The organism is Kitasatospora sp. NPDC036934 (assembly GCF_055608425.1).
On record NZ_JBVJQR010000027.1, the window covers coordinates 1 to 57,671 of the forward strand.

The 57,671-nt window shown below is 71.5% G+C and carries 44 protein-coding genes, 1 tRNA gene and 1 pseudogene (1 of these 46 running past the window's edge); 19 read left to right on the forward strand and 27 right to left on the reverse strand.

The features are described from left to right. Nucleotides 1-391 (forward strand): tyrosine-type recombinase/integrase (locus tag ACZ7BZ_RS30845; RefSeq protein ID WP_470361187.1); only part of this gene is annotated, 391 nt, incomplete at its 5' end. An 11-nt stretch (nucleotides 392-402) separates the two neighbouring features. Here the strand turns inward: ACZ7BZ_RS30845 and ACZ7BZ_RS30850 are convergent. From ACZ7BZ_RS30850 to ACZ7BZ_RS30860, 3 genes and pseudogenes are all read right to left on the reverse strand, one after another. Then, nucleotides 403-1,710, reverse strand: coding sequence for a hypothetical protein (locus ACZ7BZ_RS30850; RefSeq protein ID WP_470361188.1), 1,308 nt, complete (start codon nucleotides 1,708-1,710; stop codon nucleotides 403-405). 1,669 nt (nucleotides 1,711-3,379) lie between these two features. After that, nucleotides 3,380-3,679, reverse strand: a pseudogene (locus tag ACZ7BZ_RS30855) (ISAzo13 family transposase); the annotation flags it as partial. A 770-nt stretch (nucleotides 3,680-4,449) separates the two neighbouring features. Further along, complete coding sequence (locus ACZ7BZ_RS30860) at nucleotides 4,450-9,690, reverse strand: DUF6531 domain-containing protein (RefSeq protein ID WP_470361189.1); 5,241 nt, start codon at nucleotides 9,688-9,690, stop codon at nucleotides 4,450-4,452. A 151-nt stretch (nucleotides 9,691-9,841) separates the two neighbouring features. Between ACZ7BZ_RS30860 and ACZ7BZ_RS30865 the strand changes: the two genes are divergently transcribed. Then, entirely contained in the window at nucleotides 9,842-10,267 is a 426-nt protein-coding gene (locus tag ACZ7BZ_RS30865; RefSeq protein ID WP_470361190.1) for a hypothetical protein, read from the forward strand. Between the two features lie 570 nt (nucleotides 10,268-10,837). Here ACZ7BZ_RS30865 and ACZ7BZ_RS30870 read toward each other — a convergent pair. The 4 genes from ACZ7BZ_RS30870 to ACZ7BZ_RS30885 form a co-directional block, all read right to left on the reverse strand. Next, nucleotides 10,838-11,260 carry a hypothetical protein gene (locus ACZ7BZ_RS30870; RefSeq protein WP_470361191.1) on the reverse strand — a complete coding sequence of 141 codons (423 nt, stop codon included), beginning with the start codon at nucleotides 11,258-11,260 and terminating at the stop codon, nucleotides 10,838-10,840. Between the two features lie 99 nt (nucleotides 11,261-11,359). Then, nucleotides 11,360-12,127 (reverse strand): transposase, encoded by a 768-nt coding sequence (locus ACZ7BZ_RS30875; protein WP_470361192.1) that lies wholly within the window; start codon nucleotides 12,125-12,127, stop codon nucleotides 11,360-11,362. A gap of 43 nt (nucleotides 12,128-12,170) precedes the next feature. Then, a complete protein-coding gene (locus ACZ7BZ_RS30880; RefSeq protein WP_470361193.1) occupies nucleotides 12,171-12,713 on the reverse strand; it encodes a hypothetical protein in 543 nt (180 codons plus the stop codon). A gap of 298 nt (nucleotides 12,714-13,011) precedes the next feature. Continuing rightward, the gene (locus ACZ7BZ_RS30885) at nucleotides 13,012-13,536 is read right to left on the reverse strand and encodes a hypothetical protein (RefSeq protein WP_470361194.1); all 525 of its coding nucleotides are present in this window, start codon (nucleotides 13,534-13,536) and stop codon (nucleotides 13,012-13,014) included. Between the two features lie 162 nt (nucleotides 13,537-13,698). On the opposite strand from ACZ7BZ_RS30885, the gene ACZ7BZ_RS30890 reads away from it, so the two are divergent. Next, on the forward strand, nucleotides 13,699-15,510 hold the full coding sequence (locus tag ACZ7BZ_RS30890; protein ID WP_470361195.1) for a zinc-ribbon domain-containing protein: 1,812 nt from the start codon (nucleotides 13,699-13,701) through the stop codon (nucleotides 15,508-15,510). A gap of 884 nt (nucleotides 15,511-16,394) precedes the next feature. On the opposite strand, the gene ACZ7BZ_RS30895 is transcribed toward ACZ7BZ_RS30890, so the two are convergent. The 4 genes from ACZ7BZ_RS30895 to ACZ7BZ_RS30910 all read right to left on the reverse strand — a co-directional run bounded on the left by ACZ7BZ_RS30895 (nucleotide 16,395) and on the right by ACZ7BZ_RS30910 (nucleotide 21,091). Further along, the gene (locus ACZ7BZ_RS30895; protein WP_470361196.1) at nucleotides 16,395-17,834 is read right to left on the reverse strand and encodes an MFS transporter; all 1,440 of its coding nucleotides are present in this window, start codon (nucleotides 17,832-17,834) and stop codon (nucleotides 16,395-16,397) included. Between the two features lie 155 nt (nucleotides 17,835-17,989). After that, on the reverse strand, nucleotides 17,990-18,784 hold the full coding sequence (locus ACZ7BZ_RS30900) for a phosphatase PAP2 family protein (RefSeq protein WP_470361197.1): 795 nt from the start codon (nucleotides 18,782-18,784) through the stop codon (nucleotides 17,990-17,992). Next, entirely contained in the window at nucleotides 18,784-19,638 is an 855-nt protein-coding gene (lgt, locus tag ACZ7BZ_RS30905; protein ID WP_402478945.1) for a prolipoprotein diacylglyceryl transferase, read from the reverse strand. The genes ACZ7BZ_RS30900 and lgt overlap by 1 nt, the downstream gene beginning before the upstream one ends. Before the next feature lie 103 nt (nucleotides 19,639-19,741). Then, a complete protein-coding gene (locus ACZ7BZ_RS30910; RefSeq protein ID WP_470361198.1) occupies nucleotides 19,742-21,091 on the reverse strand; it encodes a SulP family inorganic anion transporter in 1,350 nt (449 codons plus the stop codon). Nucleotides 21,092-21,340: 249 nt separating this feature from the next. Here ACZ7BZ_RS30910 and ACZ7BZ_RS30915 point away from each other — a divergent pair, with 249 nt between their 5' ends. The 6 genes from ACZ7BZ_RS30915 (at nucleotide 21,341) to ACZ7BZ_RS30940 (ending at nucleotide 27,367) form a co-directional block, all read left to right on the forward strand. Then, on the forward strand, nucleotides 21,341-21,976 hold the full coding sequence (locus ACZ7BZ_RS30915) for a MarR family winged helix-turn-helix transcriptional regulator (protein ID WP_470361199.1): 636 nt from the start codon (nucleotides 21,341-21,343) through the stop codon (nucleotides 21,974-21,976). 136 nt (nucleotides 21,977-22,112) lie between these two features. Further along, nucleotides 22,113-23,237 (forward strand): phosphate ABC transporter substrate-binding protein PstS, encoded by a 1,125-nt coding sequence (gene pstS / locus ACZ7BZ_RS30920; RefSeq protein WP_470361200.1) that lies wholly within the window; start codon nucleotides 22,113-22,115, stop codon nucleotides 23,235-23,237. Between the two features lie 154 nt (nucleotides 23,238-23,391). Further along, the gene (locus tag ACZ7BZ_RS30925; RefSeq protein ID WP_470361201.1) at nucleotides 23,392-24,123 is read left to right on the forward strand and encodes a PP2C family protein-serine/threonine phosphatase; all 732 of its coding nucleotides are present in this window, start codon (nucleotides 23,392-23,394) and stop codon (nucleotides 24,121-24,123) included. Continuing rightward, the gene (locus tag ACZ7BZ_RS30930) at nucleotides 24,111-24,539 is read left to right on the forward strand and encodes a PP2C family protein-serine/threonine phosphatase (protein ID WP_470361237.1); all 429 of its coding nucleotides are present in this window, start codon (nucleotides 24,111-24,113) and stop codon (nucleotides 24,537-24,539) included. Before ACZ7BZ_RS30925 ends, ACZ7BZ_RS30930 begins: the two co-directional genes overlap by 13 nt. A gap of 728 nt (nucleotides 24,540-25,267) precedes the next feature. After that, entirely contained in the window at nucleotides 25,268-26,704 is a 1,437-nt protein-coding gene (locus ACZ7BZ_RS30935) for an alkaline phosphatase family protein (protein ID WP_470361202.1), read from the forward strand. Between the two features lie 33 nt (nucleotides 26,705-26,737). After that, nucleotides 26,738-27,367, forward strand: coding sequence for a hypothetical protein (locus ACZ7BZ_RS30940; RefSeq protein ID WP_470361203.1), 630 nt, complete (start codon nucleotides 26,738-26,740; stop codon nucleotides 27,365-27,367). 663 nt (nucleotides 27,368-28,030) lie between these two features. Here the strand turns inward: ACZ7BZ_RS30940 and ACZ7BZ_RS30945 are convergent. Next, nucleotides 28,031-28,771, reverse strand: a complete 741-nt coding sequence (locus ACZ7BZ_RS30945; protein WP_470361204.1) for a pyridoxamine 5'-phosphate oxidase family protein — start codon at nucleotides 28,769-28,771, stop codon at nucleotides 28,031-28,033. 306 nt (nucleotides 28,772-29,077) lie between these two features. Between ACZ7BZ_RS30945 and ACZ7BZ_RS30950 the strand changes: the two genes are divergently transcribed. Beyond that, nucleotides 29,078-29,593: a MarR family winged helix-turn-helix transcriptional regulator gene (locus ACZ7BZ_RS30950; protein ID WP_470361205.1), complete on the forward strand. Its 516-nt coding sequence runs from the start codon at nucleotides 29,078-29,080 to the stop codon at nucleotides 29,591-29,593. Nucleotides 29,594-29,671: 78 nt separating this feature from the next. Further along, the gene (locus tag ACZ7BZ_RS30955) at nucleotides 29,672-30,400 is read left to right on the forward strand and encodes a DUF429 domain-containing protein (protein WP_470361206.1); all 729 of its coding nucleotides are present in this window, start codon (nucleotides 29,672-29,674) and stop codon (nucleotides 30,398-30,400) included. A gap of 866 nt (nucleotides 30,401-31,266) precedes the next feature. On the opposite strand, the gene ACZ7BZ_RS30960 is transcribed toward ACZ7BZ_RS30955, so the two are convergent. Beyond that, nucleotides 31,267-31,917, reverse strand: coding sequence for a phosphatase PAP2 family protein (locus ACZ7BZ_RS30960; RefSeq protein WP_470361207.1), 651 nt, complete (start codon nucleotides 31,915-31,917; stop codon nucleotides 31,267-31,269). Between the two features lie 360 nt (nucleotides 31,918-32,277). Here ACZ7BZ_RS30960 and ACZ7BZ_RS30965 point away from each other — a divergent pair, with 360 nt between their 5' ends. The 3 genes from ACZ7BZ_RS30965 to ACZ7BZ_RS30975 all read left to right on the forward strand — a co-directional run bounded on the left by ACZ7BZ_RS30965 (nucleotide 32,278) and on the right by ACZ7BZ_RS30975 (nucleotide 34,010). Continuing rightward, nucleotides 32,278-32,505 carry a hypothetical protein gene (locus ACZ7BZ_RS30965; RefSeq protein WP_470361208.1) on the forward strand — a complete coding sequence of 76 codons (228 nt, stop codon included), beginning with the start codon at nucleotides 32,278-32,280 and terminating at the stop codon, nucleotides 32,503-32,505. A 192-nt stretch (nucleotides 32,506-32,697) separates the two neighbouring features. After that, nucleotides 32,698-33,096: a BlaI/MecI/CopY family transcriptional regulator gene (locus tag ACZ7BZ_RS30970; RefSeq protein WP_470361209.1), complete on the forward strand. Its 399-nt coding sequence runs from the start codon at nucleotides 32,698-32,700 to the stop codon at nucleotides 33,094-33,096. Next, complete coding sequence (locus tag ACZ7BZ_RS30975; protein WP_470361210.1) at nucleotides 33,093-34,010, forward strand: M56 family metallopeptidase; 918 nt, start codon at nucleotides 33,093-33,095, stop codon at nucleotides 34,008-34,010. Before ACZ7BZ_RS30970 ends, ACZ7BZ_RS30975 begins: the two co-directional genes overlap by 4 nt. A 705-nt stretch (nucleotides 34,011-34,715) precedes the next feature. Here the strand turns inward: ACZ7BZ_RS30975 and ACZ7BZ_RS30980 are convergent. Both ACZ7BZ_RS30980 and ACZ7BZ_RS30985 read right to left on the reverse strand, forming a co-directional pair. Continuing rightward, entirely contained in the window at nucleotides 34,716-35,798 is a 1,083-nt protein-coding gene (locus ACZ7BZ_RS30980; RefSeq protein WP_470361211.1) for a bile acid:sodium symporter family protein, read from the reverse strand. Between the two features lie 307 nt (nucleotides 35,799-36,105). Continuing rightward, nucleotides 36,106-36,855, reverse strand: coding sequence for a polysaccharide deacetylase family protein (locus ACZ7BZ_RS30985; RefSeq protein WP_470361212.1), 750 nt, complete (start codon nucleotides 36,853-36,855; stop codon nucleotides 36,106-36,108). Between the two features lie 824 nt (nucleotides 36,856-37,679). Here ACZ7BZ_RS30985 and ACZ7BZ_RS30990 point away from each other — a divergent pair. Continuing rightward, complete coding sequence (locus ACZ7BZ_RS30990) at nucleotides 37,680-38,930, forward strand: tyrosine-type recombinase/integrase (protein WP_470361213.1); 1,251 nt, start codon at nucleotides 37,680-37,682, stop codon at nucleotides 38,928-38,930. Nucleotides 38,931-39,321: 391 nt separating this feature from the next. On the opposite strand, the gene ACZ7BZ_RS30995 is transcribed toward ACZ7BZ_RS30990, so the two are convergent. From ACZ7BZ_RS30995 to ACZ7BZ_RS31025, 7 genes are all read right to left on the reverse strand, one after another. Beyond that, nucleotides 39,322-39,395, reverse strand: a tRNA-Pro gene (locus ACZ7BZ_RS30995). A gap of 147 nt (nucleotides 39,396-39,542) precedes the next feature. Continuing rightward, nucleotides 39,543-40,898, reverse strand: a complete 1,356-nt coding sequence (locus tag ACZ7BZ_RS31000) for an MFS transporter (protein WP_470361214.1) — start codon at nucleotides 40,896-40,898, stop codon at nucleotides 39,543-39,545. Nucleotides 40,899-41,055: 157 nt separating this feature from the next. Further along, complete coding sequence (locus tag ACZ7BZ_RS31005; protein ID WP_470361215.1) at nucleotides 41,056-41,844, reverse strand: DUF1684 domain-containing protein; 789 nt, start codon at nucleotides 41,842-41,844, stop codon at nucleotides 41,056-41,058. A gap of 171 nt (nucleotides 41,845-42,015) precedes the next feature. Continuing rightward, entirely contained in the window at nucleotides 42,016-42,876 is an 861-nt protein-coding gene (locus tag ACZ7BZ_RS31010) for an acyl-CoA thioesterase (RefSeq protein ID WP_380454886.1), read from the reverse strand. Nucleotides 42,877-43,081: 205 nt separating this feature from the next. Next, nucleotides 43,082-43,741, reverse strand: coding sequence for an alpha-ketoglutarate-dependent dioxygenase AlkB family protein (locus ACZ7BZ_RS31015; RefSeq protein ID WP_470361238.1), 660 nt, complete (start codon nucleotides 43,739-43,741; stop codon nucleotides 43,082-43,084). Nucleotides 43,742-43,928: 187 nt separating this feature from the next. Further along, entirely contained in the window at nucleotides 43,929-44,264 is a 336-nt protein-coding gene (locus tag ACZ7BZ_RS31020; RefSeq protein ID WP_470361216.1) for a transglycosylase family protein, read from the reverse strand. 287 nt (nucleotides 44,265-44,551) lie between these two features. After that, nucleotides 44,552-45,352 (reverse strand): transglycosylase family protein, encoded by an 801-nt coding sequence (locus tag ACZ7BZ_RS31025; RefSeq protein WP_470361217.1) that lies wholly within the window; start codon nucleotides 45,350-45,352, stop codon nucleotides 44,552-44,554. Between the two features lie 596 nt (nucleotides 45,353-45,948). On the opposite strand from ACZ7BZ_RS31025, the gene ACZ7BZ_RS31030 reads away from it, so the two are divergent. Then, nucleotides 45,949-46,803 (forward strand): hypothetical protein, encoded by an 855-nt coding sequence (locus tag ACZ7BZ_RS31030; RefSeq protein ID WP_470361218.1) that lies wholly within the window; start codon nucleotides 45,949-45,951, stop codon nucleotides 46,801-46,803. Nucleotides 46,804-47,016: 213 nt separating this feature from the next. Continuing rightward, nucleotides 47,017-47,739, forward strand: a complete 723-nt coding sequence (locus tag ACZ7BZ_RS31035) for a hypothetical protein (RefSeq protein ID WP_470361219.1) — start codon at nucleotides 47,017-47,019, stop codon at nucleotides 47,737-47,739. 153 nt (nucleotides 47,740-47,892) lie between these two features. Here ACZ7BZ_RS31035 and der read toward each other — a convergent pair whose 3' ends face one another. From der to ACZ7BZ_RS31060, 5 genes are all read right to left on the reverse strand, one after another. After that, complete coding sequence (der, locus tag ACZ7BZ_RS31040) at nucleotides 47,893-49,347, reverse strand: ribosome biogenesis GTPase Der (RefSeq protein ID WP_380454876.1); 1,455 nt, start codon at nucleotides 49,345-49,347, stop codon at nucleotides 47,893-47,895. A gap of 255 nt (nucleotides 49,348-49,602) precedes the next feature. Further along, nucleotides 49,603-50,340: a (d)CMP kinase gene (cmk, locus tag ACZ7BZ_RS31045; RefSeq protein WP_380454874.1), complete on the reverse strand. Its 738-nt coding sequence runs from the start codon at nucleotides 50,338-50,340 to the stop codon at nucleotides 49,603-49,605. 140 nt (nucleotides 50,341-50,480) lie between these two features. Continuing rightward, nucleotides 50,481-51,866, reverse strand: a complete 1,386-nt coding sequence (locus ACZ7BZ_RS31050; protein WP_470361220.1) for a DUF4419 domain-containing protein — start codon at nucleotides 51,864-51,866, stop codon at nucleotides 50,481-50,483. After that, nucleotides 51,863-52,963 carry a DUF4419 domain-containing protein gene (locus ACZ7BZ_RS31055; RefSeq protein WP_470361221.1) on the reverse strand — a complete coding sequence of 367 codons (1,101 nt, stop codon included), beginning with the start codon at nucleotides 52,961-52,963 and terminating at the stop codon, nucleotides 51,863-51,865. The genes ACZ7BZ_RS31050 and ACZ7BZ_RS31055 overlap by 4 nt, the downstream gene beginning before the upstream one ends. A gap of 125 nt (nucleotides 52,964-53,088) precedes the next feature. Beyond that, the gene (locus tag ACZ7BZ_RS31060) at nucleotides 53,089-54,174 is read right to left on the reverse strand and encodes a prephenate dehydrogenase (protein WP_380454871.1); all 1,086 of its coding nucleotides are present in this window, start codon (nucleotides 54,172-54,174) and stop codon (nucleotides 53,089-53,091) included. A gap of 400 nt (nucleotides 54,175-54,574) precedes the next feature. Between ACZ7BZ_RS31060 and ACZ7BZ_RS31065 the strand changes: the two genes are divergently transcribed. Together ACZ7BZ_RS31065 and ACZ7BZ_RS31070 are read left to right on the forward strand one after the other, a co-directional pair. Beyond that, complete coding sequence (locus ACZ7BZ_RS31065; RefSeq protein WP_470361222.1) at nucleotides 54,575-56,872, forward strand: DUF4139 domain-containing protein; 2,298 nt, start codon at nucleotides 54,575-54,577, stop codon at nucleotides 56,870-56,872. A 3-nt stretch (nucleotides 56,873-56,875) separates the two neighbouring features. Continuing rightward, nucleotides 56,876-57,671, forward strand: the 5' portion of a protein-coding gene (locus tag ACZ7BZ_RS31070; protein WP_470361223.1) for a mucoidy inhibitor MuiA family protein. It continues 752 nt past the right edge of the window; only the first 796 of its 1,548 coding nucleotides appear in the window; the start codon lies at nucleotides 56,876-56,878; the stop codon falls past the right edge of the window.

The window sequence follows — 57,671 nt, forward strand, 5'->3', positions numbered from 1 at the left end:
GATCCGACAACCGCTCACCCGCAGGCGACTTGACCTGCCCCACCCTCGCCACACCACCATCAACGAGGCAGAGACAGCAAAGTCACCGGCATTGGTCCTAGACCAGCTCCGCAAGCGCACCGCCGAACTCGACCTCCCGCGCATCGGCTTGCACGACCTGCGCCACACCGCCGCCAGCATCATGATCGCCGAAAGCATCCCCATCGCCGTCGTCTCCAAGACGATGCGCCACTCCACCCTCGCCATCACCATCAACCTCTACGGCCACCTCCTCAAAGACTCCGCTGACGAAGCCGTCGACGCACTCTCCACCGCACTCGACCGGGCAGACGCCACGGTGACCGACCAGCCCGCTTCATCGGCCGGCCACCACTTCGGCACGGCGGCGTAGGCAGTCGGGCGTCAAGCCTTCGTACCCGGCCGCTGATCGGCCGGGTACGAGCCACTGGTCTCCGTGCGGTCGGGTTCCTCTGCATCGGCGCCCGGCCGGAGGAGAGCGAGCAAGTCCTGTGCTGCCCAGTCCGGAAGCGTGAACGCGACGGGAACCGGCAGCAGGGCATCGCGCCGGAGGGATTCCTCCTTCCAGACGGCCTCGGTGAGCCAAGCGAACGTGTCGTCGTCGAGCAGGTCGGGGTGGCAGGCGGCGGTGCCCGCGAGCCGCTCGGCGTCGGGGAAGGCGGGCGGGAGGCCGCCGCTGTCCGCGGCGCGGGTGACGGCGCGGCGGGCAGCGGTCTCGTACCAGCCGGATCCCCAGCATTCGCCGACGGACTCGGTGCGGGAGCCGTGCAGGGTGAGCAGCCGCAGGACGGCCTCAGGGCCGAGGGTTTCGTCGGCCCGCTGCCAGCGGTCGATCTGGCGGCGGATGGAGGCGAGGATCGGTGCCCAGCCTTCCTCGAAGATGTCGCTGAGCGCGCTGCCGTCGGCGAGCCGGCGGGCGGGTGCGGTGAGGGCGAGGCGTACGGCCGGCCAGTCAACGCCTTCGGGATGGACGTGGGGCAGGACGGCGCGGGTCGCGGCGATGTTGGCGCGGGCCATCGTGATGTCGCGGATCTTGAAGTGCCATTCCTCGACGTCGCTCTCGCGGCGCCAGCACCATTCGGCAATGCCGCGCGCCGCCGCCGATGGAACCGGGTCCGGGACGATCAGCGGGTAGGCGCGCAGTCCGGCACCGGCCCGCCAGGAGAAATCCTCGCCGAGTGCCTTGATGGCCTCCGATCCGTCGTCTCCGGCCCGGTGGCGGCTGATGACGTCGTGGATGGTGTCCGCCCACAGCAGCAGGACCAGATCGTGGCGCAGATCCCGGGCGTTTTCGGGCACGTGGATGCGGGTGGCGTCGAGGAGTCCGGCTTCGGCGAAGGCGCGGCGTGCGGCCTCGGCCTTGGCGGCTTGAGTGGGGTGGGTGCTCAGGTCGATGGCGAGGGGTTCGTCGAGTGGGCACAGTGGGGGCAGGCTGTCGTCCCAATCCCAGTGCTCGGTCGGGTCGTCGACAGTGAGCTGGGCGTCGGCGGGGTTCCAGGTGACGCCGATGTGGAAGTTCGAGCGGGAGAACTCCAGGTAGAAGGGTCGGGTTCCGGGCCCGTCCTCCTCGTCCGTCCCGTCCCAGAGTTCGCCCTCCTTCCAGCCGGCCCGGCGCAGCGGTGCAGTGAGCCGGGCGAGCAGCCTGGGACCGGTGGCGTGCGGCGACAGGGTGGCCCGTGGTGTGCTGGTCATGGGTCTCCTGTTCAGTGCGTTCGCGTGCGGGCGTTGCGCGGTTGGGTCATGGGGTGTCGCGTGCGGCTGCTTCCGCCTTCACCTGCAGCTCGCCGACGATGCGCCGCCAGCGTCGCGCTCCGCTTGTGTACCAGTGGTCTTCGCCGACCGGTCGCCAGTCGGCGAGTTCACGGAGCTGTCGGGTGATCGTTTCGGTGTCGAGGCGGTCGTGACCGCCTCGACCGGGGTCGAGCGTCTGCGCGATGTCGTGGAGCCGGTGCGCGGCCCGGTAGTAGGACAGCTGGGTGTCGGTCAGGCGGCGCACGGCGTAGCCCCGGCACTTGCTGCACCAGTCGTAGCCGTCGTCGTCGAGCAGGTCGGCGACGGTCAGCACGTCGTCACCGGCGACGACGCCGCGTTCCCGGGCGTGGGCGCAGAACGGCGAGTGGCCCTTGCCCTGGATCCGGGGGTCGGCATTGGTCGTGTAGACCTGCACGTCGGCGAGGACGCCGAGCGGGATGCCGCTGCCACCGCTGCGCCACCGGTCGGCATCCGGGGCCTCGAACGGTTCGAGGTCCAGGTCTTCGGCGTGGGCCAGCAGCCCCAGCCACACCGGCTGGGGAAGGGTGCGGGAGCGGCCGTGGTCGTCGTATCCGCCGTCCAGCGTCCGCAGGTCCCGCACGCCGCGGGCCATGGCGAGCAAACGCAGGTTGCGCTCCGCGTCCTCGTGCTCGTACCCGAGCCAGGCCGCTCGCGTGGCGCCCTGTGCCAGGCCGAGGTCCTCGCCGAAGAGCGGGTCGTGCGCGCTGCGCGGGTACTGCGGCCAGAGGCTCTCCTGGTCTTCGGGCCTGGGGCCGACCTGGCGGGCCCATGGTTCGATCACGTCGGCGGGGAGGTCCGCTGTGCCGGCGAGGAGGAAGCACTGCCATCCGCGGGCCAGTCGCTTCTCGATCACTGGCAGGGGCAGGATCTCGGCGCCGCCGTCCGTCGAGAAGACGGTGTACAGCTCGTCCGCAGCTGCGGCCCGCATCGAACGCAGGAGACGCAGATGCTCCGCGGTGAGCGGCTGACGTCCGTGGACCGGGGTGTCGTCGAAGATCCCGGGCCGGATCGGGCTCGCCGAAGGTACGGACACGACGAGGGCGGGCCTGTCCGGGTGGGCTTCGCAGCGGAGATGGTGGGAGCGGGACAGGAGCCGGTCGGCAATGAGCCCGGGCACGCGCAGGGTGAGACTGCGGCCCGCCCAGTCGGCGTCGGCAAGGTGGATGATCAGCACCCCGGTCGTCCAGTCGTCCAGGTCCCGGAGGAAGCCGTGCTCGCGCCAGGGCGGCGCGGGGTCCTTCTTGACCTCGGGCAGGTGTACGGACACCCACTGCAGGGCGTCGTGCGCCGAGGACGTTGCCGCTTCCCGGGCCTGGTTCTCCCAGGTGGCGACAAGTTTGTCGACCGCGGCGCGGGTTTCGGCGTACCCCTTCCGATTGGGGAGGATGCCGTGGGTGGGGCTGTAGGCGAGGTAGGTTCGCGCGCCGGGCCCCTCCCAGCCGCGACCGGCTTTGTCCTGCCATTCGTGCCAGAGCGCCTTCAGCCGCGCGCCGACTTCCTTGCCCGTGCCGATGGCACTGAACGACGCTCCGTCGCTGGGGAGTTCGGGCTCATCCATCGCCGCTGCGGCAGCGGCGGTCACGAGCCCCTCGGGGTCGACGAGCAGGGCCGGACGCAGTCCCGGGTCCAGGTCGGCGGCCTTCTTGCGCCCGCCGTCGGGACGGCGCACTCGGCCGAGCGGCTCTTCTCTGGTGTCCAGCTCGTCCACGCCCTTGCGGACCGTGGTCTCGCTGACCCCGGCCGCCCGCGCGACGGCCCGAACCCCACCGTGGCCCAGGACCTGTGCCTCGACACCCAGAAGCAGTCGCCGTTGTCTCTCATCGAGGTGCGGGAACAACACCTCGAACTTCAGGGTGGGTTGGCCTCGGGAGGACTCGGGGATGCGCATACCACATCAACGAACTCAAAGCCGTGAAGCAACAGGTTGATCCTCTGCAAGCCCTTAGCTAAAGGATAGGCCCCGTGATCCTGCAGATCGGCAGTGGAGAGCAGGAGTCAACCGCTCGAGTTCGCCGCACTAGCTCATCAGGGGGAGTTCCTCCATTTTCGACAGCCGAGACATACGTTCGAGCCTCGGAAATGCTGAAATCCGGAACTGCGCCCCGAATAAGTCGAATGGCAGCTATCCGACCTTCCGATTGAAGAGTGGTGCGGACGGATTCAAGAAGTTTATCGAGAGGCTCTTCCCCTTTGAACTGGCGGCGATACATCGCCTGCCAGTCTGCAGTCCTGAACGTTTCTCCAGGAATTTGAAAAATACTTCCATCATCTCCATCGACTAGATATGGAGCAGTTCCAATGAGTGCATTATCAAGAATTGGACTTTGCTTATATGCAGCAGACTGCCAGGCAACCAACCACCCAACGGGCGTCTCATTAATGCCAATAATTGCCAATTCTGGCAAGGATGTCGAATGCTCTCGAAGGTCAATCAGAAGGGCTCCGATGAGCTCGCTAGCCTTCGTTTTCGAAATCTTCACTCCCGCTCCAATGATCATCTACCGAAATGGTCCCAGGGAATAACATCAGCCGCCAACGAAGTTCTGCCCGCCGGGCTATCGATACGGCCGCACATCGAACGCTACTCTGGCAATTCATGCCACGGCCCCGCCCTTACCTGCCAACCTGAGCGTTGGCAGGTAAGGGCGGGGAGGAGTTCTAGTTTGTATACATTATGTAATACTTATCATACCCTTCGACCTTTGCCATCCCGTTCTGGGCGTCGAGGAAGATCACAACGCCGTTGTCGTTGATCACGTTGAAGGCATGCTTGGGAGTTCCACTGGATTCTTGCTCTTTTGTGGGTATCCCTACGACGATGGCACGCGCTCCTGGGCCGCGGCTATTCATCCTACCCACAAGCGAACTGAGGCCGTTCGTGGTCATAAACGGGGTGGGATTGCCCGACCATGCTTGGATCAGGTCCGTTGAGGTCGCTTCTGCAGTAGAGCTTACGGGGGGCGGGTTCTTTCCTGCCAGCAACTGGTCGACGGCTACAGAGCACCGGCCGCAGTTGGTCTGTCCGCCGTCCGGGTTGATCCGAGACTGCAAGCCTGGCATCTTCGGCGCCAAGTAAGTGTAGCCATTGTACTTCGTGGCGTGAATTTCGGCATCCCACCACCGGCGGAGAGGTGCGCCACTTCCAGCTATATCGGCCTTTCCACCGAAGGTTTTACCTCCCCATTTCCTCAAACCGCCGAGCCCGGCTATGGCCACCTGTCCAGCCAGCTCGTCTGCCTGCTTCTCCACCTTGTCGGCGACGTTGTTGCAGCCGAATTCCCGGAGTTTCGATGCGGCGACGTACATCGCGTAGGCGGGGCGGATCGGGAAGTACTTGTCGAAGACGGCGCCGGCGCCGCCGTTTTCGCCGGTGAGCGCGTTCTTGGCGTCGTGGTAGAGATCAATCGGGAAGCTGAACCCCTTGGCGAGGCCGCTGCGGATGGCCTCCCATGCGCTCATGTTGTCGGGGTTGTCGGGGTCGTCATCTTCGGGTGAGAGGCCGGTGGGGTCGGTGTAGAGGGTGGGGGCGCCGGCCGCGTAGGTGTAGGCGGAGGCGGACGGGGATGCCGCCGGGGTGGCGAGGGGGTCTCGGGCGGTGAAACGGCCGAGGGAGGGGTCGTATTCGCGCGCCCGGAGGTACTGCTTGCCGGTGAGGGCGGGTTCGTTGTACTGGCCGGCGAATCCGAACGGCGCGACGGGGGCTGTGGTGGCTAGGTTGGTTGTGGAGGCCCTGCCGTAGGGGTCGTAGGTGGTCCGGCTTTGCGGGGTGCCGTCGGCGCTGGTCAGGTCGGTGACGGACCCGAGCCAGTCATGGTGGTCGTAGAAGGCTCCGCTGCTGGTGTGCTGGCTCTGGGGAAGTCCGAGCGGATCGTAGCTGTAGTCGCCGATGAGCCCGCCGGAGCCGTCGGTCTGAGTCGCGATCTGGGGCAGGCGGTTGTTGATGTCCCAGGTGACGGTGCGGGCGAGACTGGCGCCGACCTTGGTGCTGGCACGGTTTCCGTCCGCGTCATAGGCGAAGGTGAGGTTGTCCTTGCCGACGGCGTTGGTGAGGCGGCCGGCGGCGTCGTAGGTGTAGGTGTTGGTGCGGACGTCGTAGGAGGCGTTGTAGGTGTTGGAGTTCCAGAGCGGCTTGCCGATGTTGTCGTAGACGACGAGGTTGCCGTCGTCCTGGATCTTGGCGTAGGCGCCGGTGGGGCCGTTGTTGATCCAGGTGTTGCTGGACCACAGGGGTTTGCGGTTGGGGTCGTAGACGACGAAGTTGCCGTCGGTCTGCATGGTGGCCCAGGCGCCGGGATTTCCGGTGGTGCCGGAGGACCACAGTGGCTGGCTGGTGGCCGTCGAGTAGAGGACGAGGTTGCCGTCCGGCTGCATGACTAGGCGCACGTTGTTGGAGGCGGTGCTGGCGCCGGAGTTGAGGACGGCTCCGCCGTTGAGCGCCTGGTTGTTGGCGGTGGCGCCGGTGCTGGTGTTGTGGCCGTCCGCGTCGTAGCCGTAGGTGGTGGCGGCTGTCCCGTTCGTGGACTTGGTGAGCTGGTCGGCGGCGTCGTAGGTGTAGTTGGTGGTGCCGTAGGAGTCGGTCTGGGTGAGTCGGTTGCCGACCTTGTCGTAGGTGTAGGTCAGCGTGCCGCTGGTGCAGCCGACCGTGCTGGCGGACAGCGGGCAGCCGGACAGCAGCCGTCCGGCCGGGTCGTAGGTATAGGTCTGGGTTCCGCTGCCGAGTCCTGCACGGGTGCTGGTGACGCTGGTGGGCTGGCCTGCCGCGTCGCGGGTGAGCTGCCACGATCCGAGCGTGGCGGGGCCGTTAGTGCTGGCGATGGTGCTGAGCCGGCCTGCGGCGTCGTAGGTGCGGGACTCGGTATAGCCGTTGGCGGTGGGCAGGACGGTGTTGGTGAGGTGTCCTGCCGGGTCGTAGGCGTATCCGGTGGTGGCGCCGTCGACGCTCTGCTGGGTGAGGCGCCCGTCGCCGTTGTAGGCGTAGGTGAGCTTGCGGCCGTCCGGGTACTGGCGGCTGGTCAGGTTGCCGGTCGGGTCGTAGGCGTAGGTGAAGCCCGCGCTGCTGGAGGGTTTGGACACGGAGGTCAGCCGCCCGGCGGGGTCGTAGCCCATGGTGCGGGTGCCGGTGGCGTCGGTGACGGTGGCCTGGCGTCCGGCCTTGTCGTAGCTGCGGGAGGTCGCCGCGGTCGTGTCGGAGTAGGTGGTCGCGGTGGGTAGTCCGCGCGGGTCGTAGGCGACGGTGGTGGTGGTTCCGCGGGCGTTGGTGGCGGTGGTGGTGTGGCCGTCCGGGTCGTAGCTGTAGCTGACCTTGCCGCCGAGCGGGTCGGTGACGCTGGTGACGCGGTGGAGCACGTCGTAGGCGTAGGTGGTGGTGTGGCCGTTGGCGTCGGTCCTGCCGGTGCGGTCGCCGGCCGGATTCCACGTGTTGGTGGTCACCGCACCGGTCGGGTCGGTCACCGTGGTGACCCGGCCCAGCGTGTCGTAGGCGGTGGCGGTGGTCCGGCCCAGCGGGTCGGCGACCTGGGTGGGCCGGCCGAGCGCGTCGTAGGAGGTGGTGGTCGTGTTGCCGAGCGGGTCCTTGACGGTGGTCAGGTTCCCGGCGGCGTCGTAGCCGTAGGTGCTGGTGTAGGTGACAGCGGTGGCGCCGGCGGCGTTGCCGCGCGGGTCGGTGACGGTGGCGGGCCGCTGGTCGTTGTCGTAGGTCCAGGTGGTCTTGTTACCTTCGGGACTGGTATGGCTGACCTTGTTGCCGTCCGCGTCGTAGGCGGTGGTGGTGGTCTTGCCCAGCGGGTCCGTCACACTGGTCGGCCGGCCGGCGGCGTCGTAGCCGATCGTGGTCTTCGCGCCGGTCGGGTCGGTGGTGGCGGTGGCCTGGCTGACTCCGTCGTAGACGGTGGAGGTGCTGTTGCCGAGCGGGTCGGTGACGGTGACCGGGCGGTTGATCGCGTCGTAGGCGATCGCCGCGGTGGCCCCTGCGGGGTCGGTCGCGGTGGTGCGGTTGCCGTTGGCGTCGTAGCCGTAGGTGGTGGTGTAGGTGGCAGCGGTAGCACCGGAGGTGTTGCCGCGCGGGCTGACCGTGCTGGTGAGGCGGTTGTTCTTGTCGTAGCTGTAGGCCGTCTTGTTGCCGGCCGCGTCGGTGACGGCGGTCAGGTTTCCGGCCGGGTCGTAGGTGCTGGTCGTGGTGTTGCCCGCGGGGTCCTTGGTTGTGGTGCGGTGGCCGGCCGCGTCGTAGCCGAAGATCGCGGTGTTGCCCGCCGGGTTCTTGATGCTTGTCAGATTGCCCGCGTTGTCGTAGCCGTAGACGGTGGTGTTGCCGAGCGGGTCGGTGGCGGAGGTGAACAGGCCGCCGCCGTCATAGGTGTACGCCGTCGTGTAGGCGGCGGCGTTGGCCCCCGCCGTGTTCCCGCGGGGGTCGGTCTTGGTCGCCAGGCGAGCGGCGGCGTCGTAGGTGAACGTCGTCTTCTCGCCGAGCGGGGTGGTGACCGACGTGCGGTTGCCTGAGGCGTCGTAGCCGTAGGCGGTGGTGGCCCCGCGAGGTGTGGCCACGGTGGCCAGGGCCCCGGACTGGGTGTAGGTGTAGCCGGTCTTCCCGCCGGCCGGGTCGGTGCTGGCGGTCAGCTGGTTCAGCCCGTTGTAGGCGTAGGTGGTGGTGCGGCCGAGGGCGTCCTTGAGCGAGGTGACGTTGTTGTTGCCGTCGTAGGTCCACGTCTGGGTGGCGGAAACCGGTGCCGGGGCCGTGCTGGTCAGCATGTTGCCGTTGGCGTCGAACGTGAACGTGGAGGTGTTGCCGTTCGGATCGGTGACGGCGGTGCGGTTGAACGAGGTGTCATAGGTGTAGCGGGTGGTCTTGCCGTACGGGTCGGACTGCCAGCTGATGACACCCCCGGTGTAGGCGTGGGTCCAGATCCCGCCGTCCGGATGGGTCACGTAGGTCGTGGAGTTGGCGGTGTCGTAGCTGAACGTGGTCTTCCCGCCGAGCGGGTCGGTCTGGCTCGCGACCCGGCCGGAGCCGTCGTAGGTGTTGGCGGTCACGACATTGCCGAGCGGATCGGTGACGGTGCTGAGCCGCCCGTTCGCGTCGTAGCCGTAGGACGTGGTCTGGCCTCGCAGGTCACGGACGCTGGTCAGCAGGTTGCCCGTGTACTGGTAGGTCACGGTTCGCTGGCCGGGCAGCGTCGCCGTGGTCAGGAGCCCCCCGGCGTAGCCGAAGCTCACGGAACGTCCGGACCCGTCAGTCAGGCTGGTGAGCTGGTTGCCGGTGTACCCCATCGTGATGCCGACACCTGCCGGGTCGAGCATCGCTGTCAGCCGCCCGGTGCCGTCGAACATCAGCTGGTGCTGATCCGGTGTGGTCAGCATGAAGCCGGCGGGCCCCAGGTTCTGCAGGCTCGAGTGGACGTAGGGGCGGGTGGCCTTGAGCGACCCGTCGCCCTGGACGGCGTAGTCGACCTGCGAGCCGTCCTCGGCCCGGAACGTGACCACCGCCTGGCCCACGAGCAGGGAAGCCGCGTACGGGAACACCCAGCCCTGGCCAAGGACACCCGAGGCCGTCGACGAGGAGGAGTAGCTGCGGGTCAGCCGGACCGGCTGCCCCGGCCCGGGAAGTTCGCCGTCCGTGACCGCCTCACCGAAGGCACCCGTGGACGTGTTGACCGGGTCACCGCAGTACTGCACCAGGCTCAGCACGATCCCTGTACTGGCAGGGGAGTTCGGGCAGGCCAGGGACACGTTGTCCGGCACACCCATGGTCGGCACGGGCGGGATTGCGACTGACGCCAGCTCGTCGGAGCTGCCGTCCGCGTAGCCGTACCTGACCTTCGCGTAGTAGGTCACGCCGCGCTGGATCTGGGCGCCCAGCGAGCACCAGCTGGTGGACTCGTACACCATCCACTGATTGGCGTCCATCAGCGCATTGTCCGACGCTCGGTAGAACGAGACGACGACGTTCCCGCGGCTCTTCGCCCTCAGCGCGGCAGGAGTGTCGGGATTGAAGTCCCAGGTCACGCACCACGACAGTCCGGTGTTGCCGCTCTGAAGGTTATCGACGAAGGTGCGGATGTTCGCGATGTACGGATGGCCGGTGGGCCAGTCCGCCAGCGCATCCTGCGAACTTCGGACATTCTTTGCAGGTTCCGCTTTATCGGAGGTCAGAGCTCGCAGCTCCGCCTCGGTGAGGCTGTCGAACCCCTCCGTACCGGGGCCGGCGATCCTCTGCGCGACCGGCTTCGGCGGCGGTCCGGCCGGACCGCTCGCCTTCAACTCGCCCGCCTGCTTCTGCTTCTGGCCGATCGACCACGGCACGGCCGGATCAGCCGCCCTGGGAGCTGTAACGGCCCGGGCCGTAGCGTTTGAGTTCGGCGTTCCGGCTGGCTTGGCCCAGGCCGGCGGGGAAATCACGAGTGAAATCAGGGCCAGTAACAGGCTACCCAGTACTGACCTGTGGAAGCGTTTCCGCATCCTCGACACGATCCTTCCGCACTAGAAGTGTGGCGCTACGAACTGGCGCCTGAATGATCGTGCTAGAGCACGGACGGCAACGGATCAGAGCTCAACCCTTCGGCCGGAAACGGTCCATAGATGGCCGACCCCGCCAGGAATCGAATCTCTTCCTCTGAAGCAAGACTCCTGACGTCAATCAAAGTCCGTTAATCCGGCACCTGGACCTATTGCCACACGATTCACGCACGACACTCCTGGCCCCACAGGCAGCCGAGACCTCAGGGACTCGACCTCCTTGTTGCTCAACCACCATGACGGGCAGGTGAGTTGGGACTTCCCGGCGGAAGTGGTGCCGCGAAGTGACGACGGTGGCTCAGAGTTTAGTTTGCGCACGAGTGTTCGTTTTGGATCACCAGCGTCAATGGGCGCTCATCAGGTGTGGCCCCAAAACGGTCCCCAGGCCGTCTGCCCCCGCATCAGGTACTGCCCGTAACCGGGATCTGTCGGGCTTTCAGGAAGCCGCGTCAGCCAGCCTGACCGCCCTCGCGCCGGTGCCGCCAGCCGGTCCACGGGGCCAGCGCCGACGGGCGGATCGCGGTCGCCTACCCACTGGCTACGGATGGTGATCTTCCGGGCGGTGTGTCGTCTTGCGCGTGTCTTCGCCAGATGGTTCTGACGTGCCTCGCGCACCGCCCAACGCGCTCTGTCGCCACTCGTCCCACCAGGTGTCCTCATCCGGCCCGGTGTGGGATCGCAGCTGGTACAACAGGCCGATCCCGCCGAGTTCCTTGAGGAAAACGCCCAGGCCGGTTTCCGGGCGCACCCACGCGCCCCGCTGCGCGCAGCGCGAGCACATCCGGCCGATCGTCTCCGCGTTCAACGGGACGTGGGCCGTCGTGATGTCACGGGCACGCAGCTGGGTGCACGTCGTCGCAGCATGGAGCTTGGCGTTCTTGCCCTTGGCCGAATGGACGGTGACGGGCGTGCCCTCGAACGGGCCGAGCGGAACATCTGCGGTCAGAGCACAGTCGAGCACGTGACTCCCCTATCGGTCTCGGCTTGCGAGCCTAAGGGCTGTCCCGTAATTGATCTTCGGACGTCTCGGATGCAAGTCGATGCTCGGTCGTTGCCCGCCTCACGCGGCCTGGAGGAGGTTGTGCAGGCGGGCGATGCCGAGCATGGCGTGGTGCACGCCATCGCCCTTGAGGCGGCAGTCGCGCAGGATCTTCCAGGTCTTCATCCGGGCGAAGACGTGCTCGACGCGGGCCCGGACCTGCTTGTGCTCGCGGTTGTGCTCGGCCTGCCACTCGGTGAGCTCGCCACCCTTGGGTCGGCGGTGCGGGATGACCAGGCCGGTGCCCGGATAGCCACCGTCAGCGATCGTCGTGGTCCGGCCTACCGCGTCCTTGGCGCCGGATTCCTCCCAGGCCTTGCAGTCGTTCCGGTTACCCGGCAGGGGCTTGCCAACGGCGACGACCAGCCGGGTGTGAGCGTCGATGACGACCTGGTGGTTGGTGGAGTACCGGTAGTTCTTGGACTGCTCGGCGATCGTGTGGTCGCGGGTAGGGACCAGGGTGCCGTCGACGATCAGCACGGTGCCGACGCGGAAACGGTGCCGCTGCTTGAGCGCCAGCAACGGCCCAATGTGGTCGACGATCCGGTCGGCCGCCGACTTGGACACACCGAACAGCGGGGCAAGCTGCCGCAGCGACAGGTTGGTGCGCCAGTAGGTGATGACCAGCAGCACCCGGTCCTCCAGCGGCAGTGACCAGGGACGCCCTCGCCGAGTCAGCTCAGCACCTTCTCGGCGCAACATAGCGATCAGTCTGCGGAAGTCGCGCGGTTGCAGTCCGCTGAACGGGGCTATCCAATGCGGTTCCGACACCGTGATCACACCAGCCACGTGATGAGATCGTTCCACACCTATGGACCTCGGAAGTCGCGATTCAGCTGCAGTGGCTCTCCCGCTCCAGGGAACCCACCTGTTCCATGCGCTGGATCTCCCGCTCTGCCGCCTCCAAGTACCCGAGGTCGAGGGCCATCGCGGCACGCCCGGCGACGTAGAAGACGTCCTGGCGGATCCGACAGTCCAACCCTGGTCGGCGGCACAAGGCCAGGAACCGCACCTCGAGACTGAGTTCGATGCGGACCATCTCGTGCCGGACGTGGACCGGGAGTGCGGCGTGCCGGAGATCCTTGGCGTAGTCACGCGTCTGCCGGTCGGCCTCCTCCGGCCGGGCTTCCACGGGACGGTAAGGGTGATCGGCCCACTCCGTGTCAGCCCACCAGACGAGTTCGTCCAGGCACTCCGAGGCGACCACCAAATCCGGGGGCGAGATGGAGAGGGCCGCGTCCGCGTCGGTAGCCAGCCGGGCGAGACGGCGTCGCGCGTCGTCGTCCCCCGCCACGCACATCGCGATGAAGCCCGACAACACGTCGAGCCTGCGCGACACCTCTGCCCGCTGCCAGATCTCGTACAGTCCCGCCATCCACCGTTCCTTCTCCGCCGACCGCGTCTCCGCGCCCCGAACCCTACGACGCGCCCCCGTCCACGGGTCCAACGGTATTTCCGGGCTCAGCGGACCTCATGTCGGCTCGGACGGCGCACGATCTTCTCTCACAGCTCGTGCGTCCGCGAGCGGGGCTTCTTGGTCATTGCGGGACAGCCCTTAGATGAGGGCACCGACAAGGTCAGCCGAAAACGCGGCTCCCACATGCCGTCCTGCGAACGGCGGCAAGCGGCCCCGCCTGGCCGGTGATCTCCAGTCCGCCCGGACGGCGTCGGTGTCATTCCCCCGCGGTGAGCCAGCGCAGGCGCCCATCCTTGGGAGACCTCCGGCAGGTGAGGGCCAGGCCCTTCGAGGAGGTGGCGGTGGCGCCGGCCTCGCGGCACTTGCGGTGGGGTTCGTTGCAGCTTCCCTTCTTCTTGCCGGGCACCTGGGCGCAGTTCTCGGTGTCGTGCGCTTCCTTGCCCTCAGGGGAGAGGTTGTCGTAGTTGCTCCCGTCGTGCCGCCCAGGGGAGTCTCCGTCCGGGCCGGCCGTCGCTGTCGGCTTCCCGGCCCCGCCGCTCCCGGTGGGTGCTGGAGCGGTGCCGGCCAGGGGTGCGGTCGGCGAGGACGTCCGGGCCGGGGCCGGCGGAGTGGAAGCCGCCATCGGCACGGGCGACAGCGGTGGGACGGACAACGGCAGTGCGGATGACGAGGCGGCCGTGGAGGACGGGTCCGGCGCAGCGTCGGGCGACAGACCGGTGCCGCAGGCCGTGGCCATGCCGAGGAGCGCGCCCGCGACGGACAGCGTTGCGACCCTCGGCACGGAGCACTTTTTGATCATGGAGCGGGGCATCGGTCAGTGTAGGCAGTCAGTGATCTTGGCCGATCGCGGCACCCGTCACGGTGGGGAGAAACCAAGGATCGTAGACGTACTGCACGGACCCCGCCCCGGGGAACAGCAGGTGACCATGAAAGAATCCTGCAGGTGAGCCCTATATCGCCCGGGAAGCCGGTTCAGCTGTGTTCGGATCCTGGTTGTTCGCAGCCGACCGCGTACCGGACGCGTTCGCGCGATGCCTGGTGCGACGATCACATCACCGGCATCCTCCGCGTCGGCGGCCTGGAGCCGCTGGAGCCGTTCGCGAAGCCGACGGCGTGGCGCCTGACTCGGTGCCTGGCGTGCGGCTGCGAAGCTCACTACCGCTTCGAGTACACCGTCTCCAAGAACGCGGAGGGCGAGGCGACCTGCCGGGCGTGCTACTGGCGCCAGTGGGCGCAGGACGAACGACGGCGCCACGGCGCGTACGCGGATCTGACGCCGGTCCCTGCGGCTGAGGCGAGGGAGCACGCGGAGAAGCACGGCTACGACTACCTGGCAGCACTGACCGACCCGTCGTACCGCGACGACCCTCATCACGTCCGGTGCCGGTACTGCAACCGCCTCGCTGCCGAGCGGCTGGGGGACATCGCGTTCGGCTGCCGGTGCCAGACCAACCCGAGCCGCGCCCGGCAAACTCCCAACCCTCCCGGGCAGAAGCAGCGCGCCCTGCTCAAGGACTCCGGGCTCCCCGTCCTCGACTGGTGGGACCACGGAACGAACGACCTCGCGCAGTGGGAGACCGTCACCGTCACGGCCCGCCGCGAGGCGGCCTGGCGGTGCCCCGAGTGCGACCTGCGGTTCACCGCGCGGGTCCACGACATGCTCCACCGGGCGCAGTGCCCCTCGTGCGAACCGAAGCGCCGGGCCGAGTGGGAGGCTGAGTACGAGCGCTACCAGGTGACCCCGGTCGCCGACGTGCCCGAGCTGCTCGTCGCGTGGGCCGACGATGAGGACCCCCGGACCGTCCCGGTCGCCGGGTACGGCCGGTTGCACCGGTTCCGCTGTCCGAGCGGGCACCACCCGCGGGTGTCGCCGTACACCTACCTCCGATCGGGTTGTCCGTCCTGCCGGAGCCAGGAGACGCGCACGGCCGGCCTGGAAGCCGTCGAAGTCGATCCGGCCCCGTTCCGGCTCAGCCCGGAGATCGCCTCCCAGTGGCACCCGACCCTCAACGGGCGCATCAGTCTGGCCAAGCTTTCCCCGCGCTCACGCAGGACCGTGTGGTGGCGCGACCCCGGCTGCGGCCATGAGTGGCAGGACACGCCGGAGCAGCGGGACAAGGGCCAGCGTCTGCGCTGCCCCGAGTGCCGCACGATCCTGGACTCGCTCGCCTTCCACTTCCCGGACCTCGCGGCCGAGTGGTCGCCGGTGAACCCGGTCTCTGCCTGGCACGTACGGCCGTCCGGGCAGACCGTGTTCGTCCCGACCTGGGTGTGCTCCGCCAGCCCTGAGCACGTGTGGCAGGCCTCCCTGCCCTCCCGCGCCGCCGGCAGCGGGTGCCCCGAGTGCAGGGAGCACGGCAAGTCGCAGATCGAACTGGACCACCACGAGGCGGCGGAGCGCGCCTTCGGCAAGGCCGCCTCCGGCCAGGCCGTGCGCCACGGCGCGTTCGTCCGGCGAAGCGTCTGGCACGTCGACATCACGGTCGAACTCGGCGACGGACACATGCTCGCCATCGAGTACGACGGCTCCTACTGGCACGCGGACAAGGCCGATGTCGATGAAGAGAAGTCCCGCGACCTGCTCGCCGCCGGCTACCTCGTCGCCCGGCTTCGCGAACATCCCCTCCCGGCCCTGCCGATCGACGACCCCGGCTACTCCGAGTTCGTCGTCCACTCCGCCGCTCGCGACCCCGATGCCGTGATCAGCCGGGTGAAGCAGTGGGTGTCGGAGCGCCGACTGCCGGGCTCGTGGTGAGGGAAGGCCGAGCTGTGACCTGGGCTCCGCCTGACGGTTGCCGGGCAACTCATGCGGACGGCCGCGTGCGGATGACCAGCACGTCCAGGTGCAATTCATCACGTGGCACCGGCATACCGGCCCAGTCTGCAAGCATGGCAAGGACGTTGATGGGTCGTCTGGGTGCGCACTCGACGACGGGAGGCCGTCCGGCCCATCCGTGAAGTGGCTCAGCGTCGCGCGGGCTGCGGCCTCGGCGTCGGCCGCGCGCTGGCCAGCCGCTACGGATACCGGCTTCCCGCTGCCCGGAGACGAAGGCTTCGATCAGCAGGAGGTCGGCCCCTCCAGCGGTGAAGCGCTGGGGCTGGGTGGTCACGGTCGCACTCGGGACGAGGGTACGCAGGCGGGAGAGCATCCATGCGGTCTGGGCGATCCCGGTGGCCAGCGCTCCGGCGCCGGCGACGGCCGACCAGGGCCGGTTCCCCTCCCCCGTACGGGCCCGGCCCAGCCAATGCCACCCGTCGCCGCTCGGCTCGGGGACCGGGACGGACATGGGCGCCTCCACCGCCGGACCGCACGCTCCCCGTCCGCCAGATCACCGGCCAATGCCCGGACCGCGCCTTCCGGATCGTCCCCGCACGACAGCACCGCTTTCTCCGGCGAGTCGACGGCCGCCCAAGCGAACTTGGACGGCGCCCTCACCGAACCGATGTCCGCACCCACCACACGCATGAATCCACTCCTCTCCTCGCAATCCCGGAATCCGCGCTCACCCAGCCACCGCCGCGCTCGCCCGGGCCGCCGAGCATCTGCCCTGCCCGACTGAGCCCCACCCGAAGGGCACCGAACGGAGACCGCCCGGGGAGCCCATCAACTCCCCTTCCCCGGTGTGATGTTGCCACCGCCTACGACGGCGCCCTCCTGCGACGGGAGGTCGCGGTGCTCACCAGGGCGAGCGCCGCGAACGCAAGCAGGGCCAGGACCGCGTTCCGGGCTCCGGTGTCCTGGCCGCTCAGGTGGAGGGCGAGGGTGACGGCGGCCACGCCGGTGGCGGTGCCGAGGCCGCGGGTCATGTTGACCATGCCGCCGCCCGTGCCGGCCGAGCGGCTGGGGATGGCCTTCATGACGAGGGTGTTGTTCGCGGGCAGGAAGACTCCGAGGGCGAGACCGAGCAGGGCGAGCGGGTACGGCAGGACGGCCGCGTGCTGGGGTACGGCGGCGAGCAGTGCCAGGGCGACGATGCAGCCGGCCGCACCGTAGCGGCTGCGCCGCTGGTCGTCCCAGGCACGGGGCAGGAGGCGGTCGGCGGCGGTCGCGGCGAGGGCGAAGCCGACCGGCAGCGCGGTCAGCACCAGGCCGGCCGTCAGGGGTGAATCGCCGTGGCGGTCGAGTTCGACGGGCACCAGCACCAGGGGACCGAAGAGGACGAGGTAGCCGCACAGCCCGGCCAGCAGTCCGGGGCCGACCGGACCGCGGCGCAACAGGGTCAGATCCAGGAGCGGGTGGTCGAGGCGGCGTTGGCGGCGCAGGAACGCCCACGCGGCGAGGGCGGCGCCGACGCCGAGGGCGGCGGCGGTCCACGGCGGCAGGCCGAGTCCGGAGAGGACGGACAGGGCGAGCAGGGCCAGGGTGGTGGTGGCGGCGAGCAGGTGGACGCCGGGCAGGTCGAGGCGGGAGGTGGTGGCCCGGTCGCGGGTGCGGGGCAGGAGGTAGTACCCGGCGGCGAGGGCGACGATGCCGACCGGGACGTTGACGCCGAAGACCCAGCGCCAGCCGGCGGTGGCGACGAGGGCTCCGCCGATGGTGGGGCCGAGGGCGAGTCCGACGGCCTGTCCGGCGGCCTGGATGCCGAGGGCGGTGCGCATCCTGCCGGGTGGTGCGCTGGTGGCGACCAGGGCGACGCTGTTGGCCTGCATGAGGGCGGCGCCGACCGCCTGGAGCACGCGGAAGGCTACGAGCGCGGTGAGGGTGGGTGCGAGGCCGCAGGCGGCGGACGCGGCGGTGAAGACGACGAAACCGTACAGGTACATGAGCTTGCGGCCATGGACGTCGGACATGCGCCCGGCGGGCACCAGCAGGGCCACGAGAGTCAGCAGGTAGGAGAGGGACACCCATTGGACACCGGCCAGGCCGGCGTGGAACTCGGCGCCGATGGGCCGGTAGGTGAGGGTGACGATGCTCGCGTCGAGCTGGCCCATGAAGGCACCGAAGCAGACGGTGGCGACCGAGAGGCGCCAGGCGCCGGGGCGGTCGCGTATCACGCCGGGCCTGGGCCGCTCGGTGGTGAGTAGCGCCCGTAGGCGCGGGGTGGAGGATGCCGGGGTGCTGCGGTCGCGGACCGTCATGGCGGATACCTCGATCGGCTGGTCGGCGAACGGGCGGGGCCGCCGCCCGTGGGGTTGTGCTTCCAGCGGCGGCCCCGGGTCCAATATATATCTGTCGCCGATATGATCGGTAGAGGATGTACTCGATGTCCGATCGATTGATTCCCCCGGAACCCTCAGGCGAGTGGCGCCCGGAAGGACCGGAAGGAGAAGCGGACCGTCCAGCGGGCGGCGGCGAAGCCGGCGCCGATGGTGAGCAGTCCGGCGAGGGCGTCGGCCTCGAAGTGGTTGGCGGTGGAGAGGATCACGGCGAGGGTCGCGGCCGGATAGCAGAGGGCGGCGGCGCGTACGGCCCGGTTGCGGGCGTGGCGGTACAGCACGACGGCGCACCAGGTGGACCAGACGATGTGGACCGAGGGCATGGCGGCGTACTGGTTGGAGACGGTGTCGACGGAGCTGGAGGCCCAGGAGCCCCAGGTGTGGTGGACGACGACGGTGTCGATGAAGCCGTCCCCGGTGAGGAAGCGCGGCGGGGCGAGGGCGTAGAGGTAGAAGCCGGCGAGGGCTGCCGCGGTCGCCGCGTACAACGCCGTCCGGGCCTCGCGGAAGTGCTCGGGGCGGCGGACGTAGAGCCAGAGCAGGGTGCCGATGGTGACGATGAAGTGCAGGGTCGCGTAGTAGTAGTTCATGCCGGTGATCAGCCAGGTCACGTGGTCGGCGGCGTGGTTGAGCGCGAGTTCGAAGCTGAGGTGCAGGCTGCGTTCGGCGTCGAGGATCTCCTGCGCGCGGTGCAGGGCCGCCGCGCGGTGGTCGGGTACGGCGTTGCGGCTGACGGTGTAGAGGGCGTATCCCGCGGCGGCGAGCAGGAGTTCGGCCCACCAGGCCGGGCGTGGGCGCCTGGTGGTGGGTGCGGGGCGGGCGGCCGTGGCCGGGGCGGCTGCGTCGTGCGTGGGGGCTGCGGGGTGGGGCATCAGCTGGTGGCCTTGATCGGTTCGGCGGGTCGGGGGGTGCGGTGGATGCGGTCGGCCGGTGCTTGCCTGTGGCGGGTGGCGACGAGGCAGGCGACGGCGAGGGCGAAGCCGATCAGCGCGGTCCAGATGTTCAGGCGCAGGCCGAGGATGTGGTTGGCGTGGTCGTCGCGCAGGGCCTCGACCCAGGCGCGGCCCGCGGTGTAGGCGGCGGCGTAGAGGGCGAAGAGGCGTCCCGAGTGCAGGTCGAAGCGGCGGTCGGCCCACAGCAGCAGGGCCACGCACCCCAGGTCCCACAGCGACTCGTAGAGGAAGGTCGGCTGGTAGAGGGCGATGTCCGGGGTGGCGGCGGGGCGGTGGGCGGGGTCGATGAGCAGGCCCCAGGGCAGGCCGGTCGGGTCGCCGAAGAGTTCCTGGTTGAAGTAGTTGCCCCAGCGGCCGATCGCCTGGGCGAGCACCAGGCCGGGGGCGAGGGCGTCGGCGTAGGCGGCCAGGCGGATGCCGTGGCGGCGGCAGCCGATCCAGGCGCCGACGGCGCCGAGGGCGACCGCGCCCCAGATGCCGAGGCCGCCGTCCCAGATGTAGAGCGCACGGATGGGCTGCCGGCCCGGTTCGAAGTACAGCTCGGGGTCGGTGATCACGTGGTAGAGCCGGCCGCCGACGATGCCGAACGGCACCGCCCACAGGGCGATGTCGGCGACGTGGTCCGGGTTGCCGCCGAGGGCGGCCCAGCGGCGGCGGGTCAGCCAGACCGCTGCCCCGATGCCGGTGATGATGCACAGCGCGTAGGCGCGGATCGGTATCGGTCCCAGGTGCCACACACCCTGGGAAGGGCTGGGCAGGTACGCCAGATGCATGAGGCCGGTCCCCTCGCGGCCGGGCGCGGCGCAGGTCCTGCCGCGCGAGGGGCACCACAGTACATCGGGCACCGATTAGCTCGGTAACCGCAGCATCTCGCGGTTACGAGCGGGCAGCCTGCGGACGCCACCGACGGTGCAGTTGCGCCGCCGCCCGCGGAAGAAGGGAGGCGGCCGCGCCCAGCAGGAGCGCGTACTGGAGCGGGAACTCGGTGGCGGCGAGGAACGTCAGCGCCGTCGCCGCCCGCTCGTGCGGCCCACGCAGCCAGGCCGCCCGGAGCTCGGGCAGGCGGGCGAGCGCGAGTTTCGCGCCGACGACCACCAGCAGGGCCCCGATCACCGGCAGCGGGATCAGGCCGACCGCGCGGCCGCAGGACGCGACCAGGACGGCCAGGGCGACTCCGGAGACGGCGCCGGCCCAACGGGTCCGGGCCCCGGCGGCCACGGCCACCCCCGTGCGCGAGAGCGAGCCGCCGACCGGCATCGCCTGGAAGAACGCCCCCGCCATATTGGCCGCGGCCTGGGCGAGGACGTCCCGCGTACCGGCCGCCCCGTGCTCGCGGCCGCTCCGGTCGTGGCCGGCCTGGTCGCCGGAGATCCCGGCGGCCTGGGCGAGGGCCACCAGCGCCACCGCGCCGGCCCCCGGAGCCAGTTGGACCAGCACGCCCCAGGCGGGCAGCGACAGGTGCGGGAGGCCGGAGGGGACGGCGCCGAGCGAAGCGGCCAGCGGCACCGGTGCCGACCAGGCCCGCACTCCCGCGCTCCCGACGACCAGGGCGATCAGCACCGCGTGCGGCCGCGTCCGGTGGAAGCGGTAGGCCAGCAGCCACACCGCGACGGTCGCCGCCGCCGTCCAGGCCGCCGCCGACGACCACCCGCCCGGGTGCGCTGCCCACCCGGCGATCCGCAGCAGCTGGTTGTGGTGCCCGGCGCGGTAGCCGGTGGCGTCCGCCAGCGCGCCCGCGACGATCTGCACGGCGATGCCGACCGCGAACGCCGCCATCGCCCCGCCGCACACCAGCCGCAGCGCCGACCCCAGCCGCAGCAGGGCGAAGACGGCCATCGCCACGCCGACCAGCAGCGCGAGTGCGGCCACGTTCGCCCCGTCGGAGGGATCCAGGCGTGCCTCGGCGAGTACTTCCTGCGAGGTGAGGGCGATCGCACTGGTCAGCGTCGTCACCATCAGCACCGAGCGGCACAGCAGGGCGCCGACGACCGCGGGCACCACCCCCGCGTACAGGCCCGCCGCCGGATCGAACCCGGCGATCGCCGCGTACGCCATGCCCTCGGGCACGCTGAACAACGCCACGATCACACCCGCGCGCACCTCCCCCGCCCACACCCCGGCCCGCCTCCGCCCCGGCCCCGGCCCGGGCCCGGCGCCGGCCTGGCCGGGCAGCAGACACACCTGCGGGTCGGACCGGTCCGTGCCGGCCTCGTTCACCTGATCCACACGGTCCTCCCGGACGGGCGGGCACGGCGCACCCCACCCCCGACACGCCGCATACGTACAGTCACCTGAACGCCCAGGGTGCTCGCCCGCACCGCCCGAACGGCCGACACGACACCGCCATGTCCACCGTTCGGGTGCTCCTTCCCCGCAGGCGCGACCCGGCGCGTCCGCATGCCGTACAAGCGCCACCGGGACCACCCGGGCACACGGAGGACCGCGACCCGACCGCAGCATGGCTAGGTCGGCACCATGGCCAGCCCGACCGCCGACACCAGCACCCGCCCCGACCTCGAACAGCCCGGCCTCGACGCACGCCTGCTCACCGAGGCGATCACCGGCCTGCGGCGAGCACTGCGCTCCTCCCTCCGCACGGAACTCCCGCCGGAGACCCTGCCCATCGCGCAGGTCGAGATCCTCCAGTCCCTGGCCGAAGCGCAGACCGCCTCGGCCCGGCAGCTCGCCGAGCGGCTGCGCCTGGCTCCGAACACCGTCTCGGGCCTGCTGACGCGGCTGATGACGGCCGGACTGGCCGACCGGGGCACTGACCCCCGCGACCGCCACCGCGCCGTCGTCCAGCTCACCGACGAGGGCCGCGACCACCTGGCAGCACGCGCACGAACGGCGGATCGGGGCAGCGCTGGATGCCCTCGACCCCGGCGAACGCGCCGCCCTGGCCTCCGCACTGCCCGCGATGAACTCCCTCGTCCACAGGCTCCACTGCCAGCTCGCCACGCGACCATCCGGCCGACTGATCTGACCTACCGCCAAGATCCCTTCGGCAGCGGCGATGCCCGATCCAGGAACCGCCTCAGCCAGCACGGTCACTCCTCGCCACAGCCGACGGCAGCCCCTTCAGTCCACTCCGTTCACTCCGTATTCGCTTGAGGCCGAAAACGCGTTCACCTCCGCCGTCTACGTTCGCCTGCGCCGGAGAGCCGCTCAGGCCCCGGATATCGCACGCTCCATTCCGGGGACGCCACCCGCGTTTCCGAGGGCCGTGTCAACGAGGGGAACGAAACAGATGCTCCAGCGGAACCGACGGTCCAGCAGCCTCGCCCTGAGCGCGGTGGCACTGGCCGGCGCCCTGTCGCTCACCGCCTGCGGCAGTGACAACAACACGGGAACCACCGCCGCCAGCGGCTCCACGGCCGCCGGTTCTTCCGTCAAGTGCGGCAAGAACGGCTCACTCCTCGGCGCAGGCTCCACCGCGCAGTCCCCCGCGATCGACGTCTGGAAGACCACCTACGGCGCCGCCTGCTCCGGCACAACCGTCAACTACAGCGGCGGCGGCTCCGGTGCCGGCGTCCAGCAGTTCACCCAGGGCAAGGTCGCCTTCGCCGGCTCCGACTTCGCCCTCAAGCCGGCCGATGTCGACGCTTCCAAGGCCGTCTGCACCGGTGGCAAGGCGATCGACCTGCCGATGGTGGCCGGTCTGGTCTCGCTCGTCTACAACGTCGAGGGCGTCGACAACCTGGTCCTGGACGGCCCGACCGCCGCCAAGATCTTCGACGGGCAGGTCACCAAGTGGACCGACCCGGCCATCGCCGCCCTGAACCCGAGCGCCAAGCTGCCGGACGCCGAGATCCAGACCTTCCACCGCTCGGACGACTCCGGCACCACCTTCAACCTGACCTCCTACTTCGCCAAGACCTCCGGCGGCGCCTGGAGCGCCGCGCCGGACAAGGCGTGGAAGGGCAAGGGCGGCCAGTCCGCCAACGGCAGCGCCGGCGTCTCCGCCCAGATCAAGCAGGTCAAGAACTCGATCGGCTACGCCGAGCTGTCCTACGCCCAGACCAACAACCTGAAGAGCGCCAAGATCGCCACCGGCGCCGCCCAGCCCGTCGAAGCCACCGCCGCCAACGCCGCGCTCACGCTCTCCACCTCCACCGTCACGGGCACCGACGGCGACCTCGCCCTCTCCCTGGACTACGGCACCAAGGCCGACAACGCCTACCCGATCGTCCTGGTCACCTACGAGATCGCCTGCGACAAGGGCAACAAGGCCGACACTCTCGACACCCTGAAGTCCTTCCTGACCTACACCGCCGGCGACGACGCGCAGAAGGCCATCGGTACCAAGGGCTACGTCCCGATGCCTTCCGCCATCGGCGACAAGGTCAAGACCGCCATCACCGGTCTCAGCTGACCCGAGTACCCCGCACGACCTCCCGGTACCACCATGCCCCCTACCGGGGCGCGGTGGTACCGCACGGCCACAGACAGCACCGGAGCCCCTGCAAACCGCACATGCGCCCGCCGACACCGCGGCGCACAGTAGGGACATGGGAGTCCGCGCCCCCATGTCCTACCCACGGCAGCGCAGCACCGCGCTGCTGATGATCCCGCTCGCCCTCATCGTGGTGATCGCCGTGGTGGACCTCCGCTCCCCCACCACGATCCATCTCGGCCCACTCCTGGTGATCTCCCCCGCCCTCACACCCTCGTTCGCCGGACCGCGCCTGATCGCCCTCGTCGGAGCTGTGGCCATCGCCGCCCAGGTCCTCATCGCCTTCCTCCACGGCGGCATCACCACCAGCAACCACATCGCACAGATCACCGCGCTGACCGTGCTGTGCGTGCTCATCGTCACGTTCACCGCGATCCGTGAACACCGGGCCAAGCAACTCGCGCGCGCCCAGTCCGTCGCCGAGGCCGCCCAGCTCGCTTTGCTGCGCCCACTGCCCGAACGCCTCGGGCCGCTGCGGATCGCCACGATGTACCTCGCGGCCGAGCGGGAGGCGCAAATCGGCGGCGACCTCTACACCGCCACCCGCACCGCCCACGGGACCCGCATGGTCGTCGGCGACGTCCGGGGCAAGGGCCTGGCCGCCGTCGGCGAGTCCGCCCTGGTGGTCAGCGCCTTCCGGCTGATCGCCGCACAGCACGACACCCTCGCGGAGCTCGCCGCCACGCTCGACCGCAATGTGGGCCGTTACCTCGCCGACTTCACCGAGGAGAACGGGGACGCCGTCGGCACTTCATCACCGCGCTCCTGCTCGACCTGCCCGACGACGAGCCCATCGCCCACCTGACGAACTGCGGGCACCCCCCGCCCCTGCTGCTGCGCGACGGCCGCGCGGAGCCGGTGGACTCCGTGCCGCCCGCCCCTCCCCTGGGCGTGAACTCCCTCGGCAACGGCCACTACCCCGACACCCGCGTTCCGTTCTCTGCGGGTGACACCCTCCTGCTGTACACCGACGGGGTCACCGAAGCCCGCGACCGCACCGGGGAGTTCTACCCGCTCGCCGAACGCGCCGCCCAGTGGACGAAGTGCTCCCCCGAGGCACTCGTGCACCACATTCGCCGCGACCTGCTCGCCCACGTCGGCCATCATCCGGACGACGACGCCGCCGTCATCGTCGTCCGACGGGCCGAACCCGCCGCCCGCACCGGATCCTTGCCGTCCGCGTCCTCACGCGGCCACGGTCCGTCCTCGCTTCACCGCTGACGCCTCTGCTTCTGCGTCCCGACCGGCCACCACCGACGTCGTCGTCGGGTGCCCCCATCGCCCCGAACCCGCGACCCGGCCGCGCCACCGGCCACCGCCGGGCGGCCGGCAATATTCTCTACAGTGCGTAGTAGCTTTGGGACGAACAGGGCGATCACCAGAGCCGCCCTAGGCCCCGGTCCGTCCTCGCCACCCCGACGGACGCCGCCGTGGGGGCACCCCAGAGAGTGCTGGAGTGCCTGGCTGAGGCCTATCCGGACCCGTCGCGGCCGACATAGCCCCACCCCCCACCGCGGGCGCGGCGCAGGTACTGGTGGGTGGCGCGCGGGCCGCGCAGCAGCAGGCGGTGGGCCAGCCGTGGACGGCGATCCCGTGCCCGGTGCCAGCCCCGGGCGCGCCGGATGGATCGGCATGGTGCACCGGTGCCCCGTTGAAGTGCGGGGGCGCGACATGGCCGGCTGATCCTCTCGCGATGACGGGGCGGGCATCTTCGACCGCCGAATACTCTATAGCTCGTCGCATCCAAGGGCCGGTCGAGCTGCGGCCAACGCCGGAAGCCGAGAGCGGCCGGCGCCCCGAAGGCGACATCAGATCGTGAGCGTCCCATTCCTTTCTGTTCACTCGGCAGGCACCCAGAGTTCGGTTTACTCGGCGGTAGGCGCTGTCTGCGCGGTGAACAGTGTCCCGTCGGCGGGGAAGGCCCCCGCCGCTCGCACTGAGGGAGCGTCATGGCACGTCTCACGATCGGCCGCTGGGGACGGCGGCTGATATCCGGGGTGGCGGTGATGACGGCAGCCGCCACGCTGGCGCCCGCACCCGCCTCGGCCCACGACGCCGGCCAGCCCACTGCCCACAAGATCGGCCACGTGTGGACGATCATCCTGGAGAACAAGTCCTACGAGGCGACGTTCACCGGCCTCAACCAGAACAGCTACCTGTGGAAGACCCTCCCCCAGTACGGCGAACTGCTGCGCCAGTACTACGGGACCGGCCACTACAGCCTCGACAACTACGTCAGCCTCGTCTCCGGCCAGGCCCCGACCCCGGACAACCAGGCCGACTGCGCGCAGTACAAGGACGTCAGCCCCGGTACCCCGGCCGCCGACGGCCAGGTCAACGCCTCCTCGGGCTGCGTGTACCCCAGCTCCGTGTACACCCTCTTCAATCAGCTGGACGACAAGAACCTCAGCTGGAAGGCGTACATGCAGCAGATGGGCAACACGCCCGGCCGCGAGGACGTCTACCGCTGCGGCATCCCGGGCGACCCGTCCGGCGCCGGCGTCCCGGACCCGGGCGGCGCGACCGCCCAGGACCAGTACGTCGCCAAGCACAACCCGACGGCCTGGTTCCACTCGCTGATCGACGACCCGCAGGAGTGCGCCAACGTCGTCCCCCTGGACGGCCGCCCCGCCACCGCGGACCACCCGGCCCTCACCGGCCTGGCCGAGGACCTCAAGAGCGAGGACACCACCCCGGCGTTCTCCTGGATCACGCCCGACAACTGCTCGGACGCCCACGACGCCGTCTGCAAGGGCGACAACTCCTCCGGCGACCCGAACGACCACCAGGGCGGCCTCTACGCCTCGGACCGGTTCCTGGAGAAGATCGTCCCGCAGATCATGGCCTCGCCGGCGTTCCAGCACGACGGCATGATCCAGATCATCTTCGACGAGGCCTTCCCGCCCTACAAGATGTACGGCAACTCGGTCACCGACTACACCGGCAACAAGGACCCGAAGCTCAACACCCCCACCGACACGGCCCAGTCCGTCGTCGCCTGCTGCAACGAGCTGCCCGGCCCGAACACCACCCAGCCCGGCTTCCAGGCCTTCGGCCAGGACACCACCCCCGGTGGCGGCATCACCGGCGCGCTGCTCATCTCCCGCTACATCAAGCCGGGTTCGATCAGCGACCAGCCGTACAACCACTACTCCTGGCTGCGCAGCATGGAGGACCTCTACGGCATCGAGCACGGCGGCACCGACGGCCGCGGCCACCTCGGCTACGCCGCCGCGGACGGGCTGCGCCCGTTCGGCGCCGACGTCTACAACAACCCCTCCGGCCACGCCCTGCCGCCGGCCCCGTCGGGCACCCTCGTCTACCCGGCCACCGGCCGCGCCGACGAGCCGCAGACGCCGGTCACGGCCTCGCCGACCGGACAGTGACCTCCCGGAACCCGTGAAGGACCCCCAGCACCGATGAACGCTGCGAGCACCGCAGCGCCGCGCCGGGCCGACGACCGTCGGCCCGGCCCCCGGCGCACCCGATCCCTCCTCCGCCCGGCGGCGCTCGCCTGCGCCACCCTTGCCCTACTGCTCTCCGGCTGCACCGGGGAATCCTCCGACGGCCGGCGCAACGCGACCGACACGGTGAAGGACCTCGGAGCAGTCCCGATCCCCACCGCGCCCACGGCCCGCGCGACGCCCGTCGCCGACGAGCAGCACCTGCAGCTCGTCGCCATGGGCGACACCGTCCAGGCCAAGCTGCCCGAGGGCGGCGCGCTGGTGCGGGCCGTCGGGCCCGCCCAGGACGCCACCGGACCGGCCACGGGCGGCAAGCCGCCCGAGCACACCACCGGCACCTTCACCGTCACCTTCGGGCAGGCCACGGCCGCCGTCACCGTGGCCGCCGCCGACTTCTCCTCGCGCGACGAGCAGGGCACCGACGTCCCGCTCACCGCCACCGGCCCGGCCACCGTCACCGCCGCACCCGGCGCGACGGCCACCCTGACCCTCGTCGGCACCTACCGGCCCGGCTCCGCGCAGCTCACCTGGCGGCACGACGGCAAGCCGGTGACGGTGTGGGACTTCACCATCGAACTGGACTGACCGGAACCCGGCCGGACGGCCCGGCCGCCACGGCGCACCCGGACCCCATCCTGCCCCGCTCGGGTCAGAGCATGGCGTGTCGTCCGGACACCTCAGCAGGCCCTGCGGCCGATGCCGTGCAAGAGTTCGAGGGCGAGGACCCGGTCCAGCCGGACTCCGGTCCCGAAGCGGCCGCCGCCCGTCAGCTCCCCCGGTCGTCCAGGCCCCGCCGGAGGGCACGAAGCGCGCCCCGTTCATCCAGGTTCTCGTCCAAGCCGTCGAAGCCCGCCTGGACAACGCCTGCGTCGAGTACCCCGGAGGGGGCGCAGACGGGGTCGGCCCCGGCCACCGGCGCCAGCGGGGTAGTTCCGCGCCGGCGGCCGTCGGCTCGGAGGCGGTGGGCCGGACGGCCAGGTGGGCCGGGGCCGTGCCGGGCAGAGCAATCACGGCGGTGTCGGCGTCGGCGACCAGAAGGGCCTGCTCCGCGATGAGCTGCAGCGCGTGGGCGCTGTCCGTGTCACCGAGGATGGCGGTGGTGATCCGGGTGTGGGCCTGCTGCCACGCTTCGCGAAGTCTCGTCCGCTCCAGCAGGACGGCATGGTCCACTGCCGCGCCGGCTGCCGAGGCCAGCGCCTGCAGCAGTTCCTCGTTCTCGGCGGTGAAGGGCCCCGGGGAGTGCCCGGCTTACTGCTGGTCGGCCAGGTAGAGACCGACCGCACTCCCGTCCGCAACAGGGGTGGAGGTTGCCAGCAGGGCGGTGACCGGCGGCGCACCTGCGGGGAACCGCGCGGTGTCGGTCACACGGACGGTGCCCTGGTCTCCGAGCAGGCCTCGGAACGCACGGCTCCTCTTGATGACCTCCTCACGCCGCCGGGCATCGATGCTCTGGAGGCCGCCGTGGATCACCGCTCCGGGTTGGGTGAGCCCGTCACCGGGGACCAGGACGGCCCAGCTCGCGCCCGTCAGGTCTCCTGCGGAGGTGACCAGTTGGTGAAGGACCCGGGCGAGGTCGCTCTCGTCGGTGACGGGCGTCACCACGCGTAGCAGCGCGCGGATCCGGCCGTGGATTCGCTGAACCTCACGGGCGGTGGCCAGGAGGTTCTCCATCGCCTGAGCGAGGTCGGCGAGCAGGCCGATCTTCCCGGGATCGTGGATACCACGGATGCGGCCGGCGACCGTGCCGCTGTCGACGGTCCCCGTCTCGGGAATTGCCCGGTCGACCTGGAAGACGACGACGTCGCCGTCGCACAGCCCCTCCAGACTCCGGTCACCGCCGATGACGACACCGTCGTGGTCCACGAGGAAGGGGACCGGGACAACCAGCGGCAGGGCCTGCTCGGTGAAGACCGCACGTCCATGACGGCACGCGGCAAGCAACGCGAGGCACTGTGCACGATCGAGTTCGGAAGTGACATGCTCGGTCACAGTGCCAGTTTCGGCCCCGTGGCCGCGGACGTGCTTGGGCCGTTCGTCCCCTGAGTCGGGGGGCTGGGCACAGACCGCCGTCCCCACGTGTGGTCGCGTCGACGGCGAGCCCCGAGCGCGCCCACGGCCCGCCGAAGGCGCTCACAACCGCTCGGGGCTGCAGTCCGAGCCCGGTTCATGGACCCGGCGCTGCAGGAGGCTCCGGGTTCCTGGGTCTGCGGTCCCTGCGTGCCGTACAAGCGCCACCGGGACCGCCCGGGCACACGGAGGACCGCGCCCCGACCGCGGCATGGTTAGGTTGGCACCATGGCCAGCCCGACCGCCGACACCAGCGCCCGCCCCGATCTCGAACAGCCGGGCCTCGAAGCGCGCCTGCTCACCGACGCCATAACGGGACTTCGCCGGGCCCTGCGGGCCTCGATCCGCTCCGACTACCCCTGGGAGACGCTCCCGATCGCCCAGGTCGAGATCCTCCAGTCCCTCGCCGAGTCCCAGCCCGCCCAGGCCGGCCAGCTCGCCGAGCGCCTGCGCCTGGCGCCCAACACCGTGTCCGGACTCGTCAGCCGCTTGATGGCCGCCGGCCTGGTCGACCGCGGCACCGACAGCCGCGACCGGCGCCGCGCCGCCGTCCAGCTCACCGAGCAGGGCGCCGAACGCCTCGCCGCCTGGCAGCGCGCCCACGAGCAGCGCATCGGCACCGCCCTCGACGCGCTCGACCCTGACGAACGAGCCGCCCTCGGCGCCGCCCTGCCCGCCATGGTCTCCCTCGTACGCCAGCTCCACCACCAACTCGCCGCCTCCGAAAGCCCCGCGGACGGCTGACCGCAAGCCGATCCGACGGCAGCCCGGACGACGGCAGAAACCTGTCCACGGCGCCGCGCCTCCGCCATGATGACCCCCGTGCGAAGCATCGGGATCGACCTCGCGGCAAGCCCCGCCACCACAGCCGTCGCCGTGCTCCACTGGAACGGCGGCGCCGTGACCGCCGACCCGCCGCAGCTGCGCTGCACCGACGACGACCTGCTCGCCCTCCTCGCCGGCCTGCTCCCCGGCGAGCGCGCCGGTGTCGACTGCCCGTTCGGCTGGCCGATCCCCTTCATCCAGGCGATCACCGCCCACGCCCGTCACGAAGCATGGCCCGGACGCGGCACCACCAGCACCGAACACCGCCCGTCGCTGCGTCACCGCCGCACCGACATCGCCGTACGGCAGGCCCTCGCCCCGAGCCTGCAACCGCTGTCCGTGTCCTTCGACAAGCTCGGCGCCACGGCCGCGCGCTGGGCCCACCTGGCCGACGAACTCGCCCACCGCGGCCACCCCGTGGAGCGCACCGGGACGGGCCCCGTCGTCGAGGTCTACCCCAAGGCCGCCCGCCTGCGATGGCAACTCGGCACACAACGATCCATGGACGACCTGATGAAGGCCACACCCTTCCTGCACTGCTCGCCACAGGTCCGGGAGGAGTACGAACGCAACGAGCACGCCTTCGACGCCCTCGTCGCAGCCCTCGTCGCCCGGGCCTGCGCCAAGGGCCTGACCCGCCCGCCCGAGCCTGAGGACGCCCCGGCCGCCGCCGTCGAGGGCTGGATCCATCTGCCCGACGCGGGAAGCCTGCACAGCCTGCTATAGGGGCGGGCCGCGGCAATCGATATCCGGGAAGCGACCGCATCCCGAGCCGCCATCCACCGAGTCCTCGCCGCACGCACGAAGCGGCGGCCCCTACCCGGAGGTCGCGAGCCGGCCTGCACCGACTTCGCCGCGATGCGGGCCGACGAACTGTCACGCCGCCGGGGAACTGGAGCAGGCCTCCGCAGCGGCCCGGGAGGCGAAGGGCCGGCCGTCGCCCTGGCCCACGCCGCCGATCAGGGCCTCGCGGTTCCTGCGCTGCCGCGATCTCCCCGCCGGAGAAACAGGCCTCGTGGAGCACTCCGATTACCAGGCTGAGGGGCCGCTGCCAACACGATCACGAGAACACTCGGCGTGGGCGGAACGACCGTCTCTGGCTGGAGACGTGAAAGCCTGTCGACGCTATGTTGAGTGACGCTCAGCTCTGGAAGGAAGGGGGAAGAGTGGTAGATCATCCGCCGGGCAGCGGCAAGCCGCCGCCCGGAGACAGGTTTGTCTTCGTGGTCTTGGTACTGCTGGGAGTTCCCTTCGTCCTGTTCTTTCTGTGGCTTTTGATAACCGGCCATGGCCCGTGGGGAAGCGGTGGCAATATCCCCGGCCCTGGGCATATCTAGTACCCGGCACCGGAAATTCGATCAAGATATGCGGCGGGGCGTCGGAGAACCTCATCGACGGCCTTCGTCCACACTGGGCGATCCGGGGGGACTGGCTCCACAGGACACCGAGTACGGTGGTCCCCGGCCGGACGAGAACCATCTGCCTGACGTCAGATCCTTGGCCTTTAGTGCTCACGTGCGGGTCGGCCGGGCGGGTGGACCGACCTGTCGCGGTGAGTGCAGGATCTGCCGCACGGCCCCCGCCGTGCGGCGTCAGCGGGCGGAGCGCCCTGCCATCCCTGGCGCCGCGGTCACCAGAGGTCGAAGCCGCCCCTTGGCCAGGCCGTTGACGACCGGGGTGGCGAAGCGGCGAAGGGCCAGGCTCGTCCCGTACGCGACGGGCATCGCGATGACGGCGGCACCGATCACGTCGTGGGGGTAGTGGGCGCCGACGTAGACCCGGGTGAACGCCTCCACGACGGCGAAGACGGCGGCGATGGAGCTCAGCCGCTTGTCGAGCAGGAACAGCGCGGCGACGGTCGCGGCAGCGGTGGTGGTGTGGCCGCTGGGAAAGGCGTAGTCGCTCGGCGCGGGGCAGGCCTCGACGACGTAGGCGTGCGGCATGGAGTGGCAGGGGCGGTCCTCGGCGACGATCTTCTTGATCGCTTCGGCGACCGCGAACGCGGCGACGACGGACACCGGGACGGCCAGCGCGAGGGCCATGGCGGTGGCGTCCCGGCGGCGGGCGTTCCACCACCCGATGAGCATCAGCATCGCGAACACGCCGAGGCCGAGGTTGGTCCAGGCCTCGACGGGCTGGTTCAACCATGGGGTGTCCTTGGCGATGCCGGTGACGGAAGTGAACAGCGAGCCGTCGATGCCGGAGCCGTCGAACGCGAGGGGCAGCGCAGAGGGGGATGTCATCAGGCGCGATCTTTCGGGGTCGGGGTGGGAGGGGTGCCGCTACAGCCCCTCCGACCGGTTGAATCGGCCGCCTGGGTTCTGTGGCGAAGGGGCAATGTCGGCCAGCCGCCGCCCCCTTCTCCCGTGAGGCGAACTGACGCAACAGCGGAATTCGGGTGAACACTCAGCGACCGAAGCGCAAAACTACTACATGCTGTAGAGCCCGGCATGGCAGGCCAGCGGCCAGCTGGGCGGCACCCGCCAACCCAGCTCTACAGGCTGTAGTAGCTTTGGCCTGTGCAGGGCGATCCCCGACGTCTCGGGCGCCCGAACCGCCGGACAGCCGCCGTTGCGGGCCCAGAACGCTTTGGAGTGACCGTTGTGACCCATCCGGATCCCTCGCCTCCCGGCATAGCCGCGCTCTCGCCGCGGGCCACCAGCCGCAGGGCCCGCACCAGTGGTCGACGCCCGGCCGGCGAGCGCGCCCCGGTCCTCGCCGTCATCACCAGGGCCGGCGAGCTCCTCGTCTTCGTCCTCGTCCTCGTCGTGCCCTGCCTTCTGGCCGCCGGGGTTGCCACAGGGCTCGCCTTGTGGCTCCTGATGGGCTGACGAGCAGCCCTCGGCCGGAATGAGTTACCGGCTCGTGGCAGCGAAAGCTCTCGGTGAGGCCCCCTGGGCCTCCCGCGGGGCGGGGATACTGGTCGCAGGCGCCGCCACGACGGGTTCCACCGAACCCTCGTCCTGCGACGCGACGCGGCGCCGACCGGTGCGGTGACGAGGAACGGAAGAGGCGCTGAAACCATGACCAGAGGCGGTAACGGATCTGCCGAGGGCGGACGGCGCGCGGCCGGAGAGCTGGAGTCGCAGGTGCTCGCCGTGCTCTGGGCGGCCGACGGCCCGATGACCGCCGCGCAGGTACTCGACCGACTGCCTCGCGGCCTCGCCTACACCACGGTGCTGACCATCCTCTCCCGCCTGGCGGCCAAGGCGCTGGTGCGGCGCGAGCGCGCCGGCCGCGGGTACGCCTTCGAACCGGTACGGGACGAGGCCGAGCACACCGCCGCCGGCATGCACGCACTGCTGGCACGCGGCAGCGACCGACTCGCCGTACTCGCCCGGTTCGTCGACACCCTCTCCCAGGAGGACGAGAGCTCGCTCCAGGAACTGCTGCGCCGGCACGAGACGTCCCGAGAGCTGTGAGCGTCGATGTGTACGCACCGCTGCTGACCAGCGGGCTGCTGGCCGCCCTCGGGCCGCGATTGTCGCGACGGCTGTCGCCGAAGGTCGCGGCGTGGGCGCTGCTGTCGGGGGCAGTGGTCTCGGCCGTGTGCTGGGCCGGGTCGCTCGCCCTGCTGGCCTCCACCGGGATCGGGCAGATCCGGCTGGTCGCCACGATCGGCCAGTGGTCGCGCCGGGCATTGCGCGCGCAGGCTCCGGTGAGCCAGACCGTTTCCTGGGGCTGCGCCCTGGTGCTGGCGGTCGCGGTCTGCATGCTACTCGTGGCGGCCTGCCGGCGGGCGGCTCTCCTGCGCGCCGCCCGTCGGACCTGCCGCAGGCTGCGCGGGCACCGGGAACTGGCCGTCCTGGAAGACTCGTCACCGGTCGCCTACGCCCTTCCCGGAGCACCGGGGCGGATCGTGGTGTCGACCGGGATGCTGAGGATGCTGGACGGGCCCGAACAGCAGGCGCTGCTCGCCCATGAACGGGCTCACCTGAGGGGACGACACCACCTGTTCCTGCTCGCGCTGCACCTGACGGCTGCCGTCGACCCGTTCGTGCGGCCGCTGGCCCGAGAAGGCGCCTTCGTGCTGGAGCGGTGGGCGGACGAGGAGGCCGGGCGGGCCGTGGGTGATCGTACGGTGGTGGCGCGCGCCGTGGCCCGCGCCGCGCTCTCCGCCGGGCGTACCCCCGCCGGGGCGCTCGCCGCGACGGAAGGCCCGGTACCGCGACGGGTGCGGGCGCTCTTCGCACCGGCACCGCGCCCCAGGCTGACACCGCTAGCGGTCGGCGCCCTGCTGCTTGCCCTCTCCACTGGCAGTCTCGCCGCGGCCTGGCACGACACGGACAAGATGTTCGACAAGGCGGCGCGCCCGGCAACGACGGCCCGCCCGTAGCCGACCGCCCCGGCGCTCGGTGACCGCACGCGCGCTCGATAGCCTCGCCGTGACATGGCCACGGAACCAGACGGAGGGGGAACTCGGATGCACGACGGTAAGGATCGGGACCACCTGCCCTCTGGGCCAGGTGATCGGCCTGCACCCGAGCAGCAGCGTGCGCAGCGGGTCACCGGCAGAGCGGCCGCCCCTCCTCGTGAGGCGCTGCGGCCTGACCGCTCGGCACCGGGCACCGGAGACCCGCGCCCGGGTCCCGGGTGGGAGACGACGGCGATCGCGCTGATCACGGCTCTGATCGTCCTCATGGCGGCGATTCCACTGATCAGCTCGGTCCTGGGCCGGCCGGCGCACCGTCATGGACCGGCGCAGCGTGTGCACATCCTGCGCCAGTGCTGCGGCAATCAGGGCCGTTGCCGGACGGCTCGCCGACGTCGGCACGTCTGCCCTCCCGCCTGGCGCCGACACGGCACACCCCACTGAGACTCGCCGCCTCGTCTTCGGGTTGCTACTGCCGGACCTTGGCCCGGGTGCCAGCCCCGGGTCCTTCCACCACCTCCTGGTGACCTGCACGGCGTTGACCGATCGGTACGACCATCTACGCCGTGCCCTCGAAGGCGTCAACGAGGTTCTGCCCAACAAGCGCCGCCCGCGCTCGAACGGCCGCCCCGGGTATCGCCGTCTTCCTTCGAAGTGGCCCCGCCGCATTCATCTCTGGTGCGTCACGATGCTTGTCGGGAGTGGAAGTTCGCTCCGGACCCCCGTCGGCTGCAGACGGGGCGGGCGCCCCGCCGCACCGGCCACGATCTTCTGCAACAGGCTGTAGGCGAGGATCGGCAGCAGTACCTCGGGGCGGTGGGCGAACCAGCCGGCCGCGAGTACCGCTGCCGCACTGCTGTTGTTCATCCCGGTGGCGAAGGTCAGGGAGATCCCGTCAGGCCGGTCACACCCGGTCCATCGGGAGAGCCACCGACCGCTGCAGAACGTGAGGCCGCACACCGCGCCGGCGATGCCGAGCACCGCCACCATCAGGTCGGGATCCGGATGGGCGACCACCTGTCCCAAGGCGCCGGCGGCATTGGTGTAGCAGAGCAGCAGGATGTTCACCAGGTTGACGGCCTTGACGGCGGGCAGCGCGCGGCGGATGCGCTCCTCACCGAGCACGGCGCGCACGGCGATGCCCGTCAGGCACGGCAGGACCACCGACAGCAGCGCGAAGATCCCCGCCCCGGTGCGGGCGACGGTGTCGACGGTGGTCGTGTCGTCCAGGACACCGGCGCCGTGGGGACCGACCAGTCGGCCTGCCACGTCCAGGCCGAGGGGGACGGTGAGCGGGCTGAGCAGCGTGGAGCCGATCACCATAGCGACGACCAGGGGGACGTTGCCGCCCGCGTTCTGCCCCCAGGACGCGGCGCCACCGGCGATAGGCATCGCCAGCACCAGCAGGAGTCCCACCACCAGCCCCTCCGCCTCCGCAGGGTCGGGCCAGGTCCGCAGGCAAAGCCCGACAACGGGCAGGAGGAGCAGGGGCAGCAGGGCGTTCGCCGTGATGCCGAGGATCAGACGCAGGGGTCGCAAGGCCACGACGCGCAGCTCGGGGATCCGCACCCCCAGGCCGGCGTTGAACAGCATCACCGCCAGCAGCGCCATCGGCAGCGTCATCACGGCCGAGCTCGCCGGGACCCGCAGCACCAGCTCGCGAAGAGCTTCGCCGGGGGCGGGGAAAGCGCCCGCCAGCGCGTAGCAGACCAGCATCAGTCCCAGCAGCCACCGTTGGGCCACCGCGATCATCTTCATCACGCAGAGCAGCCTATCCGCCACTCATTGTTTCCGTTTGTTACCCGCGATGGCTTGGCCTCGCACCCGGCCATGCCCCTGCCGGTGCCGGAGCACCGCGGCGAGCGCGAGTACGGCGGCGGTCTGGACGGCGCCGGGGCGGAAAAGGCACAGCGGCCTCCGAGCAAGTCGACCGGCACCCTTTCATGGCCACCCGAAGGCCCTCAAGGCCCCGCCGGGACGCCCCTGGGACCGCGCGCCCCGGCGTCGGCCGGCTACCGCTCGGGGGGTCCGGGCGGAGCTGGCGCCCCGAGGCACTCGTTCACCCGGCGCCTTGCCCGCGGCCGCGCCGGACGCCGTGGTCGCGAAGCGGGCCGACCTCCCAGCCGCTGGTGGCGCAGTGTTCGAGGAGGTGGGGCATGGCGCCGAGCGTTGACTGCCAGGCAGCGGGGGCGGAGGTGGAGCCGGAGTCGTGCAGCAGGATCGTGCCGCCGCCGTGCAGGTCGGCCGTGACCGCATGGTGGATCGATTCGGGCGTGGTGCGGATGGTCCAGTCCTCGCCCCGGCTGGTCCACAGCACGGGAGTGAGGCCGAGCCGTCGAGCCGCGAGGTGGCCGCCGACGGTCATGACGCCGCTCGGGGGACGGAACCAGCGCGGCGCGGTGCCGGTCAGGTCGACGATGGCGTCGCGGGTGCGGCGCAGGTCCCGGTGGGTGGCACGGGGGCCGCGCAACAGCCGCGGACGGTGACCCCAGCCGCGGACGGCGATCTCGTGGCCGGCGTCGGCGATCTCCCGAACCAGAGCGGGAGCCCTTTCCGTCATGGAGCCCAGCAGGAAGAACGTGGCGCACACATCGTATTTCTGGAGCAACGTCAGGAAGTACGGCGTGGAGACGGGATCAGGGCCGCCGTCGAAGGTGAGGGCGACGTGGTCGGGACGGCCCGACCCGGCAAGACGGGGCATCAGCCGGTTGCGCAGCGGCCCGTACTTGGAGACGACCGGAGCCGCGTGCGTGGCGGTGACGGCGGCAGCAACCGTAGCGCCGACACCCAGAATCGCTCGGGGATACATGAGACGACCTCAGGAAGGCGTGGTAAGCGCGCCAAGGCGCGGCAGCCGAGGAGCGATGAGCGATTCCGCGGTCATCGAGCGAAGTCCTCCGCCGCCCCCGCTCCAGGCATAGCGATGGTGGGGCCAGCGTTCGATCGCCAGGAATTCTACAGCTTGTAGTAGGTCGTCGTCCACAGGCTGCCTGCCACCAGTCGGACCACCACCCCCAAGCGTCGACCCCGCACCGCGCCCCGGATCAACAATCCGATCGACGGCCTGCGGGCCAGCCAACTCCGCGAGCCGCACATGGATCGGTTCAGCGCAGTCAGACGCGACACAGCCACCCCTCCGCCCAGAGCCGAGACGGAGGCACCAATAGTTCAGATTTGCAGCATATGACCCTCTTTAGATTAGCCCGCCCCAAGATTCCCCGACATACCAGCTTTCGCTCGTGACGATGTGTAGTCGACCAGCCGAGCAGAAGAGCAACCAGCGGCAGCGTCACACCCACGCCGAACCCGTCGATCGCCTCTATCGAATTTTCGCCAAACTGTCAATATGGACGACTCGCCTGCCATTCGTCCAACCTCAAGATCTCAACCTCAGGCTGGTTACGCGCAGTAGCGAAATCCGGCGCTTGTCGCCACCTCTGCCGACGCCCAGGTACCTGAACGAGCCCAACCACTCCTCGGCGCACCCAGGTGCGGGCCCTCACCACAAGCCGCAGGTCAGGGGCCTGATTCGACGTTGGTGATCGCATGGTGGTCGCAGACAACCCTCCGGGCAGCTGTACCGCTAGCCTCCGCGAGCCGATCAAGAACCAAGGGCTGCTGGAGGAACAAGAAATGCGCAAGTCAGGACGGCCGGGCCGGGTCTACCGCCGCTGCGGATGCCGGGACGCGACCCGGCGCCAGCTCGGCGCAGCGTGCCCGCGCCTGGCCGAAGCAGAACACGGTACGTGGACGTTCGCCGTCGACGTGCCTTCCCTCAGCGGCCGTCGGCGCACCGTTCGTCGCGGCGGCTTCGAGGAGGCGTTCGCGGCCGAGACGGCACTGCGGCGCTTCCTCGAAGGCCGGCGGCTGGGGTTCGACGCCGACCCGCACGAGACGGTGGCCGCCTACCTCACCAAGTGGCTCAAGGGCATGGAGTTCCTGCTCAAGCCCACCACCTACGCCCGCTACCGCACCTACGTGCTCTGCGAGTTGATACCCGTCTTCGGCAAGCTGCGCCTGGAGGAGCTCGCCCACGACCACATCGCCGCCTACACACACGAGCAACTCGACGCCGGCCGCGGACGCCAGGCCGTCTACCACTGCCTCGCGACCCTCTCCAGCGCCCTGGGCTCGGCCGTGCGCACCCACCGCCTGCCTTTCAACGCCGCCCAGCCGCTGCCCATGCGCAGGCCCCGCCCCGATGAGCGCGTGCCCTGGACCGCGGAGCAGGCTGTCGCCTTTCTCTCCCACTGTCGGAATGTCGACCCCGCCTTCGCCGACGTCTTCGAAGTCATCATCGGCACCGGCCTGCGCAAGGGCGAGGCTCTCGGCCTCCAGCGCCCGTGCGTGCGGCTCGACGACCGCGTCATGTACATCCGCCACACCCTGTCCGCGGTCGACAACCACGAACTCGTCCTGACCGCACCGAAGACCAGGAAGAGCCGCAACTGGGTGCCCCTGTCGGAACGCGTCGCCGCCGCCCTCCAGCGCGCGATGGACCGCAGCACCGCCACCATCAACGGGCACGTCTTCCAGGGCCCCGACGGCAAGCCCCTCCACCCGGCCGCAGTCCGCCGACGCTTCCACGAACTGCGCGAACAGGCCGCACTGCCCCACGTCACCATCCACGACCTGCGCCACCTCGCCGCCACCCTCGCCCTGGAGGGCAACGTCTCCATGGCCGTCATCTCCAAGACCCTGCGGCACTCCACGCTGTCGACCACCGCGAACATCTACAGCCACCTGACCTGGGACGTCGCCAGGGCCGCCGTGAACACCATCGAGGCCAGGCTCCACCTCGTCGAAGCCCGCACCCGGCACGACCCGGACGCCCCCGCCCACGACGTCGGCCTGCCGAACCCACTGTTCAGCCACGCGGCCTGACGGCCCCACCGCTGAAGCCGGCTCGGCGCTCCCAGCCGCGCCGGCCACCAGGACCGACAAGCAACCGGGATTCCCGGCTCACAGCTGACACCCGATAAACGTGCGGACCGTCGAAGCAGATGACGCCGCAGGTTCTGTCGGCATGCCCATTTCCCGCGAATCCGGGCCCGTTTCCGCGCCGAAGAGGCAACTAGTCCGCGATCGACGGCACGCGGATTCCCGGATGAATGAACAAATGCCCCGTCACGGCCAGGTCGGAGGGGCTCAGCCTGCGGAAACACGCTCAGCAAGGCGATGTGAACGAGCGTTCACGACCACCTCGCGACCACCAAAGGAAAAGGCCGTTCCTATCAGTTCGATAAGAACGGCCTCCGACCTGCAGAAATGCCGGTCGGGACGACAGGATTTGAACCTGCGACCCCTTGACCCCCAGTCAAGTGCGCTACCAAGCTGCGCCACGTCCCGTGGTCTCGGTGCCTTGCGGTGGGGCCTGGGGGGCCTTGCCGGTTTGGCTTCTCGACCTTGTCTCCGGTGTCCCGGCGACGTGGAAAACAATACAGCACGTCGGGGGGTGCTCGCTGCCAGGTTTCGGGGGTGGGGTGGGTGGGTGGGTCAGGGGGTGGGGTGGCGGGCGTCGTAGGTGAGGAAGGCGGGGCGGCGGGCGGCGAGGAGGAGGACGCACGCGACGCAGGCGAGGCCGCCGGTGATGACGGAGGTGGCGGGGTTGCTGAGGGCGGCGACGGTGCCGGACTCGAAGTCGCCGAGGCGGGGGCCGCCGGCCACGACGACGATGAAGACGCCCTGGAGGCGGCCGCGCATCTGGTCGGGGGCGGCGACCTGCATCATCGTGCTGCGGAAGATCATGCTGACGGTGTCTGCGCAGCCGGCCACGGCGAGGAAGAGGAGGCCGAGCCAGAGGTTGTGGAGGGCGCCGAAGGCGGCGATGGCGAGGCCCCAGGCGGAGACGGCGGCGAGGATCGCGGCGCCCTGGCGGTGGACCCGGTTGACCCAGCCGGAGAAGAGCGCGCCGATCAGGGCGCCGACGGCCGGGGCGGAGACGAGGAGGCCGACGGTGCGGGCGTCGCCGGCGTAGAAGGTGGCGGCGATCGCCGGGAAGAGGGCACGCGGCATACCGAAGATCATCGCGGCCAGGTCGGCGAGGAAGCTGGTGCGCAGGTTGGGCTGCTCGCGCAGGAAGCGCAAGCCGTCGAGGACGGAGGCGCGGCCCTTGCGCGGGCCCTGTGGCCGCATGGCGGGCAGGCGCCACATGGCGTAGAGGGTTCCGGTGAAGGCGACGGTGTCGACGAGGTAGGCGGCCTGGGCGCCGAAGGCGCCGATCAGGACGCCACCGAGCATCGGGCCGACGGTCAGACCGAGGTTCATGCTGACGGTGCTCAGGGCGTTCGCCGCCGGAAGCTGGTGGACGGGGACCAGCCGGGGGACCATCGCGGAGCGGGCGGGCGAGCTGAGCGCGAAGAAGCTCGCCTGGACGGCGACGGCGGCGTAGAGGACGGCCACCAGGCCGAGCCCGGCGAAGGCCTGCACTGCGAGCAGGGCGGAGACACCGGCCAGGCCCGCCGAGCCGGTCAGGCCGAGCTTGCGCCGGTCGACGGTGTCGGCGATCGCGCCGCCGTACAGACCGAAGACGACCAACGGGACGAGCGAGAAGAGGCCCACCAGGCCGGTCGCGAAGGCGGAGCCGGTCAGGTCGTAGACCTGGACGGAGACGGCCACGGAGGTCATCTGCTGGCCTATGGAGGAGACTGCCTGGCCGGTCCAGACCCGCCGGTAGTCGGGGTGCTCGCGCAGCGGGCTGAGGTCGGCGAAGGCCCGCCGGTACCAGGGGGCGGGCGCCGGGGAGGAGGAAGCGGAGACAGCGGGAGCGGGGCCGGGCACGGCAGGAGCGGGGCCGGGGGCGGACACGGCGGGGGCGTCGGTCGGGGCATCAGGGGGTTGGTTGGTCGTCACAACGGTCCATGGTTGTCCCGCCCCCCGCCGCGCCCGACACCGGGGCCCCCGCCCGCACCACCGCACCGCACCACCGCACCGCACCGCCGCCCCGCACCGCACCGCCGACCCGCCCGACCCACCGCCCGCACGCCCACCCGACCGCCCACCCCCAGGCCTACCGGCTGAGCACCTGCTTCTCCCCCGCCTCCACCGCGAAGTCCAACCGGTTGCCCGGCGGCGGGAACGGGCAGATGAAGTGGTCCGCGAAGGCGCAGGGCGGCAGGTAGGCCCGGTTGAGGTCCAGGACGGTCCGGCCCTCCGCGTCGGGCGCCGGCAGGGTGATGAAGCGGAAGCGGTAGGTGTCGACGCCGCTGGTGGCGTCGGCGATGACGCCGGTGAGGTGCGGGCCGGAGCGGCCGACGGTCAGGGTGCGGTGCTCGCCGGCGACCGTGAACTCGATCCGCCCGGTGACGGCCAGCGGCCGGTCCTTGCCGTCGGCGTTCGGGACGACCACCGACTGCTCCCCCTCCTCGAAGGGGGTGTAGACGGCGGGCACGGCCCACTCCGGCGAGTAGGGGTAGGCCGAGATGCCGGCGAAGCCGGTCCGGCTGGGCGAGGACGGGTCGAAGACCCGGAGGGCGAGTTCGCCCTCCCGCTCGATCGGGACGAGCAGCAGATCGCCCAGCCTGGCGGTGTCGGCGGCCGGATCGGTGTCCGGGCGCAGCAGCACCTCGCCGTCGACCGGCCCGTCCGCGCCCTCGACGGTGATGCCGTCGGCCGCCGCGGCCCGGACCCGGACGCCCTCGGCGTCGGCCCACCAGTGCCCGGGCAGGCCCGGGACCTCGGTCGGCTCGGGAACCAGCCAGTGCGTGCCGGTGAGTGCGAGCTGGCCGTGCGGCGCGCTCACCGACGCCGCTCGCCCGTCGCTCCAGTGCTTCCAGTCCTCCGCGGCCGTCGCCGTCATCGGTCAACCCTCCCGGTTCGGTCCGCGGACGGCCCGTCGTTCGGGCCGCCCGTATCGGTCATCCTGCACAACACCGCGCGCCGGTACGGAGCATTCCCCGCACCCGGCACGCCGCCGCACCCGTGAGAAGACTGCAAGGGACGGCAATGCCGCGGCAGCAGAAGGTAGACGTCAGTCCCTCAGCCGCCGGAACAGCCCTTCCTGCACCACAGACACCACCAGCTGCCCGTGCCGGTCGTACAGCTGCCCGCGGGCCAGGCCGCGCGCGCCGTGGGCGATCGGGGACTCCTGCTGGTAGAGCAGCCAGTCGTCGGTCCGGAACGGCCGGTGGAACCACATCGCGTGGTCCAGCGAGGCCATGTCGAAGTGCCGGGTGCCCCAGAGCGGCTCCACCGGGGCGCGAACGGCGTCCAGCAGCGTCATGTCGCTGGCGTAGGTGAGGGCGCAGACGTGTATCAGCGGGTCGTCCGGCAGCGGGCCGTTGGTGCGCAGCCACACGCCGCTGCGCGCCTCGACGCCGACCAGGTCCTCCTTGTTCCAGCGCAGCCGCTCGACGTAGCGGATGTCGAAGGGCTGACGGCGGCTGATGAACGGGGGCAGCTCGCCGAGCCGGGAGCCGACCTCGTCCAGGGCGCTGGGCAGTTCCTCGGGCGCCGGGACGTCCGGCATCGGGTACTGGTGCTCGATGCTGCCCTCCTCCGGTCTGTGGAAGTCGGCGGTGAGCGAGAAGATCGACCGGCCGCCCTGGATGGCGAGCACCCGGCGGGTGCTGAAGGAACGGCCGTCACGGATCCGGTCGACCTGGTAGACGATCGGCACCCCGGGTACCCCGGGCCGCAGGAAGTACGCGTGCAGCGAGTGAACGGGGCGCGCGTCGTCGATCGTGCGCCCTGCCGCGACCAGCGCCTGCCCGGCGACTTGGCCGCCGAACGTGCGTTGCAGTGCCTCCTCGGGGCTGCGCCCGCGGAAGATGTTCAGTTCGATCTGCTCCAGGTCGAGCAGATCGACGAGGTCGTCGACGGGGGTACCCATGCGCGCGCTCCCTCTCGTGTGTCGATCGATGCCGATTCGAGTCCTCCAGCTCACTCGAATGCTCCGGCGACAATTCTCCGGCGCCCCAGGACATTCCCGCTCACCGACCCCGGGCGCCCGATTCACTCGAACGAGTAGACGAATGGCGAGTTACGAGTAGCGAGTAGCGAGTAACGAGCGAACGGATCAGGAGCGCAGAACGGGATCACCGGCCGCCACGCTCCAGCCCCGACTGCCGCACCGTGATGTTGAGCCGCCCGACCAGCCCCGACCCCGAGCCGTCCGCACCCGGATCCCCCGGCAGCGTCCGCACCACCCCGTGGTACGCGAACCGGGCCGGCCCGCCGAACACCAGCAGGTCCCCGCTGCGCAGCTCCAGGTCGGTCCACGGCCGGTTCCTGGTCTCGGTGTTCCCGAGCCGGAAGACGCAGGCGTCGCCCAGCGAGAGCGAGACGACCGGCGCGTCCACCCGCTCGTCCCGGTCCTGGTGCAGGCCCATCTTGGCGCCGTGCGGGTAGTGGTTGACGATCGCGATGTCCGGTTCGTACGAGGCCGCGCCCGCGACCTCCCCGACCCGCTCCCCGTACGCCTCCGCCACCGCCCGCCGGGCGAGCTCCCCGAGCAGGGGCGGGAACGGCTTGACGGGCGTGCCGTCCTCGGCGGTCCGCGCGTAGCCGTAGGGGTACCAGTGCCAGCCCAGACTCACCATCCGCACCGACATCACGCCGCCGGTGGGCATCCGCACGCTGTGCAGCCCGGCCGGCGGGCGGGCCCACTCCCGGCAGGCGTCGACCAGCCGCAGCTGCGCGGCCCGGTCCAGCCAGTCGGGCAGCAGGACGACCCCGGGAGCGGGCTCGGACCGCACCCGGGCGTCGGACCCTTCCCGGCCGTCGGCCGGCACCCGGCCCGCGGACCGCGCCCGACCGGCGGACCCACCGCGGCGCTCCCCGGGCAGGTCGTCGAACAGCTCGCCCTGGATCACCCCACCATCCTCCCGCACCGCCCCCACCACCGGTCCAGCCGTCGGCCCCTCGAGCGCCCGGAAGCCCCTGCTACCCCGCACCGGGCCCGATCATCCCCAGCTCCCGCGCGCAGGACGGCCACGCCTCCCACCCCTGCTGCCGCAGGATCTCCTCCCCGACCGTGGTCTGTTCCCGCCGGCCGGTGTGGTCGGGCCGGTCGGCGAAGCGCAGGCCGCCGGACTCCGCCCAGGTGGCCGGCCGGATCTGCAAACCGCCGTAGTAGCCGTTGCCCGTGTCGGCCCGCCAGTCGCCGCCGCTCTCGCAGTCGGCGAGCTCGTCCCAGATCATGTCCGCGACCCGCGCCGCCGCGCCGGCCCGTACACCGCCCGGGACCACGGCCATCACCACCGCCACGGCGGCAGCCACCCGAAGTAAGGCCCGGACTGTCCGTTCATCACACGAATGCGGCACGGCAGCCGACCCTAGGGACCCCGGACACCACCCCGCACCGACACGCCGGAAACGCCGACGGCCGCTCCCCCGCGTGGCGGAGGAACGGCCGTGACGACCGGGCGGCGACGACCCGACAAGCGGTCAACTCATCGAAGCCCAGCAAGACGCAGCAAACCTGGCAAAGCCCCGGCGAAGCTCAAGAACTCAGCAGCTCAGGAGCCCAGCAGCCCAGCAGCTCAGCAGCCCACGGACTCAGAGGCTCAGATGCTCAGGGTCTGACCCGGCAGGATCAGGTCGGGGTTGCCACCGATGACCTTGGCGTTGTTCTTGTACAGGTCGTGCCAGTCCAGGCCCTGCGCGGCGGCGATGGCGCTCAGGGTGTCACCGGACTTGACGGTGTAGTTGCCCTTGGCCGGCTTGGCGTCGTTGGAGCCGGTCCAGGACTTGGCGCCGTTCCAGGACTTGGCGGCGTCCTTCTTCGACGAGGCGTCGGACTTCGGCGCGGCGTCAGCCTTCGGCGCAGCGGTCTTCGGCGCGGCATCAGCCTTCGGGGCGGCGGCCTTGGGGGCGGCCGCGGCCTTCGGGGTGGCGGTCTTCGGCGCGGGGGTCTGCGCCGGCTTGGCGGCGGTGGAGCCGGCCGAGGTGTCGACGGCAGCCGGGGCGCCGCCCTTGGTCAGGCCCGCCTTGACGGAGCAGACCGGCCAGGCGCCCGGGCCCTGCGAGGCGAGGACCTTCTCGGCGACGGCGATCTGCTGCGCCTTGGTGGCCTGGTTGGCCTGCGCGGCGTAGGCGGTACCGCCATAGGCGGCCCAGGTGCTGGAGGTGAACTGCAGACCGCCGTAGAAACCGTTGCCGGTGCTGATGGCCCAGTTGCCGCCGCTCTCGCACTGGGCGACGGCGTCCCAGGTGGAGACGGGGGCGGCGGAGGCCGAGGTGGCCGTGACGAGGCCGGCCACCGGGAGGGCCGCGACAGCGGCGCCCGCCACGACGGCCATCCGAACGCGGTTGCGCTTGGTGGCGGCGGTGGTGGTGGCAGCGGCGTTCTCGTTACGGAAGGTCATGAGGTTCCTCTCGACAGCCCCGGGCGGGCATGCGGAACCAGACCCTGGGGAGGGCCGAGTTCGCTTGCCGCGTCCGTCGGACGGCCGTGCACGTGTCGGACGTGCCGCTGCCGCCCCGGCCACCCAGCCGCTCGCCGGCACGATCCGTTCGAGCGATCGCGTCGGCGGGCACCTGCCACGCCTGGCCGGAGCCGGGGGGCGGTGCGTCGGGGGTGAGCCCGGGTGGCGCTCGTTGCGCCGCCAAAGAAGCTACGAGCCGGTCGGTGGGGAAACCAAAACACCACCGGTCTGCCCAGGTCAGCGAAGGGTTACCGGCGGTAATAGCCGTGGATTCATGCCCGAATTGTCCGTTTTAGCCATCGATTCCTAGATCAAACATCGAGGCGGCGTGACCCACCTCACCGTTTCATTCCGGCAGTCCTGTCACCGACATCGACAGATTGCGACCACGAGAACACGCGGCGCGGTCGGATCCGGGGCAATTCCCGTCACCCTCGCCGGGCACCCGTGACGCCTGACACAAGGGCCCGTTGGGCATGGCGACCTCCCCGAGTCCGCCCCCATGACCCCATCCGCACCCATCCGAGGAGACACCTGTGCCGCGCATGCTCGACGTCAGCGACGAGGTCCGGTCCGAGATCGGCGACGACGAGGCCGACCGCCTGCTCGGCGGCGACCGCGCCCCCGACAGCTACGAATGCACCTCCTGCCGCACCCCCGGCGACACCCACGCGGAGGCCACCAGCACCGTGCTGTTCGTCGGCGACGAGACCGCCGTCCTGGCCTTCGCCCACGCCCGCTGCATCCCGTCCCAGGTGGTACCGGTGGCCGAGGAGCAACTGGTCGGCGCCGTCCGCAGCATCAACCAGTCCCAGCCCGCGGCCCCGGACCTCGCCGTCCCCGCCCCGAACTTCACCATCCCCGCACCCACCGCCCCCACCACCCCCGCCGGGCCCCCGGCCCAGCCGACCGCCCCCGGCCAGGCCGCCATCCTCGGCATCACCTGCGGCCTCGTGCTGCACGGCAAGGTCGGCCACGCCTCCCTCGTGGTCGAGCCCACCGGCCCGGTCGGTCGCCCCGGCAGCACCTCCGGCGAGGACGAGTTCCTCGACCTGCTCCAGGACGCGGGCTTCCAGCCGGTCGCCGACCTCGACGAGACCCCGGGCCAGCTGCCCGGCTGGTCGGTCCTGGTCGCCATGGGCAAGCTCCACGCGATCCTTCAGCCCGCCGCGGCCGGCGGCAGCACCGGCTGGTGGCAGGCGCACCAGCCGCTCCAGGTCACCGACGCCTGGCGGATGGCGGCCAGCCAGCTCTCCGAGGTGACCATGTACGCCGTCCCGGCCGGCATGGTCGGCCGCCAGCCCCGCGAGGACCTGCTGCGCCAGGCGCTGGAGCGGGCGGTGGCGCTGGGCCAGGTGGTCGCCGCCTCCCTCCCGCTGGCCGGCACCTGATCCTGCGCCCCGACGCTTCGGACGGGTGGCCGCAGCACCACCCGGCAGCGGCCACCCGTCCGAAGCCCGTCACCCGTCGGACGCCCGCCACCCGTCCGCCCTTGCCCCGTCCCCGCGCCGACCTCCCGTCCCCGCGCCGACCTCCCGTCCCCGCCCCGTCCCGTGCGCCGAACGCCCCCGCATCCCCGCCGCCTCTCACTCGTTGGCCCCTACGTGTACAGCTACGACGTCTCCGCATCCGCCGGACGGTCGGCCACCGCCCCCCGCTCGATCCCGGGCATGCGCCCGTCGTACGACGCGGAGCACCCGCACTCGACGACCCCGATCTACGACGAGCTGTACTCCGAGTACCGACGGCTGTTCCGCGCCCTGCCCGGCGACCGCTCGGGCGAGGAGGACCTGAGGTTCACCGGCTTCGCGATCCGCGACGGCTACCCGCTGCTCGGCGAGCAGCGCCCGTACCCACCCGCGCAACACCAGGTCTTCCACACCTACGCGGGCCAGCCGTCCGGCCTCCCCCAGTTCATGCCGACGCAGCCGCAGCACTCGCACGCCCAAGGTCACGCCCACAGCCACACCCACAGTCACGCCCAAAGCCACACCCAGAACCACGCCTCGAACCACACCCAGTCCCACCCGTACCCCCCACCCCACAGCCACGGCCACGCCCACTCGGAGCCCGTCGCGGCCGCTGCCACCGCCGCCACCAGCGACGGCCACGGCCAGGCCGTGCCCCCCTCCCCCCAGTTCACCAACGGCCAGGGCTGGGTCGCCGCCGGCTACCTCGGCGCGGTCCCGCACGCGGTACCCGCCCCGCCGGCCCCGTCCCCGGTGCTGGGCACGGTCACCGGCCTGGCCACCGCCCCGCCCCCCACCGGCGGCCGCCACCGCCAGATGCTCTCCCTCCCCCCGGGCCGCGTCGGCGACCACCACTGATCGCCGGCCACGCACCAGCACCAGCACCAGCGCCGCCACCCCACCCCGCCTCGCCCCCACGAGAAGCAGCGCAAACGGCCGAGGGCCCCGCCACCACCGGTGACGGAGCCCTCGAACCCGTACTGCCTACGACCAACTACCCACTACTACCTGCTACTTCTTCTTCCGCTTCTCCCGAACCCGCACCGAGATCGAGATCGGCGTCCCCACGAAGCCGAACTCCTCGCGCAGTCGGCGCTCGATGAAGCGTCGGTAGCCCGCCTCCAGGAAGCCCGAGGCGAACAGCACGAAGCGCGGCGGACGGACGCCCGCCTGGGTGCCGAACAGGACGCGCGGCTGCTTGCCGCCGCGGATCGGGTGCGGGTGGGCGGCGACCAGCTCACCGAGGAAGGCGTTCAGGCGCGCGGTCGGGATGCGGGTCTCCCAGCCCTCCAGCGCGGTCTCGATCGCCGGGACGAGCTTCTCCATGTGCCGGCCGGTCTTGGCCGAGACGTTGACGCGCGGGGCCCACTGCACCTGGACGAGGTCGCGCTCGATCTCGCGCTCCAGGTAGAAGCGGCGCTCCTCGTCGAGCTGGTCCCACTTGTTGTAGGCGACGACGACGGCGCGCCCGGCCTCGACGGCCATCGAGATGATCCGGGTGTCCTGCTCGGCGAGGGTCTCGCTGGCGTCGATCAGGACGACCGCGACCTCGGCCTTCTCCAGCGCGGCGGAGGTGCGCAGCGAGGCGTAGAAGTCGGCGCCGGCGGTCAGGTGGACCCGGCGGCGGATGCCTGCGGTGTCCACGAACTTCCAGGTCTTGCCGCCGAGTTCGATCATCTCGTCGACCGGGTCGCGGGTGGTGCCGGCCAGCTCGTTGACGACGACGCGCTCCTCGCCGGCGACCTTGTTCAGCAGGCTGGACTTGCCGACGTTGGGCCGACCGATCAGCGCGATCCGGCGCGGGCCGCCGGGGGCGGCGTCGCCGAAGGTCTGCGGCGGGGCCTCGGGCAGCGCGTCCATGACGGCGTCGAGAAGGTCGCCGGAACCGCGGCCGTGCAGGGCGGAGACCGGGTAGGGCTCGCCCAGGCCCAGCGACCACAGGTAGGCGGCCTCGGCCTCGGTGGAGGGGCCGTCGACCTTGTTGGCGCACAGGACGGTCGGCTTGCCCGCCCGACGGATGATCTTGATCAGGGCCTCGTCGGTGTCGGTGGCGCCGACCTTGGCGTCCACCACGAACAGCACCGCGTCGGCCTGCTCGATGCCCAACTCGGCCTGGGCGGCGACCATGGCGTCGATGCCGAGGACGTCGATCTCCCAGCCGCCGGTGTCGACCACCTTGAAGCGGCGGCCGTTCCAGCTGGCCTCGTAGGTGACCCGGTCGCGGGTGACGCCCGGCTTGTCCTCGACGACGGCCTCACGGCGGCCGATGATGCGGTTCACCAGGGTCGACTTGCCGACGTTCGGGCGGCCGACGACGGCCAGCACCGGCAGCCGGACGTGCTCGACGCCGTCCACGCCGTCGAAGCCGTCGAGGTCGAAGCCCTCTTCGGCCGCGAGGGCCATGTACTCGGCGTAGTCGGCGGCGTCCAGGTCACCGGGCCCGGTGGCGGAGTGCTCTACGGTCATGTTCGTCTGTTCCGTTTCCCGGCCCGGCCCTTCCCAGGGGCGTGCCGTGCGTACCTGCCCCGCTGGGGCAGCGCGATGGTTTCTTCCCGCGGCGCCTTGACGGCCCACGGTTCGTTCGATAACTCAGATGGTCATGGTCAGACCGATCAGTTGATCAGTTGATCGACCAATGGGCCAATCGACCGGTCAGACCGATCAGCCAGTCCCGCCGGTCAGCCGGTCACGCCGGTCAGCCGGTCACGCCGGTCACGCCGGTCAGACCGACGACAGTCCGGCCCGCTCCTCCACCAGCGCGGTGATCCGCTCGATCACCTGCTCCAGGGTGAGCTCACTGGTGTCCACCAGCACCGCGTCCACGGCCTGGGCCAGCGGCGCCGTCTCCCGCGAGGAGTCGGCGGCGTCGCGTCGGGCGAGGTCGGCGGCCATCGCGGTGATGGTCGACTCGTCGACACCCTTGGCGCGCAGCTCGGCCGCCCGGCGCTCGGCCCGGGCCGCCTCGGAGGCGGTCAGGAACACCTTGACGGTGGCCTGCGGGAACACCACGGTCCCCATGTCCCGGCCCTCGGCGACGATGCCGCGCTCGGCGACCTCGGCGCAGCCGCGCTGCAGCTCCACCAGCCGGGCCCGCACCGCCGGCACCGCGGAGACGGCACTGACCTGCGCCGTCACCTCGGGGCCCCGGATCGGGCCGGAGACGTCCTGGCCGTCGACGGTGATCGTCGGCCCGTCGGCGTCCGTACCGGACACGATGACGGGCTTGCCGCAGGCGACGGCCACCGCCTCCGGGTCGTCGACGTCCACGTCATTGGCCAGCATCCACCAGGTCATCGCCCGGTACATGGCGCCGGTGTCCAGGAAGCTCAGGCCCAGCCGGGCGGCGACCGCCCGCGAGACGGTCGACTTGCCGGAGCCGGAGGGTCCGTCGATGGCGACGACGACCGGGGCGTGCGCTCGGTCGGCAGTGTCCACGGGGGCGAACCTCTCTCTGAGCATGCTGAGGCATGGAAGCCGACGCCTTCGCGGGCGAGCGGCCGGGGATTGTCTCCCTCAAGGTTAATGGACCGGCGCCGGACCCCGCCCCGGCCGGGTCACCACCCCCTCCACACCCGTCCCGGGCCCGCCGCCGTACCGATTCACCACCCCATCCCCGGCAGGACGTCCGCCAGCTCGGGCCCGGGCCCGGGCTCGCAGCCGACGACGCCGTCGCGCGGGTTCAGGATCCCGACGTACCACGGGCCGTCGGCGTCGAGCCGTGTGACGCAGCCCATCCCGAAGCGGATCAGGGCGATCGGCCGCCCCAGTTCCGCCCCGTTCAAGCCGTCCACGGCAAGGATCCCGTCCGTGCCGAGCAGCCGGGCGCCCGCCGACCCGCTCACCTCCCGCACCCGCTCGATCGTCCACCCCTCCGGCAGCTGGGCCGCCGCCAGCGCCGCCTGCTCGGCGGCCGGGTCCACCGGCTGCCGCTCCACCTCCAGCACCGCGTTCCCGAGCCGGGGCCGTACGTACTCGCCGTCCCGTTCGATCCCGAGCACCCCGCCGAGGAAGGCCATCGACCGTACCCCGCCCGGTGTCTCCCACTGGAAGGGCATCTTGGAGACGTGCGACGGGAACGCGTTCTCGGTGAACCGCGCCCGCCCGTCCCGCCAGCGGAAGTCCGTCCGCGGCTCCGGCCCGGAGAGCTTCTGGGTGTGGGCGAAGAAGGCGGTGATCCAGCCGGAGACGAAGTCCCCGCCGGACTCCGACTCCCGCTTGTACAGCGAGCGCCAGAACTCCTGGTCCACCGGCCCGCCGGCCGCCGTGGCCGCGATCTCCGCCAGCACCGGCCGCAGCCCGGCGAACCACGGGCCCAGCGGCTCGAACCACTCCGCCAGCTCGCCGACCCGCCGCGCCAGCAGCGCCCAGTCCTCGGCGGTGCCCTCCAGCCGGATCCTCGGGATGCCGCACAGCGTGACCCAGAGGAACTCGTAGTACGGGCTGACCGCGTCCATCAGCGCGACCAGCACCGAGGACACGTCGTCCGGCACCGTGGTCGAGAACGAGGGCCGGAACAGCTCCACCAGCTCCGGCCCGATCTCCTTCGCCAGCGGCTCCCGGACCAACCGGATCGACCGCGCCCAGTCCGCGTCGACGCTCAGCAGGCTGTCGTCCCTGACCTCGATGGTCCGCTTCGCACCGGGGGTGGCGCTGAACAGGCCCTCGTACCGCTCCGCGTCCAGTCGTACGTGCACCGCGACCTCGTGCACCACCGCGTACCAGAGCACGTCCGGCGACAGGCTGAGCGGCAGGTGCTCCGCGAAGGCGAGGTGCGCGGCACGCAGCAGCAGGCTCCAGGTCGGCTCCGCCTCCCCCGCCCGCGTCGCGTAGTGCTCCGGGGAGACCAGCAGCGTCCCCGTGCTGCGGTGCAGCAGCGCGAACTCCCCGCCGACCACCGCCGCCAGGAAACCGTCGTTCCCGACGACCTCCAGCTGCGCCGCGTCGCCCGGCGCCCGCCCGGCGCCGAGCGCAACCTCGATGATCACCGCACCTCCAGTACCGCGTGCCCCAGTCGGGGTCGCAGGAACTCCCCGTCCCGTTCGATCCCGAGCACCCCGCCGACGAAGATCATCGACCGCTCGACGCCCAGACGATCCCACACGAAAGGCACCGTGGACAGGTGCGAGGGGAAGTCGTTCACCGCGAAGGCGTCCCGGTGGTACGAGGTGCCGGCCGCCTCCCGCCAGTCGAAGGTCTGCCGCAGCCGGGGCCCGTCCGGGGACTGGGTGTGGGCGAAGAAGGCGGTGATCCAGCCGGTCACCAGCGGCCCGCCGGAGACCGACTCCCACTTGTACAGCGAGCGCCAGAAGCCCTCGTCGACCGGCCCGCCGGCCGCCGTGGCCGCGATCTCCGCCAGCACCGGCCGCAGCCCGGCGAACCACGGCGCCAGCCAGTCGAAGCGCTCCGCCAGCGCGGCCACCCGGGCCGCCAGCAGCTCCCAGTCCTCCGCCGTACCCTCCAACCGGACCCTCGGGATGCCGCAGCGGGTCTCCCAGCGGAAGTCGTAGTACGGGCTGACCACGTCCATCAGCGCGACCAGCACCGAGGACACGTCGTCCGGCACCGTGGTCGAGAACGAGGGCCGGAACAGCTCCACCAGCTCCTCCCCCAGCGCCGCCGCCAGCGGCTCCCGGACCAGCCGCACCGACCGCGCCCAGTCCGCTCCCGGGCTCGTACCGTCCGGCCCCGCCAGCGTGTCGTCCCGGACGACGAGCGCCCGCGACCGGTCCGCCGCGCCGAACAGCGCCCGGTAGCGCGGCGGGTACATCCGTACGTGCACCGCGACCTCGTGCACCACCGCGTACCAGAGCACGTCCGGCGACAGGCTGAGCGGCAGGTGCTCCGCGAAGGCCGCGTGGGCGGCGCGCAGCAGCAGGCTGCAGGTCGGCTCGGGCTCGACGGACTCCGGCTCGGCGAACTCCGGCGGCGTGGGCCGGGGCCGCTCCACCATCGCCGCCACGCTGCGGTGGTGGACGGCGAACTCCCCACCCACCACCGCCCGCAGGAACCGCTCGTTCCCGAGGTCCACCGGCTCCCCGGCGAACCTGTGCCGGGTGTCCCCCAGCGGCAACTCGATGATCACGCCCGCCCCCTCAGCAACTGGCCACCACCCGGACACCACCCGGCCCGCCACCCGACCGCCTCACCCCGACCCCGGCCACAGCCCCGGCCCCGGCCACGACCACGACCACGACCACCCGACGGGTGTCAGTCCCGAACGCTCCACCCGCTCGCGCGCAGCGTCGCCGTGAGCCGCTTGACGGCCATCGGCGCCACCGACAGTTGGACGAAGCCGACCTGCTGCCCGTCCGAGTGCTCGATCAGGACGTCCTCGATGTTCACCCCGGCCTCGCCGACCTCGCCGAACAGCCGGCCCAGCTCGCCCGGCTGGTCGCCGAGCACCACCGCGACGGTCTCGTAGCGGGTGGGCGGGGCGCCGTGCTTGCCGGGGATGCGGGCCTGCCCGGTGTTGCCGCGCCGCATCACCGCCTCGATGCCCTCTGCGCCGGTGCGGCGGGCGCCCTCCTCCCCGGCCGCCAGGGCGCGTAGCGCGCTGACGGTCTCGCCGAGATCGCCGGCGACCGCCTCCAGCACGTCGGCGACCGCGCCCGCGTTGGCGGACAGGATGTCGACCCACATCCCGGGGTTGGAGGCGGCGATCCGGGTCACGTCGCGCACGCCCTGGCCGGAGAGCCTTATGGCCGTCTCGTCGGCGTGCTCCAGCCGGGCCGCGACCAGCGAGGAGACCAGCTGCGGGGCGTGCGAGACCAGGGCCACCGCCCGGTCGTGCGCGTCCGCGTCCATCACGATCGGCACCGCGCCGCACAGCGCGACCAGCTCCAGCGCCGCGTTGAGGGTATCGGTGTCGGTGTCGGCGGTCGGGGTGAGCACCCAGGGACGGCCCTCGAACAGGTCGGCGCGGGCGGCCAGCGGCCCGGAGCGCTCGCGGCCGGCCATCGGGTGACTGCCGATGTAGTGAACGGTGTCCAGGCCGAGCGCGGCGATCTCGCTGCCCGGACCGGACTTCACACTGGCCACATCGGTGTACCAGTGCGCCAGGTTGCGGCGCTGGCAGTCCGCCAGCACCTTGCCGACCAGCGCCGGCGGGACGGCGATGATCGCCAGGTCCACCGGGCCCTCGGCCGGTTCGGTGATGCCCGCGCCGAGCGACTCGGCGGTGCGGGCGGCGTCCGGGTCCGCGTCCTCCAGATGGACGGTCAGCCCGCGGGCGGCCAGGGCCAGGGCTGCGGAGGTGCCGATCAGTCCGGTGCCGACGACGACGGCAGTGCGCATGGCGGGTGGCTCTCCTCGATCACGGTTCTCGACTGGACGGTTTGTCACTGGCGGTTCTCAACAGGTGCCGGTGTCACGACAGGAACCGGGGTCGACCGGGAGCACCCGGGCCCATCCTCCCACCCGACGGCCCCCGAAAACCCCCGACCCCGACAACCCCGCCGACAACCTTCGTCCCCGGCAACCCCGCCCACAACCCCCGGCACCCCCTGCCGCGACAACCCCCGCGCCTGGCAACCCCCGCCCCGGCAACCGCGGCACCCCGCACCCCCGTCCCACACCGTGCACACGCCGTGCCCCGGGAAATCCGGCGACGCCCGGCCCCGAGCGGGGCAGACTGGCCGCCCAGGGGGCGGCGGGGCGAGCCGCGACACACCGGACGCGAACGAAGGGGTTGCGCATGGACCATCAGCGGGATGACCAGCGGGACGCACAGCACAGCAGCCGGACCGGCCCGTCGGAACCCTCGGCCGCACCGACGCACCCGGCCGTACCGGCCCATCCGTCCGTCCTGGACTCCGTCGTGGTGTACGCCGAGGGCGCGGTGTGCCGACGCCGGGCCACCGTCCCCATCCCGCCCGACGGACGGCTGCGGCTGACCGGCCTGCCCAGCTCACTGCACGCCGATTCGCTGCGTGCCCGGGTGCTCACCGGCCCGGCCGGTACGGCGGTCGTCGAGGCCCGCCTCGAAACCCTCGCCGAACTCCACGAACCCGGCGAACTCCCGCTATTGCGGCGCGAGTTGGACGAGGCCATGGAGCGCCAGGGAGCGCTGAACGAGCGCCACCGGCTGGTCCAGGCCGCGATCGCCGAGACCGCCGCACTGCGCGCCGTCCCGCCCCAGCGCCGCCCCGCCGAACCGCTGCGCCGCACCCCGGCCGAGGCCTGGCTGGAGCTCGCCGACTTCGTCGACGAGCGGCTGGCCGGCCTCCAGGAACGCGCCGAGCGGCTCACCCAGGAGATCGAACTCGCTGACCACGAGCGCCAGTTGGCCGCCGACCGGCTGGACCGGGCATCCACCGCCGAGCGGACCGAACCCGTCCAGGCCGCCGACACCGTCCTGCTCACCCTGACCACCGCGCCCGACACCGACGCCGCCCTCTCCGGCGCTCCCGAACCCGAACCCGCTCCCGAACCCCAACTGGTCGAGCTGGAGCTGGAGTACGGCGTCCCCGCCGCCCGCTGGGTGCCCACCTACCGCCTCAGCCACCGCACCGGCGAGTCCACCGCCCACCTGGTCCTGCGCGCCGCCGTCGCCCAGCACACCGGCGAGGACTGGACGGGCGTCCGGCTCGCCCTCTCCACCGCCGACCTGGAGCGTCGCACCGACCTGCCCAGACTCGCCTCGCTGCGGATCGGCCGCAGCCAGCCCGCCCCGCCGCCCTCCGGCTGGCGCGAACCCCCGGCCGGCCTGTCCGACCTCTTCACCGGCTACGACGCGGCCGCTGCCGACCGCCCGACCCCCCGCCGCCCCGTCACCCGCGGCCCGGTCGCCCCGCGCCCGGTCCCGTCCCTCGCCGCCAAGCCCACCCGCCGCCGCGGGGGCCGCCCCGCCGGCCCGGGCCCCGAGTTCCTCGCGGACGAGGCCGCACCCACCGGCGGCGGCTCCCTCGGCGTCCCGGAGCCCGCCCCCGCACCCCCACCGCCCGGCTTCGCCGGCTACGGCGCCCCACCTGCGCTCAGCGCCCCCGCGCCCCAGGCGCCGGGCGGTGCCCCCGCGCCCCAGGCGCCGGGCGGTGCCCCCGTGCCCCAGGCCCCGGGAGGCGCCCCCGGCCCGCAGGCCTTCGGCGGCGCCCCGCCCCAGGAGTCCCGCCGGGCCCGCCGCAGCGCCGCCCCGCCCCCGGCCACCGGCGCCACCCCGGAGGCCGTCCTGCTCGACTACCCCGGCCTCCGGCTGGCCGGCCCCGACGACTCCTCCGGCCGCCGCGGCACGCTGCGCCCCGACCCGACCCGGGTCGAGCGCGACGAGCTGGAGCGGTTCCTGCCCGGCGGCCACGACGGCATCCACCTGGCCCAGCTCGCCCTCCCCCGCCACGCCGTCCCGCCCCGCGAGTCGGCCGGCTCCTTCGACCACCGCTTCGACGCCGCGGCCCGCGCCGACATCCCGTCCGACGGCACCTGGCACACCGTCACGGTGGACGGCATCCCGCTCTCCGTCCGCCCCGAGTACGTCACCGTCCCCGCCGTCGAACCGAAGGTGTACGCGACCCTGGTGCTCGTCAACCGCACCGACCGCGCCGTGCTGGCCGGCCCGGTGGAGGTCACCGTGGACGACGAGTTCCTGCTCACCGCCGCCCTGCCGACCCTCGCCCCGGGCGGCACCAGGAGCCTGGGCATCGGCGTCACCGAGAGCGTCGAGGTGGCGCGCCGCACCGAGCTGCACGAGTCCGCCACCGGCATGCTGAAGGGCAACAGCACCGTCCTCGACCACCGGGTGCACGTCCAGCTGGCCAACCGGCTCGGCCGCGCCGTCACGGTCGAGGTCCGCGAGCGCGTACCGGTCGCCTCGGACGCCGAGATCCGGATCGAGGAACGCGCCGACTGGCGGGCCCCGGCAGTCCCGACCCCGGAGTGCCCGGCCGGCACCCGGCTCTGGCGGGTCGAACTGCCGCCGGGCGGCCGCACCGAGCTGGAGGGCGGCTACCAGATCAAGATCCCGGCCGGAAAGGCCATCGTGGGCGGAAACCGGAGGAACTGACAGATGACCGAAGAGACCGTTCCCCTCCCCGTCACCGCCGTCACCTGCCTGGAGGACCGCGCCCAGGTCGAGCGCTCGGTGACGGTCGAGCTCACCGGTGGCGTCCAGCGGCTGCGGCTGGGCCCGCTCACCGCGCTGGCCGTGGACCGCACCCTGCGCGCCGAGGCCGCCGACCCCGGCATCCGGGTGCTGGAGGCCCGGCTGGTGCGCACCTGGTCCCCGCGCGCCCCGCTGCCGCCCGGCCCGGCGGACTCCGCACTGCGCCACCGGCTGCACGGGTTGGAGGCCGAGTCGCGGCTGGCGGAGCAGACCCGCGCCCGGCTGGAGGCCCGGCTCGCCCTGCTCGCCCAGCTGACCGCGGACCTGCTGCGCGAGATCGGCGAGGGCGCCGGCGTCGGCGAGATCGAGCGCACCCGCTGGGCCCGCGAGCTGGACCGGGTGGACGCCGAGCGCGAGCGCTACGGCGAGGAGCTGCGCACCACCCACTCCCGGCTGCGCCGCCTGGACCAGGAGCGCTCCCAGGCCCTGCTGGCCCTGGACGCGGCCGAGGAGGAGCCCGCCGAGCTGCACGCCCACCTGGAGCTCACCGTGGAGGCCGAGCGCCCCGGCCCGGCCGGGCTGACCGTCCACCACCTGGTGCCCTGCGCCCTGTGGCGCCCCTCCTACCGCGCCGCCCTGGACGCCGGCAGCCTGCGCCTGGAGTCGGAGGCGGTGGTCTGGCAGCGCACCGGAGAGGACTGGACCGGCGCCCGGCTGACCTTCTCCACCGCCCGCTCCGCCCTCGCCACCGACCCGCCCG

Excerpts from the sequence above, each read along its gene's own strand:
- ACZ7BZ_RS30850 (WP_470361188.1), bottom strand. The coding sequence starts at position 1,710 with ATGACCAGCACACCACGGGCCACCCTGTCGCCGCACGCCACCGGTCCC.
- ACZ7BZ_RS30860 (WP_470361189.1), bottom strand. The coding sequence starts at position 9,690 with ATGGACGCCAATCAGTGGATGGTGTACGAGTCCACCAGCTGGTGCTCG.
- ACZ7BZ_RS30865 (WP_470361190.1), top strand. The coding sequence starts at position 9,842 with ATGTTCGCGATGTACGGATGGCCGGTGGGCCAGTCCGCCAGCGCATCC.
- ACZ7BZ_RS30880 (WP_470361193.1), bottom strand. The coding sequence starts at position 12,713 with ATGGCGGGACTGTACGAGATCTGGCAGCGGGCAGAGGTGTCGCGCAGG.
- ACZ7BZ_RS30895 (WP_470361196.1), bottom strand. The coding sequence starts at position 17,834 with ATGACGGTCCGCGACCGCAGCACCCCGGCATCCTCCACCCCGCGCCTA.
- ACZ7BZ_RS30900 (WP_470361197.1), bottom strand. The coding sequence starts at position 18,784 with ATGCCCCACCCCGCAGCCCCCACGCACGACGCAGCCGCCCCGGCCACG.
- lgt (WP_402478945.1), bottom strand. The coding sequence starts at position 19,638 with ATGCATCTGGCGTACCTGCCCAGCCCTTCCCAGGGTGTGTGGCACCTG.
- ACZ7BZ_RS30915 (WP_470361199.1), top strand. The coding sequence starts at position 21,341 with ATGGCCAGCCCGACCGCCGACACCAGCACCCGCCCCGACCTCGAACAG.
- pstS (WP_470361200.1), top strand. The coding sequence starts at position 22,113 with ATGCTCCAGCGGAACCGACGGTCCAGCAGCCTCGCCCTGAGCGCGGTG.
- ACZ7BZ_RS30925 (WP_470361201.1), top strand. The coding sequence starts at position 23,392 with ATGTCCTACCCACGGCAGCGCAGCACCGCGCTGCTGATGATCCCGCTC.
- ACZ7BZ_RS30935 (WP_470361202.1), top strand. The coding sequence starts at position 25,268 with ATGGCACGTCTCACGATCGGCCGCTGGGGACGGCGGCTGATATCCGGG.
- ACZ7BZ_RS30940 (WP_470361203.1), top strand. The coding sequence starts at position 26,738 with ATGAACGCTGCGAGCACCGCAGCGCCGCGCCGGGCCGACGACCGTCGG.
- ACZ7BZ_RS30950 (WP_470361205.1), top strand. The coding sequence starts at position 29,078 with ATGGCCAGCCCGACCGCCGACACCAGCGCCCGCCCCGATCTCGAACAG.
- ACZ7BZ_RS30960 (WP_470361207.1), bottom strand. The coding sequence starts at position 31,917 with ATGACATCCCCCTCTGCGCTGCCCCTCGCGTTCGACGGCTCCGGCATC.
- ACZ7BZ_RS30970 (WP_470361209.1), top strand. The coding sequence starts at position 32,698 with ATGACCAGAGGCGGTAACGGATCTGCCGAGGGCGGACGGCGCGCGGCC.
- ACZ7BZ_RS30980 (WP_470361211.1), bottom strand. The coding sequence starts at position 35,798 with ATGATCGCGGTGGCCCAACGGTGGCTGCTGGGACTGATGCTGGTCTGC.
- ACZ7BZ_RS30985 (WP_470361212.1), bottom strand. The coding sequence starts at position 36,855 with ATGTATCCCCGAGCGATTCTGGGTGTCGGCGCTACGGTTGCTGCCGCC.
- ACZ7BZ_RS30990 (WP_470361213.1), top strand. The coding sequence starts at position 37,680 with ATGCGCAAGTCAGGACGGCCGGGCCGGGTCTACCGCCGCTGCGGATGC.
- ACZ7BZ_RS31005 (WP_470361215.1), bottom strand. The coding sequence starts at position 41,844 with ATGACGGCGACGGCCGCGGAGGACTGGAAGCACTGGAGCGACGGGCGA.
- ACZ7BZ_RS31010 (WP_380454886.1), bottom strand. The coding sequence starts at position 42,876 with ATGGGTACCCCCGTCGACGACCTCGTCGATCTGCTCGACCTGGAGCAG.
- ACZ7BZ_RS31025 (WP_470361217.1), bottom strand. The coding sequence starts at position 45,352 with ATGACCTTCCGTAACGAGAACGCCGCTGCCACCACCACCGCCGCCACC.
- der (WP_380454876.1), bottom strand. The coding sequence starts at position 49,347 with ATGACCGTAGAGCACTCCGCCACCGGGCCCGGTGACCTGGACGCCGCC.
- cmk (WP_380454874.1), bottom strand. The coding sequence starts at position 50,340 with ATGCTCAGAGAGAGGTTCGCCCCCGTGGACACTGCCGACCGAGCGCAC.
- ACZ7BZ_RS31060 (WP_380454871.1), bottom strand. The coding sequence starts at position 54,174 with ATGCGCACTGCCGTCGTCGTCGGCACCGGACTGATCGGCACCTCCGCA.
- ACZ7BZ_RS31065 (WP_470361222.1), top strand. The coding sequence starts at position 54,575 with ATGGACCATCAGCGGGATGACCAGCGGGACGCACAGCACAGCAGCCGG.